The sequence below is a fragment of the Enterobacter sp. EC_50 genome, assembly GCF_019584525.1.
GTDB classification, from domain to species: domain Bacteria; phylum Pseudomonadota; class Gammaproteobacteria; order Enterobacterales; family Enterobacteriaceae; genus Enterobacter; species Enterobacter roggenkampii.
Genome location: NZ_VDAF01000003.1, coordinates 1 through 56,741, shown reverse-complemented (window position 1 = coordinate 56,741; position 56,741 = coordinate 1). Strand labels below are relative to the sequence as shown.

Sequence of the window (56,741 nt, the reverse complement as noted above, 5' to 3'; positions counted from 1 at the left end):
GACGGCTCGCGGATATCAAACAGCCAGATCAGCTTCTCGCCGTCTTCCTGGTTATCGAGCACCGCTTCGTCCAGCACCACCAGCAGATCGCGGTCCGGCAGCGGCAGCGCGGTGTGCGTGCCGCCGCCAAACGGCGGACTCCAGTTACGGTGGCTAATGAGCTTAGGCTGGGTGCGATCCTTAACGTCCAGCAGCGTCAGGCCGCCGTCGCGCCAGCTGCCGTACGCGGTATCGCCGGCAATAATCGCATGGTGGAGCGCGTAGCGTTTACCTTCCGGCCAGTTAGGCTTCTCCCCTTCTGCCTGATTCATCCCCGGCAGCCACCAGCGCCCTGCCACCTCAGGCTTACGCGGGTCGGCCAGGTCAATCGTCAGAAAGATGTAGTCGGTAAAGCCGTCAATAAGCGCCGACACGTACGCCCAGCGGCCACCGACGTACCAGATGCGGTGAATACCGATGCCGCTCAGCGACAGAAAGCCGATTTCGCGCGGCCTGTCCGGCGTGGAGATATCAAACACGCGCAGCCCGGCGCTCCAGCCTTTGTCCTGCACGTCGCTGACGGTCTCGCCCACCTGCCGGGTGTAGTAGACCTTCTCGTCTGCAAAACGCGCATCGGCAAACAGATCCCGGGCGTTGATGACCAGCAGCAGGTCATCATGCGCCTGGAGGTGCACGTTCCAGGTGCCGGGCGGCGCGGGAACATAGCCTGCGGGTTTCGGGTTTTTCGGGTCGCGCACGTCCACTATCGAAAAGCCCTGCGACACCATATGGCCGATCCAGGCGAAACCGCGGTGCACCATCAGCTGCACGCCGTCCGGGCGACCGCCCTGATCGCTATGGCCAATCAGCCGCATATTGCGGCTGTATTCGGGAGGGGGTAAATGAGTCACCTTGAGCTCCTTTCGCCGGGTGGCGGCTGCGCCTTACCCGGCCTACCAAACCGTAGGCCCGGTAAGCGCAGCGCCACCGGGCATTATTTTGACCTGGCTTCCAGCGTCGCAAACCACGGCGCAATGAAATCTTCCGTCTGGCCCCAGCCTGGAATGATTTTCCCCAGCGACGCTACGTTCACCGCGCCCGGCTGAGCGGTCAGCAGGGCCTGCGGGATGGCCGCGGCTTTAAAATCGTAGGTGGCCGGGGTCGGTTCACCGGCAATTTTATTGGCCACCAGACGCACGTTGGTGGCCCCAATCAGCTTAGGATCCACCGCCACGCTCACCTTCCACGGGCTGCCCGGCTCGCGCATCAGCTGTAGATCCTGGTTGGAGATGTCGATGCTGTAGAGCTTGATCTCGGTGCGGCCGTTCTCTTTCAGCGCCTTATAGGCGCCCTGGCTGAAGGCGTCCCAGGTGCCCCAGATGGCGTCGATTTTACCTTTCGGGTATTTCGCCAGGATCGCGCCCACCTTGTTGGCGGTGTCACCCTGCACGTCAGACGAGACCGCGCCGATAGACTCCAGCTCTTTGATCTCCGGATACTGCTTTTGCAGCGCTTTATAGGCCGCCTGACGACGCTCCATCGGCGGGAAACCCGCCACCCACAGCTTGACGATATTGGCTTTGCCGTTGAAATCTTTCGCCAACTGGCCGAAGGAGAGATTGGTCAGGGAGGCATCATCCTGCTGGGTAACGGTCACGCCCGGGATCTCGCCGTTCACCGCGGTGTCAAATACCGCGACTTTGATCCCGGCATCCACCGCTTTCTTCACCAGCGCGGTCGCATACGGATCGCGCCCCTGGGAGAGAATAATCCCGTCATATTTCTGGCTGATGGCCTGGTTCACAAAGTCCTGGAATTTGGCATCGTCCCCGTTGCTTAAAAAGGTGCTGACCTTAAAGCCGAGCTTCTTGCCTTCCTGAATCGCTCCGGCAATAAACTGCGTGGTGTTGTCGTCTGAGCCGAGGTTACGGATCACCGCGATGCGGATCGGGCCGTCGTGGTTAGCAATGGCTGGTGGAAGCGGTGCCGGCGTGGCCGCAAAGCCAGGCAGAGCAGTGAATAACCCTAATGCCACCAAAGAGCGTGCAATCTTTTTCATTTTTTATCCCGTTGTGTTGTCAGCGTTTTTGTATGTAGGTAATCGCCAGCGCTACCGCGAGCACCAGACCTTTTATAATGTCCATGGCGTAATACGGCACCGAGAGCATCACCAGCCCGTTCGACAGCACGCCAAGAATGATTGCTCCGACCAGGGTTCCCAGCGCGTTCGGCTTGCCGGAGCCGGCCAGCGAGAAGCCGATCCACGCCGCCGCCACCGCATCCATCAGGTAGCCGCCGCCCGCATTGACCTGCGACGAACCGATGCGCGAGGCCAGCAAAATCCCACCCAGGCCCGCCAGCAGAGAGGCAATCACGTAGGCCGCGACCTTGTAACGGGTAGTGCGGATGCCGGAAAGGCGAGCCGCTTCCGGGTTACCGCCGATGGCGTACATCCGACGGCCGTGGGTGGTCAATGACAGGCCCAGCTGCGCCAGAATGGTCACCGCCAGCATGATGATCACGATGGTTGGCACCTGCCCCAGCAGGCTGAACGCCGCCGGAATGGTCCCTTCCGCCATGTCACCGCTCGGCAGCACCATGTTCTCGGTGATCGACCCGCCGTAGCTGTAAGTCATCGCCACGCCCTGAATCACAAACAGGCTGGCCAGCGTCGCGAGCATGTCCGGAATGCGCAGGATAACGATCAGAAAGGCGTTAAACAGCCCCACCAGCGTGCAGAGCGCAAGGGTGATAAGAATCGACTCGGTAGTACCGAAGCCGTGCCAGACGAAAAGGGAAATCACCAGCGCGTTCGCCAGCGACGCGGTAGACCCCACGGAGAGATCGAACCCGCCGATGGTCAGCGAGATCGACACGCCGATGGCAATCACCGTCACGATGGCAATCGAACGCAGAATATTGATGATGTTGTTCGGATCGAGGAAGCTGTCCGACGCCAGGCCAAAGACGGCCACCAGCGCGACGACGGTTAACAGCATGCCCCACTTGTAGAGAAATTCGAAAATCTGCTGACGGCCAGACGCCGTCGCGTTTACTGAAAGGGCCTTGCTCACGACGCCGTTCCTCCGGTTGAATAATAAAGTAGTGTCTCTTCACGGGCCTCGGCCCCGGCGATTTCCGCCACGATGCGCCCGTCCCACAGCACGCAGATGCGGTCGCATAGCCCGACCAGTTCGGCAAATTCGCCCGAGGCGTAAATCACCCCTTTGCCCTCGCGCGCCAGGCCGTCAATCAGCTGGAACAGATCGGTTTTGGCCTTCACGTCCACGCCTTTGGTCGGCTCGTCGAAGATCAGCACGCTCGCGTCATTGCGCAGCCATTTGCCGATGGCGATCTTCTGCTGATTGCCGCCGGAGAGACGTCGCAAAACCTGCCCGGGTCCGCGGGCGCGCACGCCAACGCGGGCGATCACCTCCTCCGCCCAGCGCCACGCCTGACGATGGCCGAACAGGCTCCAGCGCGAAAAGCTGTTATCGGCGCACACGGCAAGATTCATGCTCACAGTCTCGTCGATAAAAATGCCCTCTTTGCGCCGCTCTTCCGGCACCAGCGCCAGGCCGCGCAGCACCGAGTCCGCCGGGTCGCGCGGTTTCCAGTCCTGATGGTTCAGCTCGCCGTTCGCGACGCGGCTTTTACTGGCGCCAAACAGCGCCTTACAGAGTTCGGTTTTGCCCGCGCCCGCCAGCCCGGCAATGCCGAGAATTTCGCCCTTGCGCAGGTGCAGCGAGATATCTTTCAGCAGCGCGTCGTCGTGCAGCCCTTCAACCCGCAGCAGCGTTTCGTCGCCGTGCGGCGGCCGCGCGGGCGGGTAGATATCGCTCAGCACGTGGCCGAGCATCTTCTCGACGATCGCTTCGCCGCTCAGATCGGCCATCGGGCCGGACTCAATCAGCTTGCCGTCGCGGAGCACCGTCAGGGTGTCGCAGATGGCCTTCAGCTCGTGAATGCGGTGTGAGATAAACACCACGCCGATGCCCTGCTGCTTTAACCGTCTCACCACCGCAAACAGGCGCTCGCTCTCGTGCGCGTCCAGCGGCGCGGTGGGCTCATCAAGAATGAGAAAACGGCAGTGGTGTGACAGCGCACGCGCCAGCAAAATCTGCTGCTTTTCGGCAAGCGTGCAGCTGTCGATGGAGCGGCGAACGTCCAGAGAAACATCCAGCTGCGCCAGCGCCTGTCTCGCCTGCTGGCGGATGGCGCGCCAGCTGAAGCGATGCCCCGGCTGCGCCAGCTGGTCGAGCATGATGTTCTCGGCGATGCTCAACCCCGGGATCAGCGCCACGTCCACCTCCTGCTGCACGAGGTGGATCCCCAGCCGTTTGGCGTCCAGCGGCTCGCGGATGCTTACCGGCTGGTTATTGATGGAGATTTCACCCTCATAGTGGTCGTGCGTCCCGCACAGCACCGCCATCAGCGTCGATTTCCCCGCGCCGTTGGCGCCGGTCAGCGCATGTACCGATCCGCCGGTTAAGGTGAAGTTCACGCGCGACAGCGCCTGAAAGCCGGAAAAGGCCAGGCTGATACCGCGCATCTCAAGGCGACTGGAAACCATCCGCGTAAATCCTTCATAACTCTTCTGATTTATCGAATTTTTCACAGCTCCGGTTGACTGACAACGACGGAAAAGGCATAAGTTAAAGCGAAATATTATTAGCCATCCGGATGTCCAGACATAACATCGGGTTAGCGCTTGCTAAAAAAGGACAACACCATGAGCAACACCGATATCCGCGTCGTGCCTGGCCCGGCGAACTACTTCTCCCATCCCGGAAGCCTTGCGCGTCTGAATGACTTCTTTACCCCGGAGCAGCTTTCCCGCGCGGTGTGGATTTACGGCGAGCGCGCTATCGACGGCGCGCGCCCGTTCCTGCCGGAGAGCTTTCACGCGCCGGGGGCGAAACGCCTGCTGTTTAAAGGCCACTGCAGCGAGCGCGACGTCACTCATCTGGTGAACGAATCCGGCAGTGACGCCAGCGTGGTGATTGGCGTCGGCGGCGGTGCGGTGCTGGATACCGTCAAGGCCGTGGCGCGTCGTCTGGGCGTGCCGTTCGTGGGTATCCCCACCATTGCCGCCACCTGCGCGGCGTGGACGCCACTCTCCGTCTGGTACAACGATGCCGGTCAGGCGCTGCAGTTTGAGATCTTCGATGACGCCAACTTCCTGGTGCTGGTGGAGCCGCAGATCGTTCTCAACGCCCCGGCCGAATACCTGCTGGCGGGTATCGGCGATACGCTGGCGAAGTGGTACGAAGCGGTAGTGCTTGCTCCGCAGCCTGAAAACCTGCCGCTGACCGTGCGGCTGGGCATCAACGGCGCGCTGGCGATCCGCGACGTTCTGCTGGAGCACAGTGAGGAAGCGCTGGCCGACCAGCAGCGCGGCGAACAGACGCAGGTCTTTCGGGACGTGGTGGATGCAATAATCGCCGGCGGCGGGATGGTCGGCGGTCTGGGTGAACGCTATACCCGCGTGGCGGCGGCGCATGCGGTGCACAACGGTTTAACCGTGCTGCCGCAGACGGAAAAATACCTGCACGGCACCAAGGTGGCCTACGGCATTCTGGTCCAGAGCGCCCTGCTCGGCCAGGACGACGTGCTGGCGCAGCTGGTGGCGGCGTACCGGCGCTTTAACCTGCCGACCACGCTTCGCGCGCTGGACGTCGATATTCACAACCGAGACGAGCTGGATAAGGTTATAGCCCACACCCTGCGTCCGGTGGAGTCAATTCACTCTCTGCCGGTGACGTTAACGCCCGACGTTCTGCGCGCCGCGTTTGAGAAGGTGGAATCCTTCAGCCGTTAATCGCGCCGACAGGCTATACCTAATGATGATTCTCACCACTCTCGTCACGAGGTCATCATGCAGATCGATTTAACAGGTAAAAAGGCGCTGGTTACCGGCGCCAGCCGTGGATTGGGTCGGGCTATCGCGCTGTCGCTGGCACGCGCCGGTGCCGATGTGGTTATTACGTATGAAAAATCCGCCGATAAAGCCCAGGCGGTCGCCGATGAAATTAAGGCGCTTGGGCGGCACGGCGAAGCGATTCAGGCCGACAGCGCCAGCGCGCAGGCGATTCAGGATGCCGTCACCCATGCAGCGCGTTCCCTTGGCGGGCTGGACATTCTGGTCAACAACGCGGGTATCGCGCGCGGCGGCCCGCTGGAGTCCATGACCCTGGCGGACATCGACGCGCTGATCAACGTCAACATTCGCGGCGTGGTGATCGCCATTCAGGAAGCGCTGGTGCACATGTCCGACGGCGGGCGCATCATCAACATCGGCAGCTGTCTGGCGAACCGCGTGGCGATGCCGGGTATTGCCGTTTACTCGATGACCAAGTCAGCCCTCAACTCCCTCACCCGCGGCCTGGCGCGCGATCTGGGGCCGCGCGGCATTACCGTTAACCTGGTGCATCCCGGACCGACCAACAGCGATATGAACCCGGAAGACGGCGAACAGGCGGAAGCCCAGCGCCAGATGATCGCGGTCGGCCACTACGGCCAGCCGGAAGATATCGCGGCGGCGGTCACCTTCCTCGCCAGCCCGGCTGCCGGGCAGATCTCCGGCACAGGGCTGGATGTCGACGGCGGGTTGAACGCCTGATCGCACCTTTTCTGCAAGCCTCTGTCGCCCGGCAGAGGCCTTGTCGAGCCGCCTCGATGTTTCGCTTTTTACCGCTTACTTCCGTTTTATGTCCGCTCTACAGTACCTCATAAGAAATTCGGAATTTATCTAATAGTCTTATTATTTCCTTATAATTTGTGCGGGCGTACAGTGGAGGTACGGATGAAGATTGTCTGGTCTAATGGTGCAAAAAAGGCTTTTTCCAGAATTGACGAGCGGTATCAACGCCGCATTGAGGTAAAGCTTGCCGAACTAGATGACCGCTCGGCACCCCGGCCCGATATCAAAAAAATATCGGCGACAGAAAATCATTTCCGGCTACGCGTTGGCGATTACCGCATCATCTATACGCTTCGGGACGATCCCGATAACCATTGTTATGTTTTAGCCGTCAAGCGCAGAACTTCAACGACTTACCTGCATGAGGAGAAAGCCACCTATGGCTGTTCAGCTAATTAAGGACGATAACGGTAAAACGCAGTATGTGGTTATTCCTTATCACGAATACTTCCGCATGTGCTCACAGATGGCAGAGATCGACGACGAAACCGATGACGATCTGGAGGATATTGAGGTCGAACACGATAGTCTGGATGACGTGGAATTGCCCGGAGACGTGTGCAGCATCATGACCTGGCAGAACGTCAGCCTGCAGGCCGCGTGGCGTATCCTGCGCGGGCTATCCCAGCAGGAGGTGGCGGAGAAACTCGGCATCAGCCAGTCCGCCGTGTCACAGCTGGAAGCGCTGGACTCCCGTCCGCAAAAGCGCACCCGCGAAAAGCTGGCGGCGATCTACGGCTGTAAGCAGGAGCAGATCAGCCTCTATCTCCCGAAAGAGGGTTAACAGCACTTCGCCCCGCCCTTGCCACCGTAGCGGGCGTCCTGGCGGTCGCGGAAAAATTCTTCGTAGGTCATGGGCGTCTGGTCTGGATGATTGACGCGCATATGCTCGACGTAGTTGTCGTAGTCCGGCACGCCAATCATCATTTTGGCGGCCTGTCCCAGGTACTTACCGGCTTTGGAAAGGGTGTCGAACATAGTTCTGATCTCACAAGAAATGTAGGCCGGGTAAGGCGAAGCCGCCACCCGGCACACGGGTTAATGCGCCCCTTTGGCCTGGGTCACAATCTCTTCCAGGTTTTCAGGCATTGGCTCATACGGCGTCTCTTTCGCCGTTGGCGCGTCGACTTTCAACGCCGCCAGCGCGGTCCTGAGAGAATACAACGCCAGCACCACGACCACCACCATAAAGAAGATGGTCAGCCCGGCGTCCAGACGGTTGTTAAACACCAGCTGCGACAGCTGCGATTCGGTGTACTGTGCCGGGATCTTGCCGCTGTCGATCATCGCCTGGAACTTGTTGGCAATCGCCAGGAAGCCCACCTTGTTATCCGGGCTGAAGGCCTTCTGCCAGCCCGCCGTCAGGGTACAGACCAGCAGCCACGCGGTCGGCACCAGCGCCACCCACGCGTAACGCTGGCGCTTCATCTTGAACAGCACCACCGCGCAGAGCATCAGCGCCATGCCCGCCAGCATCTGGTTGGCGATACCGAACAGCGGCCACAGGGTGTTAATCCCGCCCAGCGGATCGACCACGCCCTGATGCAGGAAATAGCCCCACGCCAGCACGCACAGCGCCGTCGCCAGCAGGTTAGCCGGGAGCGAATCGGTCCGCTTCAGGTTCGGGGAGATGACGCCCAACAGATCCTGCAGCATAAAGCGCGCCGCACGGGTTCCCGCATCCACCGCCGTCAGGATAAACAGCGCTTCAAACAGAATGGCGAAGTGATACCAGAACGAGACATCCATCAGCCCGCCCAGCGCGCCGTGGAGAATATACGCCATGCCGACCGCCAGCGTCGGCGCCCCGCCCGCGCGGGAGATAATCGACTGCTCGCCCACTTCGCTGGCGATGCTCGTCAACGTTTCAGGCGTAATCGCAAAGCCCCAGCCGCTCACCACCTGCGCGGCGGATGCCACCACGTCAACGGTTCCGGCAGGCGCCAGCACCGCCATCGGGCTGTTCATCGCGAAGTACACGCCCGGGTCGATGATACAGGCCGAAACCAGCGCCATGATGGCGACGAAAGACTCCATCAGCATGCCGCCGTAGCCAATCAGGCAGGCCTGATTTTCATTCGCCAGCATCTTCGGCGTCGTCCCGGAGGCGATCAGCGCGTGGAAGCCCGACACCGCACCGCAGGCGATGGTAATAAACAGGAACGGGAACAGATTGCCGGTCCAGACCGGGCCGGTACCGTCGATAAATTTGGTTAACGCCGGCATGGTCAGCGTTGGGCGCATAATCAGAATACCGATTGCCAGCCCGACAATGGTGCCGATTTTCAGGAAGGTAGAGAGGTAGTCACGCGGGGCCAGCAGCAGCCATACCGGCAGCACCGCCGCCACAAAGCCGTAGCCCACCAGCATCCAGGTCAGCTGCACGCCGGTAAAGTCGAAGAACGGCGCCCAGGTCGGGCTTTCCGCCACCCAGCCGCCGGAGATAATGGCGAACACCAGGAATACCAGGCCAATCACCGACACTTCACCAATGCGGCCCGGACGCAGGTAGCGGATGTAGATCCCCATGAACAGCGCCAGCGGAATGGTAAAGGCAACGGTATAGGTTCCCCACGGGCTGTGGGTCAGCGCTTTCACCACAATCATCGCCAGCACCGCGAGGATGATCACCATGATCATAAAGGTCGCCACCAGCGCAATCACCCCGGCAGTGGCCCCCATCTCCTCTTTCACCAGCTCACCCAGCGAACGTCCGTCGCGGCGGGTAGAGACGAACAGCACCATAAAGTCCTGCACCGCCCCCGCCAGCACCACGCCCGCGAGGATCCAGATCATCCCCGGCAGGTAGCCCATTTGCGCCGCCAGCACCGGCCCCACCAGCGGGCCTGCCCCGGCAATCGCCGCAAAATGGTGACCGAACAGCACTTTCTTGTCGGTCGGCACATAGTCCAGACCGTCGTTATGGCGGACGGCAGGCGTCATGCGCGTTGCATCAACGCCCAGGACGTTCTTGGCGATATAGCGGCCATAAAAACGATAGGCGATCAGGTAAACGCAGACCGAGGCAACGACGATCCAGAGCGCGTTGATTTGCTCTCCCCGGTTGAGGGCGATATAGCCCAGGGCAAAAGCTCCCACAACGGAGAGCCCTGCCCATGTAAGGTATTTCCCTGAGTTGTTCATAGTTGTTGTCCGTTGTCGTGAAACAGTGAGATGTTACATTTTGTTTCTAGAACAACCGGAAAAATTTAACAACTTTGAAACGCAATAATGCGTGGTCAAACCAGAGATTTACACCACAGTGTTAAGCCGATCACTTTGATCTGCCTGAGTTAGCCCAGCACCATCGTGCTTAACCGGCAGGTACAGCACCGCCGCCCCTGCTCGTCGAAGACCCCAATCTCCCAGCTCTGGCTCGAACGCCCAAGATGCAGCGGCTGACACACGCCGCGAACCTTGCCGTGGGATACCGCCCGATGATGCGTGGCGTTCAGCTCCGTTCCCACCACGCTCTGCCCGTCGCGGGTCATCAGAAATCCGGCCATTGAGCCGAGCGTTTCCGCCAGCGCCGCCGAGGCCCCGCCGTGCAGCAGGCCAAACGGCTGATGGGTACGCGCATCCACCGGCATCTCCGCTTCCAGCGCGTCATCCCCGAGGCGGGTATAGACGATGCCCAGGTTCGCCACCAGGGTATTCACGCTGGTGGCGTTCAGCTCCTCAAGCGATAAATGACGTTTCCAGATCATTTACGCCCCCAGCGTGGAGCCGCCGTCCACCACGATATCCTGCAGGGTGATATGGCTGGCGGCATCGGAGGCAAGGAACAGCACGGTCGCAGCTATCTCCTGCGGGCGGGCAATTTTGCCCAGCGGGATACCGAGCTTAAACTGCTCGCCGAAGCCGCGAATGCGCTGCTGCTCCGCATCGTCGCTTTTCCACAGGGTGCGTTGCATATCGGTGTCAGTTGAGCCTGGCGACACCAGGTTACAGCGCACGCCGCTGCCCGCCAGCTCCAGCCCGACGGTCAGGGCCAGGCTTTTCAGCGCCGCTTTCGATGCGCCGTAGGCGCTCATGCCGATGCGCGGCGCGTGCGCCGCGTCGGACGCCACGGTAACAATCGCCCCGCCCTGCTGACGGCGGAACTGGCCCATGGTCTGCTGGAACAGGTTGAATGCGCCGCCGACGTTGACCGCGAAGGTCTGCTGCCAGTCCTCCTGCGAAAGCTGGTCCGTCGCCCCCATGCGCAGAATGCCCGCCGCGTTGACCAGCACGTCAAGGCGGTCGAGCGATGCCAGCACGCGCCCGCACACCTCCTGCACCTGCCCGGCATCCGCCACGTCCAGCGTTTCGGTGGCAAACGGATAGTCATTCTGCGGGAAGGCCAAATCGAACCCGGTCACCTGCGCGCCGGCTTCGGCAAACGCCAGTGCGGTCGCGTAGCCAATCCCCTTCCCCGCGCCCGTGACCCAGACGGTTTTGCCGGTGAAATCAAACACCATCACTTCACCTCGCGGGACAGCAGCGCCCACCAGGCGTCGAGTGTGGGATTTTTGGCCAGCATCACGAAATCGATATCGCCGTGTACTTTGCGCCAGCGGGCGGCCAGCGCCATCATGCGCACTGAATCCAGGCCGTAGTCGATCAGGTTTTCGTCATCCATCGGCTCGTCGGACTCGTCCAGCAGCGGCAGGATCAGCGCGCGCAGCGCGGCCTTCGAGGCCGGAACGGACGGCAGCAGCTCGTCGGTCATCACCACGCGGCCCGAGCGTCCTGCAACGTAGTTCAGCGACATCAGGTGCTCGTCGCGGGTGAAGTCCGCCAGCGCGTCGGCAATGAAGAACGGCTTAATGTCGCGCATAAAGGCGTCGGTGGCGGTGGTCATGCAGCCGATGTGGGCATACACGCCGGTAATCAACAGCTGGTTGCGCCCCGTTTCTTTCAGCATCTGCTCCAGCGGCGAGCGGTGGAACGCGCTGTAGCGCCACTTCACCAGCACCGTGTCCGCTTCGTCCGGCGCCAGCTCGGCGACGATACGCTGCTGCTCCGGGGAGCGGGTCAGGCCCGGCCCCCACATGTCGTTCAGCAGGGCGCGGTCTTCATCGCTCTGCTCTTTCGGCTGCGCGGTGTAGTACACCGGGATATTGTGTTCTTTGCAGTACGCGCGCAGTCTGGCGATGTTCGCGACTACCTGCTGCATCATGTCGCTATTTTCACCCCAGAAATTCAGGAAGTACTCCTGCATATCGTGGATCAGCAGCGCCGCACGCTCGGGCTCAAACGCCCAGTTCACCTTGCTGGTCGGCAGCTCTGCGGCGGTCGGCAGCGCGTAAGCGGTTAATTTTGGAATGGCCATACTCTGTTCCTCAGCCCCGGGCGCGTTCAGCAAGCCACAGGCGCAACTGTTTCTTATCGACTTTGCCGACCGGCGTCAGCGGAAGCGCATCCACGCTCTCTACGCGATCCGGCAGCTTGAATTCGGCGACGCCCTGCTCGCGCAGGAAGCGACGCACCTCGACCGCGCGCAGGGGCTGTTTCACCACCAGATACGCGCAGCTCTTCTCGCCCAGCAGGCTGTCCTCCATGCTCACCAGCGCGGCGTGGATCACCGACCCATGGCGCAGCAGCAGGTTCTCGATCTCCTCGGCGGCGATCTTCTCGCCGCCGCGGTTGATCTGATCCTTCTCGCGCCCCTGCACGGTGATGTAGCCCTGATCGTCAATGGCGATCAGATCCCCGGAGCAGTAAAAGCCGTCGGCGTCGAAGGCGCTGGCGTTGTGTTCCGGGCTGTTGAAATAGCCGCGGAAGGTGTACGGGCCGCGCGTCATCAGGCGTCCGACCTCCCCGCGCGGCAGCGGGTTGCCGTGCTCGTCCGCCACCCACACTTCGTCGTCCGGGCACATCGGGCGGCCCTGGGTGTTGATGATGCGTTCCGGCGCGTCGTCGAGGGCGGTGTAGTTCACCAGCCCTTCCGCCATGCCGAACACCTGCTGCAGCTGGCAGCCAATTTCCGCCGGAATACGCGCCGCGAGCGTGGCGGAAAGGCGCGCGCCGCCCACCTGCAGCAGCTTCAGTGATTTAAGCTGCGCGCTGTCCGCCCCGTCGGCAATCGCCTGCAGCCAGAGGCTGACGGCAGGCGGCACCAGCGAGGTGACGTTAATCTGATGCTGTTCAATCAGCGGGAAGCAGAGCGTCGCGCTCGGATCGTTCGCCAGCACCACGCAGCCGCCCGCGGTAAAGACGCCTAACGACCCCGGCGAGCTCATGGCGTAGTTGTGCGCCGCGGGCAGCGCGTTCAGGTAACGCGTTTCGGCGGTAATGCCGCAGATCTCGTTGCTGCGACGAATGCTGTAGTCATAGTCGTTGTGCGTTCGCGGGATCAGCTTCGGCGTGCCGGTGCTGCCGCCGGAGAGCTGGAAAAACGCCACCTCGTCGGCGGGCGTCGGGTTGGCAATAAAATTGTCCGCCGGGCGGGTAATCGCCGCCTCCAGCGCATGCTCGCCCCCGTCACCGCGAAGCAGGACGACGCGTACCGAACGGTGTTCACCCACGAAAGCGTTGAGGAAGTCATCGCCCGCAAACAGCGCGTGGTCGCGATCGGCGATCAGCACGGCGGGTTTGATCTGCGCCGCGTAGGCGTTGAGTTCGCTGCGCTGATGGCTAAAGAGCGCGTTCACCGGCGCGACGCCGATTTGCAGCAGCGCGAAAAAGGTCATGTAGAACTCGGCCACGTTGCCAAGCTGCACCAGCGCCGTCTCGCCGCGCTGCAATCCTCGCGCCTGAAGGGCTGAGGCCAGGTTGTTTACGGCCTGATTCAGCGCGCGGTAGGTAATGTGGCGATCGCTATCGATAATCGCCACCGCATCGCTGTCCGCCCGATCCGTCAGGATGTGGGTCAACGGCAGATCCTGCCAGTAGCCTTTTTCACGGTAGCGGCGGGCAAAATCCTCAGGCCAGCGGGTAAAGGGAATGGTCATGAGTCTTCCTTAGTGCAAACCAAAAACGTTAAGCATGGTGGAGAGCTTCACGCCCGTCTCGCGCCACTCGCCCACCGGGGAGGAGGCAGGCACAATGCCCGCACCGGCAAACAGGCGAACGGTATTTTCGCGAAGACGCGCGCAGCGGATGGTCACCACCCACTCGCCGTTGCCTTCGCTGTCGCACCAGCCAACGATGCCGCCGAACAGCTCGCGGTCGAACGGCTCCAGCTCGGCAATCAGCTCTTTCGCCGCCTGATGCGGGAAGCCGCTCAGCGCCGGGGTCGGGTGCAGCAGGCAGGCCAGCGTCAGGGCGTTCTCGTTTTCACGCGCCTCGCCTTCTACCGGCGTTGCCAGATGCCACAGCGTCGGCGTGGTAATCAGCTGAGGAGAATCAGGCATGCTGAGATGGTGGCTGCGCGGTGCCAGAATGGTCTTCATCGCCTGGGTGACCAGATCGTGCTCGTGACGGTCCTTTTCGGAGGCCAGCAGCTTGTTGCCCGCCTCGCGATCCAGCACGTCGTCAGGCTGACGGCGCGCGGAGCCCGCCAGCGGCAGCGAACTAAAGTACGCCCCCTCTTTGCGCAGCAGCAGCTCCGGGCTGGCGCCCAGCAGCACGCCGCCGTCTTCCAGCGGCACGTGGAAGTTGAAGCTCGCCGGGTTCTGGGCGATCAGGCGCTCCATCAGGGCGCCGCTGTCCAGGCGTTTGTCGGTCGCAATATCAATCAGGCGCGACAGGACCACCTTGTTCACCTGCGGCGTCGCGGTCAGCGACGCGGCGCGAGCGACCATCTCTTCGAAGACGGGCTGCGGCGGGATCTCGGTGCGTTGTGCCACCTTCAGGGCCTGCGCGCCGGAAAAATAGCGTGCGGACTGCTGACGTGCGGGACGGGAAAAGGTCTCCCAGCGTTGCGGAATAAACAGCGACGAGGGCTTGCGGGTGTCGAACGGGATCGCCCCCACCATCACCGGGTGAGCAATACCGCTGGCTTTTGCCGTGCGGAAGGCCTGGGCTAATTTTTGCTGGAAGCGACCCGCCGGATCGTCACCGCCGACGGCGGGTTCACTGAAGCGGGCAAAGCAGCCGGACGTGGTAAAGCTGCGGTAAGGCGACATAAAGAAAAAACGGTCTGATTCCAGCGTGGTTGCGGCGTGCTGAACTTCCTCAGCCAGGGACGTATCCATATCATCCTCCTCAAAATGATAAAAGAAGCAATAATGATTATCATTTATATTTTCGTCGGCTAACCTAATCCCACATCGCTTCGCTGTCAACCGTCGGGCAAATAACTTGTGCGACAAAAGCTTGCATCCCGGTGCGGCAAATATGAAAATGAGAAGCATTATCTCCAACAAAAACAGGATCCCGCGCTGTGAAATTCCCTGCCGTTTTCCGTAATCCCCTGCTTTTATTATCACTTTTTGTTTTAGGACTTACCTCAGCTGCCGCCGCCGACTGGCCCCGTCAGGTGACCGACAGCCGCGGCGTTCACACGCTTGAGAGCAAACCGACGCGCATTGTCTCCACCAGCGTGACCTTAACCGGCTCCCTGCTGGCCATTGACGCACCGGTCGTCGCCAGCGGCGCGACCACGCCGAACAACCGCGTGGCGGATGGACAGGGTTTCCTGCGCCAGTGGGGCGATATCGCGAAGCAGCGCAAGGTTGCCCGGCTGTATATCGGCGAGCCCAGCGCTGAAGCGGTGGCCGCGCAAATGCCTGACCTGATTTTGATCAGCGCCACCGGCGGGGATTCCGCGCTGGCGCTGTACGATCAGCTTTCCGGCATTGCGCCGACGCTTATCATCAACTACGACGACAAGAGCTGGCAGGCGCTGCTGACTCAGCTGGGCGCGATCACCGGACACGAAAAGCAGGCCGCAGAGCGCATTGCCGCGTTTGATAAACAGCTCGCGCAGGTGAAACAGCAGATGACGCTGCCGCCGCAGCCGGTGAACGCCATCGTCTACACCGCCGCCGCGCATTCCGCCAACCTGTGGACCGCCGAATCGGCGCAGGGCAAGCTGCTGCACCAGCTGGGCTTTACGCTGGCGGACCTGCCTGCCGGGTTGCAGACCTCAACAAGCCAGGGCAAGCGCCACGACATTATCCAGCTGGGCGGTGAAAACCTGGCGACGGGGCTGAACGGCGAAGGGCTGTTTGTGTTTGCCGGTGACGAGAAAGACGTGGCGGCGATTTACGCTAACCCACTGCTGGCGCACCTGCCGTCGGTGAAAAACAAGCGCGTGTGGGCGTTGGGAACCGAGACGTTCCGCCTGGATTATTACAGCGCGATGCTGGTGTTGCAGCGTTTGAATGCGATGTTTAAATAAGAGGCACGTTCCCCGTAGGCCCGGTAAGCGCAGCGCCACCGGGCGTTTTGTCGGGTGGCGGCTCCGCCTTACCCGACCTACAAGGTCACCACACTCTCCTGCCTGAACCGGCGCAATTCCACCAGCGCCACCAATAAGATCACACCAACCATTGCTAACACAAACCCGCTGCTGCTCGCCGACGCCGCCGGGGTCATTATTGCCCCCAGCCCGCCGAGGATCGCCGCGCCAATGGCATCACCCGTGACGTTCTGCGCGGTCCACAGGCCGTTAATGCGCCCGAGCATTCCTTCCGGCGTCTGGGTCTGGATCAGGGTGTACTGCAGCAGCGAGCTGATGGCGCTCAGCCAGCCGAAGATCACCAGACACATCACTCCCAGCGCCCAGACCGGCATCAGGCTGAAGAAGCCAATGGCGATAAACGAGGCCAGCGTGGCAAGCAGCATAATCAACCCCGGCCGCGCGCTCTGTGCCAGGTTGCCGCTGGTCAGCGCCCCGCACGCCGCGCCGAGCGGAATGGCGGCGTAGAGAATGCCTATTTCCGAGGCGCTCATCTGCCACTCGCCCGCCAGCGCCGGGTAGAGCACGCGCACGGCGCTCGCCATCGTCAGCAGGCCGCCGAGCAGCGCAATCCCGCCAATCAGCGGGTTGCTGAACAGGAAACGAATCGCGGCCATCAGCGATTTCAGCGGATGCTCGCGCGGCTGCGGCGGAGGAGGCAGCAGCGGCAGGCGCAGCAGCGTCAGCGTGGTGATAAAGGTCCCCGCCGCGGCCAGGCCGTAGTTCCACGCCACGTTGCCGGTTGCCAGCAGCAGGCCGCCCACCATCGGCGAAATCACCGAGCCGAGGCGCACGGTGAGCATGGTGATCGCCCCCGCCTGCATCAGGTTCTCGCGCCCGACCAGCGCGGGCGTCGCCGCCAGCAGCGCCGTCACGCCTAACGAGGCGAAGAAACCGTCCCACAGTCCCAGGGCATAAATGGCGATCAGCGACGGCTCCGGCAGCATGGCGTTCAGACACAGCCCGATAAAGCCCACGCCGCAGGTGCCGCGCGCCAGCAGGATCAGCTTCTTGCGCTCGTAGCGGTCCGCCAGCACGCCGCCGACCATCAGACCGATAAACATCGCCCCGCCGGTTAACGTCACCGATAACCCCACCAGCCAGCTGGAGTGGGTCATCGTCTGGATCTGGACCGGTACGGCCACGCCGAGCAGGCCGAGGGATAAAATGGAGATAAAGCGGGCGATAAACACGGCGCGATACGCCGGGTGCGTTTTCAACAGGCTGAGGTTAAGCAGCCAGGATTTTTGATTCATGACAAAGCCTTGAGTCTATTTCTACCCATTCCATGGGCGCACATGCTAACATAGCCAAATAAGATAGATAACGATAATCACTATCATTATCAAATCATGGATGTTGCTATGTCGTTTTCCTCATCTTCGGTGCGCGCCGTTGCCGTGCCCGTTTTATTGCTGCTATTGAGCCTCGCGATTGCACTCAGCCTGCTGGTTGGCGCCAGGCCGCTGCCTGCGTCCGTTATTGTCGATGCGTTCTCCGGCACCTGTCAGAGCGCTGACTGCACTATCGTGCTCGACGCCCGCCTGCCCCGCACCCTTGCCGGACTGCTGGCCGGCGGCGCGCTCGGCCTTGCCGGTGCCCTGATGCAAACCCTCACCCGCAACCCGCTGGCGGACCCCGGCATTCTCGGCGTTAACTCTGGCGCCAGCTTTGCCATCGTGCTCGGCGCGGCGCTGTTTGGGTTTACTTCTCCCTCTGAACAGCTGGCGATGGCTTTCTGCGGCGCGCTGGCCGCCTCGCTGGTGGTGGCGTTTACCGGCAGCCAGGGCGGCGGACAGCTGAGCCCGGTACGCCTGACGCTGGCGGGCGTGGCGCTTGCCGCGGTGCTGGAAGGCTTGTCCAACGGCATCGCCCTGCTCAACCCGGACGTTTACGACCAGCTGCGCTTCTGGCAGGCCGGTTCGCTGGATATCCGCACCCTTGAAACCCTGAAAGTGGTGGCGTTCCCGGTCATTATCGCTGCTGCCGTGGCGCTGTGTTTAAGCCGGGCGCTGAACAGCCTGAGCCTCGGCAGCGACACCGCGACCGCCCTCGGCAACCGCGTGGCGCGTACGCAGCTGACGGGCCTGCTGGCCATCACCGTGCTGTGCGGCAGCGCGACCGCCGTGGTCGGGCCGATCGCCTTTATCGGCCTGATGATGCCGCACATGGCGCGCTGGCTGGTGGGGGCGGATCACCGCTGGTCTCTGCCGGTGACTCTGCTGGCGACGCCTGCCCTGCTGCTGTTTGCCGACGTGCTGGGCCGCCTGCTGGTGCCGGGTGAACTGCGCGTCTCGGTGGTCAGCGCCTTTATCGGCGCGCCGGTGCTGATTTTCCTGGTGCGCCGTAAACGCGGAGGTGGCGCATGAGGGCCCCGTCCCGGCGTTTAGTCACCAGCGTCTCCCTGCTGGTCGTCGCCAGTCTGCTGCTGGCGGTCTGGAGCCTGCAAAGCGGTGCCGTAACGCTTGATTTCGCGCAGGTCTTTCACGCTCTCACCGGCAGCGCGCCGCGTAACATCACCATGGTGGTCACCGAGTGGCGACTGCCGCGCGTGGCGATGGCAATCCTGGTCGGCGCGGCGCTCGGCGTCAGCGGTGCGATATTCCAGTCGCTGATGCGCAACCCGCTCGGCAGCCCTGACGTGATGGGCCTCAATACCGGGGCCTGGAGCGGCGTGCTGGTGGCGATGGTGCTGTTCGGCCAGCACCTGACGGCCATTACCTTCACGGCGATGGCGGGCGGCATTCTGACGTCGCTGGTTATCTGGCTGTTGGCCTGGCGCAACGGTATCGACACCTTCCGGCTGATCATTATTGGTATCGGCATCCGCGCGATGCTGATGGCCTTTAACACCTGGCTGCTGCTGCAGGCCTCGCTGGAAACGGCGCTTTCCGCCGGGATGTGGTACGCAGGTTCTCTCAACGGCCTGACGTGGGGCAAAACCTGGCCCGCCGCGCCGCTGATTGTGCTGATGTTTATCGGCGCGCTGCTGCTGGTGCGGCGCATGCGGCTGCTGGAGATGGGCGACGACAGCGCCTGCGCGCTGGGCGTGAGCGTCGAGCGCTCGCGCCTGATGCTGATGCTGGTGGCGGTACTGCTGACCGCAGCCTCCACCGCCATCGCCGGGCCGATCTCGTTTATCGCCCTTGTCGCGCCGCATATCGCACGACGTCTAAGCGGGACGGCGCGCTGGGGATTAACTCAGGCGGCGCTGTGCGGCGCGCTGTTACTGCTGGCCGCCGATCTCTGCGCCCAGCGGCTGTTTATGCCTTACCAGCTTCCGGTGGGCGTGGTGACCGTCAGCCTCGGCGGGATTTACCTTATCGTCTTGCTCGTTCAGGAGTCACGCAAGAAATGACAGACACAACCACCCGCTTGCGCGGCGAACATCTCACCCTCGGCTACGGCAACAAAATCGTTGCCCGAGACTTAACCGTTGCCATTCCGGACGGCCACTTCACCGCGATTATCGGCCCGAACGGCTGCGGAAAATCGACCCTGCTGCGCACGCTGAGCCGCCTGATGACGCCGGTGGAGGGGAGTGTCTTCCTGGACGGGGAGCAGATCCAGCGCTTCGCCAGCAAAGAGGTGGCCAGGCGCATCGGGCTGCTGGCGCAAAACGCCACCACGCCTGGGGACATCACGGTGCAGGAGCTGGTCTCGCGCGGGCGCTACCCGCACCAGCCGATGTTTACCCGCTGGCGCAAGGAAGATGACGAGGCGGTGAACCGCGCGATGCGGGCGACGGGCATCACCGATCTCGCCCAGCAGAGCGTGGACACCCTTTCCGGCGGCCAGCGTCAGCGGGCGTGGATTGCGATGGTGCTGGCGCAGGAAACGTCGATCATGCTGCTGGACGAGCCGACAACCTGGCTGGACATCAGCCACCAGATTGATCTGCTGGAGCTGCTGAGCGAGCTGAACCGCACGCAGGGGTACACCCTGGCGGCGGTGCTGCACGATTTAAACCAGGCGTGCCGCTACGCCACGCACCTGATTGCCTTGCGCGACGGGGAGATTGTGGCGCAGGGTGCGCCGAAAGAGATTGTCACGCCGGAGCTGATCGCGCGGATCTACGGTATGCGCTGCATGATTATTGACGATCCGGTGGCGGGAACGCCGCTGGTGGTGCCGTTAGGTCGGCGGTAATTGCCGGGTGGCGGCTACGCCTTACCCGGCCTACACTCGGCTCCCGTAGGCCGGGTAAGGCGTAGCCGCCACCCGGCGCTTTTGACGTTACCCCAAAATATTCCTCAACACTGGCCCAATTTTCTCAAACGCCTGCGGTGAAATGATATCCACGTGGGCGCAATCCTGGCTGTAGACCTCCAGCTCGCCCACCCACGGCGCCCAGGCCGTATGCGGATCCATCGTTCGCGTGCGTTCGGCAACAAACAGCGTTGCCTTACCATCAAAGCGTGAACTGTGCGCCGTGGTGAGCAACCGCACCGCATCGGCGTAGTTGCCTTCGATAGCGTTAAACAGCTCGCTGGAGCCCTGTCCCTGCTGGGCGGCGATAAACGCCTGCCGCTCGCGCTCGATCTCCGCCAGCACCGCCGGGTCGAGGCCGTTGGCCTCTTTTTCCGCCCAGTTCTGGGTTTCCGGCGGCCAGGTATCCAGCAGGCCGAGGAACGAAACCGCTTCACCCTGCTGGCGCAGGCAGGCCGCAATCCCTTGCGCCAGCGTGCCGCCGAGGGAATAGCCGAACAGGTAATACGGCCCCTGCGGCTGCTGCTTACGTAACGTAGACAGGTGGCGCTCAATCACCCCATCCAGATCCGCACACTGCTGCATCGGCCCGTCCGGGCGCGGCGACTGAATGCCGACGATTGACCAGCGCGGGCTGAGATAGCGCGCCAGGACGCTAAACTGCCAGGCAAAGCCGGACGCCGGATGGAAGCAGAACAGCGTCGGGCCGTTGCTTTCACGCAGCGGCAGAAGGGTTTCATACCCCAGACGCTGCGCCTGCTCGTCGCTCAGTTGAGAGTCCAGCAGCGCGCTAAGCTTACTCACCGTCGAGGCGACCATAATCTGCCCCGGCGTGACCTTGCGGTTGAACGCGAGGCTGAGCTGAGCCGCGAGGCGCATCGCCAGCAGCGAGTGGCCGCCGAGGGCAAAGAAATCCGCCTCAATGTCGCTGATCTCACAGCCCAGCAGCGCGGAAAACGCCTGCGCGACGGCGACTTCGGTTTCAGTCTCCGGCGCACGGCCGGAGGATTTACTCGTCAGCTCCGGCAGCGGCAGCGCCTTGCGGTCAAGCTTGCCGTTCGCGCTGAGCGGCAGCGCGCTGATTTGCAGCAGCACCACCGGCACCATATGCGGCGGCAGCTGGGTTTTGAGCGATTCCAGCAGCGCGTCGCGGTCCAGCGGTAAGCCGGATTCAGAAACCACGTACCCCACCAGCTGGCGGGCATCGCCGCCCGTTGCCGCCGCCTGGTTGAAGACGCAGGCGTGCGCCACGGCCTGGGCCACGTCCGGCAGCGACAGCATCGCCCGGTCGATTTCACCCAGCTCGATACGCTGGCCGCGAATTTTCAGCTGGTCATCGCTGCGGCCCAGATACTCCACCGCGCCGTTGTCCAGCCAGCGGGCAACGTCACCGGTGCGGTACATCCGTTCGCCGGGCGCGAACGGATCGGCGATAAAGCGGCTGGCGGTCAGGTCCGGACGACCCAGATACCCCTGCGCCAGCTGGATGCCGGTGAGGTAGAGATCCCCCGCCACGCCGAACGGTACCGGGCGCATCATCGCATCCAGAATGCGCAGCCCCGTGTTCCACACCGGGAAGCCGATCGGCACGCTGTTGCCTTCCACCGCCGCCAGCTCGGGCCCAAACGCCGGATACCAGCTGACGTCCACCGCCGCTTCCGTCGGGCCGTAAAGATTATGCAGCGGCACGTGCGTCAGCTGTTCCCACTCGCGGCACAGCGCCGTCGACAGCGCTTCGCCGCTGCAGAACACCTGCTTAAGCGTTCTGCAGCAGTCGACGTTTTCCGACGTCAGCGAGGCGACAAACGCCGCCAGCATCGACGGCACGAAGTGGGTAGTGGTCACGCCGTAGTGCGTGAAGAAGCTCTGCATCGCCTGCGGATCGCGGTGCGCGTCCGGCTCCGCCATCACCAGTTTCGCCCCGGCGATAAACGGCCACCAGAACTCCCACACCGACACGTCAAAGCTGCACGGCGTTTTCTGCGCCACCACATCGTTCGCGCCCAGCGGATAATGGTTCTGCATCCACTTCAGGCGGTTAACGATGGCGGTATGGCCGACCATGACCCCTTTTGGACGCCCGGTCGAGCCGGAGGTAAAGATGATGTACGCCGTCTGCTCCGGCTTTGCCAGACGCAGCGGTTCAGCATCGGTGGCCGGTAAAAGCGTGTTGTAACTAAACGTCTCGACGGACAGATCGCTAAAGCGCGGAAGCTGTTCGTCGGTGGTAATGAGCAGGGACGGTTTCGCGTCCTCGAGCATCATCCGCAGGCGATCGTCCGGGTAGCCGGTGTCGAGCGGCAGCCACGCGGCGCCCGCCTCCACAATGCCGTGCAAGGCTAACGTCAGGAATACCGAGCGCGGCAGGGCCACCGCCACGCTGTCGCCCGGCTTCACGCCGCGCGCGCGCAGCAGGTTTGCCAGCGCGACGACCTGCTCGCGCATCTGACGATAGCTGAGTTCAACGTGCGCATCCGCCAGCGCCGGGGCATCCGGCGTTTTGCTCGCCTGTTCCGCCACCAGATCCGCGAGCGTGGTGGACGGCAGCGCCAGCCCGGTATCGTTGATGCGCGCGAGCTTTGCGTATTCCTGTTCTGAAACGGTTTCCACCTCGCCGCAGCGCAGGTCCGGGTTGGCCGCAAACTGCACCAGCATCGCGTTCAGGCGCGCCACGTGTCGCGTCAGCGTCGCCTCGTCGTAGCGCTGCTTATTGGCGAGGATCTCCATGCTCAGCCCGCCCTGCTCGTCCGGGAACAGCGCCAGCTCCAGATCGTTCACCGGGCCGGTCGCCAGCGTGTGGGTGATGGCCTCCACGCCGTCGATATCCAGCTGGTAGTCGAACACTTTAACGTTCAGCACCGGGCCAAACAGCGCTTCATCCCCCGATGCTTTCCCGCTGTCGCGCACGATCTGCTCGGCGTCGTAGCGCTGGTGGCGGCGCATTTTTTTCAGCTGGTTCGCCAGGCGCAGCGCCAGCGAAGGAAGGCTCTCCTGGGGATCGATATTGACCGCCAGCGGCAGGACGTTAAGCACCGGCCCGGTCGCGGTGAGCGCCGCGGACCCCATCCTTCGCATAAAGATAAACCCGGCGGCGTAGTCCAGCCGTCCGGTGAGGCGCCCCAGCCACAGCGCCACCAGCGCAAGCGCCAGGTCGGTGCGCTGTACCTGCCCTGCCGCCTGTGCAAGCTGGCTGAAGGCGCGGCCGTCGGCGGTAATTTTCAGACGCAGAATGTCGGTCGTGGCGGCGCGGCCCGGCAGCGGCGCGGAGGAGAGCGAGACCGGAGAAGGCAGCTCTTTGCGCTGCCCGGCCCAGAAGGCGCCGTCGCGCCGGTACGCCTCGCTGTCGCGATAGCGCTGATACTCGTCCACCACCTCTGCAAATGGCGTAAACGGGGATTCCGGCGTGGGTTCGCCCTTTTTCCACGCGGCATAAATCGCAGCGATCTGGCGAGTTATGGCCGGGAAGCTGAAGCCATCCACCACCAGATGGTGATAGCGCTGATACCAGTACCAGTGGTTTTCACCGACCTGAATCAGCTGATGGAAAGCGAGCGGCTGACCGCTGTCGACGCGCAGGTTCTGGTTAAGATCGGCGTTCATCAGCGCCACGGCGGCGGCGTGGGAATCAACGCGAACGATGGACGGTTCCGGCAGAATGAAGGTGTCATCCACCCACTGCCACACCTCACCGTTGTCTTCCGCAAAGCGCATGCGCAGGGTATCGGCCTGCATCATGCCCGCGGCAACGGCTTTTGCCAGCAGCGGCGCATCGATATTGCCTTTCAGCTCGGTGTAGTGCGCCACGCTCCAGGCGTTTGGCAGCGTGGACAGCTGTTCCGCCATCCAGATCCCCGGCTGGGCGGCGACGAGAGGAAGACGGTTCATGCGTTCTCCCCCGCGAAATAAGACGGCTCAAGCGTCTGCCAGCGTTCCGCCAGCCACTGCTGGCACGCCTCCTGAGACTGTGCTTCGCACACCACGCCCCACCCTGCCGGCAGTTCGCACTGCTGTGGCCACAGGCTGTACTGCCCCTGGTCGTTTTGCAAAATGGCGAACTGTCCCTGCGGATTATCGAAAGGATTGCTGAATTCCATACAGACTCCGTTAGTGAATAAGCGGCTGCCAGAGGGTGATAAGCCCCTGCGTCAGCCCACCGCGCCAGCAAAGCGCATCGTGTCCGCCGTCAACCTGACGCCAGATAACCGGTTGGTGTGTGTGCAGTTCGGCATAAATCGCCTGATTCGCGCGGAAGATGAGCGGCTCGTTGCGCCCGGCCTCAAGAAGGATGCGTAGCCCGCGAGGGGATATTTCGCCGGTTTTAAGTTGCTCGATTAACAGCCCGTCCTGCTGGCCGCCGCGGTGTGGCCACCAGTAGGAGCCGGACTGGCTAAGCACGCAGCCAAAACGCTGCGGCCAGTGGAGGCCAGCATAAAGCGACGCGAGACCGCCAAAGCTCTGGCCAGCCACCACCGTACGGTCAGCACGGTCACTAAACGGCACGCGTTTTTTAACAAGGGGGAGAAGTTCTTCCTGCACCGCCAGCCAGAAGTCGGGATTGCACGGCAGCTCGCGGTTGCGATGCGCCATATCGATAACATCGATTAAGACGTAGACCGCTGGCGGCAGGTTGCGCCCGGCGGTGAGCGACGCCAGCGCAGGCCAGACCGGCATGCTTTCGGCCCAGAACTGCCCGTCGAGCAGCACCGCCAGCGGGCGTTCCGGGCTATGATCCCCGGTGGTGAAAATCCAGATGCGGCGGCGATTTTTCAGGCGCGCGCTTTCCCACTCAATGCAGGCTGGCGGCTGATACGGCGTATCGGGATGATTCCACCCCGGCTGAACCGGTGCTTGCGGCATTTCCAGCGCCGAGACGGCATGGCCACGCCCGCCGCGCCAGCTTTGCGGGTTCAGCGGGTCTGAAACCGCGTGCGGCAGCAGCTTGCGCCACCCTTCGCGCAGCGCCATGCGTTCCGGCTGCTCGCCTTCAAACACAACGCTGGCAAAATCGTTTTCATTCACGGAAGGGATAAAACAATAGCTTCCGCGCCACTCGGGGCTGAACTCGCCCTGCCACTGCCAGACGTCGGTATCGGGAATGCGTTCGAGGGACTGCGGGCGGGCATTTTGGTGGTGATCGGTCACGCCGGTGACGTAGAGCCAGACGCGTTTGATCGGTGACGTTCTTTGCGTTCCTGCCGGGTCACGCCACCAGAACGTGACGCGATAGTTTCCCTTTTCCGGCGTCCATTCAGGCCCGTTTTTCGACTGCCACCACGCTTCACTTCCCGTTGTTAACGCCGTCACCCTTATAACCTCATGTTTAACAGTCTTTTTTGTTTCAGAGCAAATTTTATTGATAATATTATTGATAACTATTTGCATTTGCAATAGCGTAGTGCCCGCGCTGTGGGAAGCGCTCATAAAACAACCACAAAAGCAGGACGTACAATGAATAAGAAGATTCACTCTCTGGCCTTGCTGGTCAATTTAGGGATTTATGGCGTCGCGCTGCCTGCTCTGGCAGACGACAACACCGCCTCTGCGCAGCACGAAGACACGATGGTGATCACCGCCGCCGAGCAGAATCTGCAGGCGCCGGGGGTATCGACCATCACCGCCGATGAGATCCGGAAAAACCCGCCCGCGCGCGACGTGGCGGAAATCATCCGCACCATGCCGGGCGTTAACCTGACCGGTAACTCCACCAGCGGCCAGCGCGGGAATAACCGTCAGATTGATATCCGCGGCATGGGGCCAGAAAACACCCTGATCCTGATCGACGGCAAGCCGGTGACCAGCCGTAACTCCATCCGTCTGGGCTGGCGCGGCGAGCGTGACACCCGCGGCGATACCGGCTGGGTGCCGCCGGAGATGATCGAGCGCATCGAAGTGATCCGCGGTCCGGCCGCCGCGCGCTACGGCAACGGCGCGGCAGGCGGCGTGGTGAACATCATCACCAAAAAATTCGACGACCAGTGGCACGGCTCCTGGAACACCTACCTGAATGCGCCTGAGCACAAGGATGAAGGTTCCACCAAACGCACCAACTTCAGCCTGAGCGGCCCGCTGGGCGGTGACTTCAGCTTCCGCATGTTCGGTAACCTGGACAAAACCCAGGCCGACGCGTGGGACATCAACCAGGGCCATCAGTCTGACCGAACCGGCGCCTACGCCGACACGCTGCCTGCTGGTCGCGAGGGTGTAGAAAATAAAGACATCAACGGCGTGGTGCGCTGGGACTTTGCGCCGATGCAGTCTCTGGAATTTGAGGCGGGCTACAGCCGTCAGAATAACCTCTACGCCGGTGATACCCAGAACACTAACAACGACAACAGCTCCAGCGGCCTGGTGAAAAAGAACTACGGCAAAGAGACCAACCGTATCTATCGCCAGAACTTCGCGGTGACCTGGAACGGCGGCTGGGATAACGGCATTACCACCAGCAACTGGGCGCAGTACGAGCACACCCGCAACTCCCGTCTGGGTGAAGGTCTGGCGGGCGGTACGGAAGGCTTGTTCAACAGCAATAAATTCACCGATACCGATCTGGCCGACGTGATGCTGCACAGCGAAATCAACCTGCCGATTGATTTCCTCGTTAACCAGAACCTGACGCTGGGTACCGAGTGGAACCAGCAGCGCATGAAAGATTCCACCTCCTTCACGCAAACCCTGCAGGGCGGCACCATTCCGGGCATGAGTAACGATCGGAGCCCGTACACGTCGGCAGAGATTTTCTCCCTGTTCGCCGAAAACAACATGGAGCTGACCGACAGCACCATGCTGACCCCTGCCCTGCGCTTCGACCACCACACCATCGTCGGCAACAACTGGAGCCCGTCCCTGAACCTGTCGCAGGGTCTGGGGGATGACTTCACGCTGAAGATGGGCATCGCCCGCGCCTATAAGGCACCAAGCCTGTATCAGACCAACCCGAACTACCTGCTCTACAGCAAAGGTCAGGGCTGCTACGCCAGCTCCGACGGCGTAGGCTGCTACATGATGGGTAACGACGATCTTAAGGCCGAAACCAGCATCAACAAAGAGATTGGTCTGGAGTGGAAGCGCGACGGCTGGCTGGCGGGCGTGACCTGGTTCCGCAACGACTACCGCAACAAGATCGAAGCGGGCTACGCGCCGATCGGCCACACCTCGTCCGGTAAAGTGCAGACGGATATCTACCAGTGGGAAAACGTGCCGAAAGCGGTGGTTGAAGGGCTGGAAGGCTCCCTGAACGTGCCGGTCAGCGACACCATTAACTGGACCAACAACATCACCTACATGCTGCAGAGCAAGAACAAGGAGACCGGCGACCGTCTGTCGATCATTCCGGAGTACACGCTGAACTCGACACTGAGCTGGCAGGTTCATCAGGACGTGTCGCTCCAGTCGACCTTTACCTGGTACGGCAAGCAGCAGCCGAAGAAGTACAACTACAAAGGTCAGCCTGTGACCGGGTCTGAAAAAGACGAGGTCAGCCCGTACAGCATCGTTGGTCTGAGCGCGACCTGGGACATGACCAAAAACGTCAGCCTGACCGGCGGCGTGGATAACGTCTTCGACAAGCGCCAGTGGCGTGCGGGTAATGCCCAGACGACCGGGAACGCCACCACCGGCGCGTATATGTACGGCGCGGGGGCTTATACCTATAATGAGCCAGGCCGCACGTGGTATATGAGCGTGAATACGCGATTCTGATAAAGGCAACAACGCCGCCCTCTCCCCGTGGGAGAGGGCTGGGTGAGGGCATCAGGCCGCACTATTTATTGATAGAGGGGAAACCATGCACACCACCCACCGCACGTTCATTCTCGCCGGCCATACCGTACACCACGTCACCTTCGACCCAACCACCTTCACCGACGCCGATCTCCTCTGGCTCCCCCACCACGCTGAGCTTGCAAACGCCGGGCGCAAACGCAAAGCCGAGCATCTGGCAGGCCGCATCGCCGCCGCGCATGCCTTACCTGACCACACCGTGCCCGGCATCGGCCCCAGCGGTGGACCGCTCTGGCCGGAAGGCGTTTCAGGGAGCATCACCCACAGCGGCACGCAGGCGATGGCGGTTGCCGTCCGTTATCCAGACGCGCTTGTGGGTATTGATTGCGAAGCCATTCTTCCTGACCGTGAAGCCCGAGAAATCCAGGACGGCATCATTAATGCACAGGAAGCGATGTGCCTGACGCGCTCGGGCTACCCCTTTGCGCTGGCGTTGACGCTTGCATTCAGCGCCAAAGAGAGTCTGTTTAAGGCGCTCTACCCACGGGTGAAGATTTACATGGGTTTTGACTGTGCCCGCATAACAAGACTCAATGAGAAAACACTCACGCTGGCGCTGACCTACCCACAGGCTGAGTTTAAAGTAGGAACTCTATTTACACTTCACTGGCTGCTTCATGGCGACCACGCGATCACTTTGCTGTAACGCTCATCAGGTTTCGAAAATCTTCTTTCAGTCCATATTTGATTTATTTCTCACAACGCAAAAATCGTTTTTTAGGAATATATCAATCTTCTTTTCCATTTCGACAGGAGTAGGATAAAAACTCAATAACCATATTATTACAATGGATTTATAATGCCGGTAAATGAACGCATTATTCCCACCTCAGGAACCCCGATTAACCCAGGCGGTATCCGACAACTCACCATCGGTGAGATAGCCCTCGCGAAGACGCTTTACGGTTACAGTATCCATTATCATCTAGTGTGGGTGCACAGGGAAAGTTATCTTCCTTTTAATCTCCAGCCTGTCGATATAGCGATGAGTCCCAATGGTGAAATGTGGTTTAGAGAAGAAACTTATTCACCTGATTTCTCATTAGAGGACGACTTAGTTAAGAAGCATAGATTTATGCATGAGATGATGCACGTCTGGCAAACACAAAAAGGGATGTTTGTCAGGACCAGAGGATTATTTTCAGGTATTGCTGACTATACTTATAGTTTAGATAAAGTAGATTTATTGCATTATGGGTTAGAACAACAAGCATCAATTGTAAGCGATTACTGGTTATTGAAATACTTTGGTCTGGATAAAAATCAAAGTTTATTACAATATCGCGATCTGCATCTTAAAGAAACACTCTATCATCTCCTGAGTAAATACCAAACAGTCTTAAAAGGATTTCCCGGATGAAAAAACTGCTATTCATTATAGCTATGTGTATTTCAATTACCGGTTGCCCCGGTGGTAAACGAGCCCCAAAAACACGACTAACTTTTATTAATGGCAATCATATTTGTTTCAGCATAAATAAGAATGACATATTGAAGTATTATACAATATATTCAAGCAAATCCCATCAGATAAGCATAATGGCGGGTTCCGGATACGGTGATTTAAACCTTTCCTATCCTGATACCTGTATGAATATTAAATGGGAGAATGAACATACTTACGTAATTCACTACGGCTTAAATGGCAAAGAATATGTACATCAGTTCGATATCGATAAAAATGGCAAGCTAATAAATTTAGGAGAACGATAATGTCACTACCCGCTTACCTATTTCTCTACGACGAGAACGGAATGCTCGTACAGGGCGAATGTATGATGCCAGGTAGAGAAGGTGCTATCGAAATCATGAACAGCAGCTATGGTGTAAAACAAGCCGTCGATAGTCATACCGGAAATATGACCGGAACACGACAGCATGGCCCGGTTACGCTGCATAAGCAATTAGATAAGGTAAGTCCTTACCTTGCCGTTGTCGCTTGCGAAGGAAGACGCCTGCAAAAAGCCATTATTAAATATTATGAAATTATTGAAGCGGGAGCAGAAAGAGAGATCTACACCATCACGCTTGATAGCGTGGTAATCTCATCTTTAGATTTTACGCATGTATACTATCCAGGCAGTTCTGCCCCTAACATGCATGAAGTAGTAGGCCTGCGATTTCGTGGCATTCAATGGAACTATGTTAAAGGCAATATTATTTATGATGATGCATGGATGAAACCTGCGCAGAAAGAAAAACAGAATGGTGAATATAAATAAAGGAAATATTGCCTTTCAGTCCCAAAGTACATTTAACGCCTGATGGCGCTTCGCTTATCAGGCCTATGGTAAACCGGTTTTGTAGGCCGGGTAAGGCATCGCCGCCACCCGGCATGAAGGCAGCGGCGATGCCTTTTTACGTTCTTCACTTCAAGGTTCAAACATCCGGGAACATCACGCTATTCCCCGGCGCTTCCCTGTGCAGATGGATAAAGTTCAGGTGCCGTTCATACTGGTCCAGAATGTCCGTAATCACCTGCTCCTTGCTGTAGTCCATCAAATCATTCCCCTGGCTTCCTTCAAGCAGGAAGGTCTCCAGCCGGTAGTAGGTCGATTTCCCGCTGCGCGCCCGGTAGGTAAAGCCGGGGACCGAGTACTGCTGCGGCCAGATCTGGTAGACAAAGTTCTGCTCGTCGCCCATGTGCACCAGCAGATCCAGGTGCCCCAGGGTTTCACCCTCCTCCGGCGGCAGATTTTTCAGCTCCACGTAGGCGCCACGCAGCTTCAGCTCCTGCGCCACCTCTTCCATTGCCGGGAAGCAGACCGTCTCCATCATCTGTTTGGTGTAGCGCGTGCCCGGGTAGTTCATCAGGCGCGACAGGCGTTTCTTCCAGCTCAGCCTGTCCTGCGCCCCCATCGGACGCGGTGCGGTATCGCGGCTGGCGCTGACGCGGCGGTAATCTTCCACCTTGAGCGATTTATACAGCCCGGCCATCACAAAGAAGATGACGAAGCTGAACGGCAGCCCCATGATCACCGTGGTGTTCTGTAGCGCCGAGATGCCGTTGGTCATCAGCATGCCGAGCGTCAGCAGGCCGATGGCGACCGACCAGAAGATGCGCAGCCAGTTCGGCGCATCGCTGTTGATGTCCTTCAGCTTCGAGGTGAAGTTACCCAGCACCAGCGCGCCGGAATCCGCCGAGGTGACGTAGAACAGCAGGCCGGTAATGGTCGCCACGGAGGCGCTAAAGGTGAACGCCGGGTACTGCGCCAGCAGGCTGTAGAAGCCGCGCTCCGGGTGCGCCATCGCTTCCTGTGCAAAGGTCGCGTTGCCGTGGATAATCTCATGCAGCGCGCTGTTGCCGAACACCGACAGCCACAGCAGGGTAAAGGTGAACGGGATAATCAGCGTGCCCATCACAAACTGGCGGATGGTGCGCCCGCGCGAAATACGCGCCAGGAACAGGCCGACAAACGGCGACCATGCGACCCACCACGCCCAGAAGAACAGGGTCCAGTTGTTCATCCACTCCACCGGACGGTCAAAGGCGAAGCTGTTCAGCGTCATGCCCATAAAGCGGTTCACGTAGTCGCCCACGTTCAGCACTAAGGCATTGAGCAGGAACGAGGTGTCGCCCATAAACAGCACGAACAGGATGAGGCCCAGCGCCAGCGCCACGTTCAGTTCGGAGAGCACGCGGATGCCTTTATCGACGCCCGACGTCACCGAAATGGTGGCAATAATGACGGAGAGCGCAATCAGCGCCGCTTTCGCCGCCATCGAATCCGGAATATCAAACAGCACGCTCAGCCCGTAGTTGAGCTGCACCACGCCAATCCCGAGCGTGGTCGCAATACCGAAGATGGTGCCGATCACAGCCGCGATATCGACGCTGTGGCCAATCGGGCCGTTAATCTTTTTACCGAAAATCGGGTACAGCGCGGAGCGAATGGTGAGGGGCAAATTATAACGATAGCTAAAGTATCCCAGCGCCATGCCCATCAGGGCGTACATTGACCAGCCGGTCAGGCCGTAGTGGAACAGCGTCCAGACCATCGCCTGGCGCGCGGCCTCCATCGTCTGCCCTGCCCCTTCCGGCGGCTGCATATACTGCGTGACCGGTTCCGCCACGGAGAAGAACATCAGGTCAATGCCGATGCCCGCGGCAAACAGCATCGCGGCCCAGCTCAGCAGGCTGAACTCGGGCTTGGACTGCTCGGGACCGAGCTTCACGGAGCCGAAGCGCGAGCAGGCAATGCAGACCACAAAGACGATGTAGAGCGTGGCCGCCAGCAGGTAGTACCAGCCGAAGGTCTTCGATACCCAGTTCAGGGTGCGCCCAATCCACTCGGCAGAAAAATCGCGAAAGAAGATCGTTGTCAGGGAAAACAACAAAATCAGCCCGGCGGACGTATAAAAAACGACCGGGTTGATTTTGTCTTTTTCTCTGTCCTGTGAAAGGTCTGTCATCCAGTATCCTCACTGTTTTTGTAACTATTAAAATCCAAATCCGCAACAATTAAGACACATTTTATATTGAACGTCCAATCAAAAACCGCTTTAATGGTTAACCAACGCTGATGAATGGAGTGGCAAAAATGCCCAAAGTGGGGATGCAGCCGATCCGGCGCAGGCAGCTTATCGACGCCACGCTGGAAGCAATAAATGAAGTGGGAATGCACGACGCGACGATCGCGCAGATCGCCCGTCGGGCGGGCGTTTCCACGGGGATCATCAGTCACTATTTCAAAGACAAAAATGGTCTGCTGGAAGCGACCATGCGCGACATCACCGGCCAGCTGCGCGATGCGGTATTAAGCCGCCTGCACGCCCTGCCGAACGGCAGCGCGGAGCAGCGTCTGCAGGCGATTGTCGGCGGTAACTTTGATGAAACCCAGGTGAGCAGCGCGGCGATGAAGGCCTGGCTGGCCTTCTGGGCAAGCAGCATGCATCAGCCCATGCTCTACCGCCTGCAGCAGGTCAGCAGCCGCCGCCTGCTGTCGAACCTGGTGTACGAGTTTCGCCGCGAGCTTCCGCGCGAGCAGGCCCAGGAGGCGGGCTACGGGCTGGCGGCGCTGATCGACGGGCTGTGGCTGCGCGCCGCGCTGAGCGGCAAGCCGCTGGATAAGACCCTGGCGCAGTCGCTCACCAGCCACTTTATCAGCCAGCATTTACCGACCGACTAACCGAGGAGAATTTATGTCCCGAATGGCAGAACAGCAGCTTTATATCAATGGTGGTTATACATCGACCACCAGCGGTCGCACCTTCGAGACCATCAACCCGGCCAACGGTGAAGTCCTGGCGACCGTTCAGGCCGCCGGGCGCGAAGACGTCGATCGCGCCGTTGAAAGCGCAACGCGCGGGCAAAAAGTCTGGGCGGCGATGACCGCCATGGAGCGCTCTCGCATCCTGCGTCGCGCCGTCGACATCCTGCGCGAGCGCAACGACGATCTGGCAAAGCTGGAAACCCTCGACACCGGTAAAGCGTATTCCGAAACCTCAACCGTGGATATCGTCACCGGTGCGGACGTGCTGGAGTACTACGCGGGGCTGATCCCGGCGCTGGAAGGCAGCCAGATCCCGCTGCGCGAGACCTCATTCGTCTATACCCGCCGCGAGCCGCTGGGCGTGGTGGCGGGCATCGGCGCGTGGAACTACCCGATCCAGATCGCCCTGTGGAAATCGGCCCCGGCGCTGGCGGCGGGCAACGCAATGATCTTCAAGCCGAGCGAAGTGACGCCGCTTACCGCCCTGAAGCTTGCCGAAATCTATACCGAAGCGGGTCTGCCGGATGGCGTGTTTAACGTCCTGCCGGGCGTGGGTGCGGAGACCGGCCAGTACCTGACCGAGCATCCGGGCATCGCCAAAGTCTCCTTTACCGGCGGCGTCGCCAGCGGCAAAAAGGTGATGGCGAACGCCGCGGCCTCCTCCCTGAAAGAGGTGACGATGGAGCTGGGCGGCAAATCGCCGCTGATTATTTTTGACGATGCGGATCTGGATCTCGCGGCAGACATCGCCATGATGGCCAACTTCTTCAGCTCCGGCCAGGTGTGCACCAACGGCACCCGCGTGTTTGTTCCGGCTAAGTTCAAAGCCGCGTTTGAGCAGAAAATCACTGAACGCGTGGGCCGCATCCGCGCGGGCGATCTGTTCGATGGAGCTACCAACTTTGGCCCGATGGTCAGCTTCCCGCACCGCGACAGCGTGATGCGCTACATCGCCAAAGGCAAAGAGGAAGGCGCGCGCGTGCTGTGCGGCGGCGACGTGCTGAAGGGCGAAGGCTTCGATAACGGCGCGTGGGTGGCCCCAACCGTGTTCACCGACTGCACAGACGAGATGACCATCGTGCGCGAAGAGATCTTCGGCCCGGTGATGTCCATCCTCACCTATGAGTCCATTGAGGAAGCGATTCGCCGCGCCAACGACACCGACTACGGGCTGGCGGCAGGCATCGTCACGACCGACCTGAACCGCGCCCACGGCGCCATTCATCAGCTCGAAGCGGGCATCTGCTGGATCAACACCTGGGGTGAATCCGCCGCAGAGATGCCGGTCGGCGGCTACAAGCACTCCGGCATTGGCCGCGAGAACGGCGTGATGACGCTGCAGAGCTACACCCAGGTGAAGTCCATCCAGGTTGAGATGGGTAAATTCCAGTCCATATTTTAACCGGGAGGTTTATTTGCAATTTGACTACATCATTATCGGGGCCGGCTCTGCCGGCAACGTGCTGGCTACACGACTGACTGAAGATCCGAACACCACCGTCCTGCTGCTTGAAGCAGGCGGACCGGATTACCGATTTGACTTCCGCACCCAGATGCCCGCCGCGCTGGCGTTCCCGCTGCAGGGCAAGCGCTACAACTGGGCGTACGAAACCGAGCCAGAACCCTTCATGAACAAGCGCCGCATGGAGTGCGGACGCGGCAAAGGGCTGGGCGGCTCGTCATTGATCAACGGCATGTGCTACATCCGCGGTAACGCGATGGACCTCGACCACTGGGCGAAAGAGCCGGGCCTGGAGCACTGGAGCTACCTCAACTGCCTGCCCTATTACCGCAAGGCAGAGACGCGCGACGTGGGGCCGAACGACTACCACGGCGGCGACGGTCCGGTGAGCGTTACCACCTCGAAACCGGGCGTGAACCCGCTGTTTGAGGCGATGGTGGAGGCGGGCGTGCAGGCGGGCTATCCGCGCACCGACGATCTCAACGGCTATCAGCAGGAGGGCTTCGGCCCGATGGACCGCACGGTCACGCCGCAGGGCCGACGCGCCAGCACCGCGCGCGGCTATCTGGATCAGGCGAAACCGCGTCCGAACCTGACCATCCGCACCCACGCCATGACCGATCGCATCCTCTTTGAGGGCAAGCGCGCGGTGGGCGTCGAGTGGCTGGAGGGTGAAAGCACCATCCCCTCCAAAGCGACGGCAAAAAAAGAAGTGCTGCTGAGCGCCGGGGCGATTGCCTCCCCGCAGATCCTCCAGCGCTCCGGCGTGGGCAACGCTGACCTGCTGAAGCAGTTTGATATCCCGCTGGTGCACGATCTGCCCGGCGTGGGGGAAAACCTGCAGGATCACCTGGAGATGTACCTCCAGTACGAATGTAAAGAGCCGGTCTCCCTCTACCCTGCCCTGCAGTGGTGGAACCAGCCGAAGATTGGCGCGGAGTGGCTGTTTGGCGGCACCGGCATAGGTGCGAGCAACCACTTCGAAGCGGGCGGGTTTATCCGCAGCCGCGAGGAGTTTGAGTGGCCAAACATTCAGTACCACTTCCTGCCGGTGGCGATTAACTACAACGGCTCGAACGCGGTGAAAGAACATGGCTTCCAGTGCCACGTCGGCTCCATGCGCTCGCCGAGCCGTGGACACGTGCGCATCCAGTCGCGCGATCCGCACCAGCATCCGGCGATCCTGTTCAACTATATGTCCCACGAGCAGGACTGGCAGGAGTTTCGCGACGCGATCCGCATCACCCGCGAGATCATGCACCAGCCCGCGCTGGACAAGTACCGCGGCCGTGAAATCAGTCCGGGTATTGACTGCCAGACCGACGAGCAGCTGGACGAATTCGTGCGCAACCACGCGGAAACGGCGTTCCACCCGTGCGGCACCTGCAAGATGGGTTACGACGAGATGGCGGTGGTCGACGGCGAAGGCCGCGTTCACGGGCTGGAAGGGCTGCGCGTGGTGGATGCGTCGATTATGCCGCAGATCATCACCGGCAACCTGAACGCCACCACCATTATGATTGGCGAGAAGATTGCCGATGCCATTCGCGGTCGCGAGCCGCTGGCGAAGAGCACGGCGGCGTATTATGTGGCGAACGGGGCACCGGTGAGACGCTAAGTCATTTGCCCTCTCCCCACCGGGGAGAGGGAATTCACTTCCCCGCCACAAATTTATTTTCATTTCCCTGCATCCAGTTTCCCCCCGCCCCTCGTATATGAGTATGTGAGCAACGCCTTTGCTCCTTAATCCGAGGATAAATGATGAAAAAGCTACTCAGTGTTGCATTCGTATCCAGCGCGATACTCTTCTGTGCAGGCGCATCAGCAGCCATGACGTCAGACACCGTGATGGTGGGCGGAGCGGCGATGTTCCCGAGCAAAAATATTGTTGAAAACGCCGTGAACTCGAAAGATCACACTACGCTGGTGGCCGCCGTCAAAGCGGCCGGGCTGGTGGATACGCTTCAGAGCAAAGGGCCCTTAACCGTCTTTGCGCCGACCGATGCGGCGTTTGCGAAATTGCCTGCCGGCACGGTCGAGAACCTGGTCAAACCCGAAAACAAAGCCACGCTCACCAGCATTCTGACCTATCACGTGGTCGCCGGTAATTACGATATGAAAGCGCTGGAGCAGAAAATTAAACAGGGCGGCGGCCACGCGGAGCTGAAGACCGTTAACGGTCAACCGCTGTGGATCATGAGTAACGGCCCGCACAATATTCAGCTCAAGGACGGTAAAGGTAACGTGGCGAACATCAGCACCTACGACGTCCATCAGAAAAATGGCGTGATCGATGTGATTGATACCGTCCTGATGCCTAAGTAGTTGTCTATACTTCGGAAGTGTGACGTTGCCTTCCGGGAAAAACATGGATAACGCGCTGGCTGAACAGCAGCTGAAATTAATGCAGGCGATCGCTAACGGCGATCGCCGCGCATTTGAACAACTTTACCGACTTACGTCGCCTCACCTGTTTGCCGTTGCGCTGCGCATGCTGCGCGACCGCGCCTGGGCAGAAGAGATCCTTCACGACTGTTTTGTCACCGTCTGGAGTAAAGCCGAAACCTATAACGCTACCCTGAGCTCCCCGATGACCTGGCTTACGCATATTGTTCGCAACCGCTGTATTGACTGGCTGCGCAGCGGGCAAACCCGGGCTGCAGCCCGTGAAGAGTCGTATTCGGAAGATATTCTGCTGAGCGAAAGCGATGAGCAGAATAACTGGCACGACGATGCACAGGCAGAACGGCTCAGGCATTGTCTCGAACATTTGAGCAGCGAGCAGCGCCAGAGCATTACGCTCGCCTACTATCAGGGAATGTCTCACAGCGACATTGCCGACTGGCTCCAGCAGCCTGTAGGCTCGGTGAAAAGCTGGATACGTCGGGCAATGGATCATCTTCGGGAGTGCGTGGGGCTATGAATGACGCAGAAAAACGCGACGACATGCTGGCAGCAGAGTATGCCCTCGGCACGCTGCGGGGAGGAGCACGGCTTCAGTTCCAGAAAAGGGTCCTCCGTGAACCGGCTCTGGCCGCCCGCGTCGCGTACTGGCAGAAAATGTTCAGCACGCTGGATAGTCATCTTGTGCCCGTCCCTCCACCCGAGACGGTGTGGAAAAGAATCACCCTCGACCTGCCGCCCAAAAAGCCTTTACGCCAAAGTCGGCCTTATGTCGGCTGGATGGTTGCGGCCTCCCTCGCCGCCCTGTCGGTCGTTGCCTGGTATGCCACCCGTACACCGGAACTCGTTCCGCTGATCGTCCTCAACGATGCCCAACAGCACGGGGAATGGGTCGTCAGCGCGGATGCCAGCCGCCAGCACTTGAGCATTGCCCCTCTTCGGCCGACGGCCGTCGCGGCGCAACACAGCCTCCAGCTTTGGCTGATCCCAGGCGGGCAGGCGCCGGTCTCCATGGGGCTGCTGCATAACGACATACCGACACGCGTCACCCTCAGGAACACAACGCTCCCTCCTGACGCCACGATAGCCATAAGCCTTGAACCAGCGGGCGGATCGCCCACTGGACTCCCCACAGGCCCGGTGCTTTACAGTGGCAAATTGTAATTCTCAGGCCCTGTTCGCAGGGCCGCTATCGTGACCCCATTTCATTTATATACTGTTCTCGGTTATCTATAAGAATTAAATATTAAGCCTGTAATTAATTTAATTATTAAAAAACGACATTGACAGACTCTTGCGTACTCCATTAAGTTTTAAACGAACATCATTTTATTTCCGATACACAATATATCAAAAAACCGCATTAATGAATTTCTCATTATTCATTATATGCTTCTCTGCCTTTTATTTTTTGCATCACTCAATAGCGAGATAAGATCATGAATAATAGTGCAAACAAGGTTGTTGTCATTACCGGTGCCAGCAGCGGTATTGGTCAGGCGATTGCCCTCCATTTAGCGAATAACGCGTTTTCGCTGGTGCTGGTGGCGCGCCGTCTGGACAGAATTAATGCCCTGGTGGATCAGATTATTCAGCAAGGCGGCAAGGCGATAGCCGTGAAGGCCGACGTGACCCGTCAGGAGGAGGTTCAGCGCGCCATTGACGCTGCCGTTGCCGCCTACCAGCGCGTGGATGTGCTAATCAACAACGCGGGCTTTATGGCTATCGCCCCCTTGAGCGAGCTGAAAACCGACGAATGGGACAAGATGATTGACACCAATCTGAAAGGGGTGCTGTACGGCATCGCGGCCGCGTGGCCGGTGTTCCAGCGTCAGGGCAGCGGGCATTTTATTAACGTTGCCTCCGTCGCGGGCATCAAGGTGCTGGCACCTGGCGGCGTGGTGTACAGCGCCACAAAATTCGCCGTCCGCGCGCTGAGTGAAGGCTTACGTCAGGAGGCGGGTAAAACTATCCGCACGACGCTTATTTCGCCCGGCGCCGTCGAAAGCGAACTGCAATTCGGCAGCTCTGACGAAGAGAGTAAAAAATTTCTCCATGAGTTTTATAAGCAGGCTATTCCGGCTGACGCAATTGCCCGCGCGGTTTTATTTGCCATAGAACAGCCTGGCGACGTTGATATTAATGAAATTGTTGTGCGTCCAACGCAGGAAGAATTTTAGCCTGCGTTAAATAATGCTGAATGAGGTGTCAGTATGATTAAATCATTAACGTCCTTATCAGATCTCAATATGCGAACGGGTGCCGATATTCTTCTTGAAGTGCTGGAGAGTGAAGGCGTGGAATATATTTTTGGCAACCCCGGTACCACCGAGCTTCCTCTGATTGATGCCCTGCTTCGCCATGAAAATATTCACTATATTCTGGCGCTTCAGGAGAGCACCGTGGTGGCGATTGCCGACGGCTACGCGAAAGCCTCCGGCAAAACGGGCTTTATCAATTTGCATACCGCGAGCGGCTTGGGGCACGGCATGGGGAATCTCATTAATTCGCGGATCATGAAAACCCCGCTGGTGGTGACCGTTGGACAGCAGGATACGCGGCACTACGTCCGCGACCCGCTGCTGTATGACGATATTGTTTCCATTGGCTCCCCGGTCATGAAGTGGGCGCAGGAGGTCACCAGCGCCGACCAGCTCCCGGTGCTGGTGCGCCGCGCGTTTCACGCTGCCAGCTATCCTCCTGGCGGCCCGGTGCTGCTCTCCCTGCCGATGAACGTGATGGAAGAGCTGAGCGATGCCGGGATACAGACGGCGTCGAGAGTGAACTACCACACCGTGGCGGGCTCGCTGGACGAGCTGGCGGAGGCGCTCAGCGAGATCGCGCCGGGCAGGATCATGATTGTGGCGGGCGATGAGGTGCACTCCAGCGGCTCGACGCAGGAGATTGTCGAGCTGGCGGAAGCGCTAAGCGCCCACGTCTACGGCTCCTCCTGGCCGCTGAATTTGCCTTTTCCCACTCAGCACGCGCTCTGGCGGGGCAATATGCCCACCACCGCCAGCGAAATCGCCAGCATCATCAATGCCTACGATGCCGTGTTTATCATCGGCGGCAGAAGCCTGATCACCATTTTGTACAGCGAGGGCGAGGCTATTCCGGCGACCTGCGCGGTGTACCAGCTCTCGGCGGATATGCACGAGCTTGGCCGCACCTATGCCACTCGCCTTTCGGTGATGGGGGATATCAAACTGTCCCTGCACGAACTACTGCCAAAGCTTAAGCAGCGCCTGATCGCCAGCACGCTGGCCCACCAGCGGCTGCTGGTTACGGCCCGCGACGAACGAGAGAAGGAGTGGCAGCAGCAGGAAGAACGTCTGGCCGCCGAGCGGCTACGCCCGGCCCTTTCGCCGATGGTCGCAGCCTGGGAAGTCATCCGATCCATTCCGGCGGGTACCACCATCGTGGATGAGGCGATAGCAACCGCCAGGCATGTCCGCCGGTTCATCTCTGACCAGCAGCACCAGCGCTACTACTTTATGCGCGGCGGCGGACTGGGCTGGGGGATGCCCGCAGCAGTAGGTCACTCGCTGGGGCTGGGCCGCGAGCCGGTAGTGTGTTTAGTTGGAGACGGAGCCTCCCTCTACTCGCCGCAGGCGCTCTGGACGGCGGCACACGAAAATCTGCCGGTCACCTTTATCGTCATGAATAACAGGGGGTACAACATCCTGAAAAACTTTATGAAGAGCCAGGCTGACTACAGCTCAACGCGGCTGGGGCGTTTTATCGGGATGGACCTGGTGAACCCGCATATCGATTTTCAGTCGCTGGCCACCGCCATGGGCGTCCACTGCTGCCGGGTGACCGAGGCTGCGGATATCGCCGAAGCGGTAACGCGCGGCCTGCAGTCAGGAAAAACCAACCTGATTGAAATCGCGATTTCCGCGGATTAACCGCGCGTTTACGCTGTACCCTACATAAAAAACTTATAACCGAAACGCCTCAAGCCGCTTTATCTGCCGCCCTTCCTCGTCAAAATTCTCTGCCGCCAGCCAGGCGCGCAGCTCCGCGTCTCTTTGCGGCCATTCGCCGTCAATAATAGAAAGCATATCGCTGTCGCGGTTGCGCCCCTTACGCACCAGCTTCTGGCGCAGGCGTCCCTCCCAGACAAACCCCAGCCGCTCCGCCGCCCTGCGCGACGCCACGTTCATGGAATCGCACTTCCACTCGAGGCGCCGGTAGCCGTGCTCAAACGCATTTTTCAGCAGCAGCCACACCGTTTCGGTGCCGATGCGGGAACCTTTCATTTTGCGCGACCAGGTGACGTGACCAATTTCCACCGACCCCAGCAGCCGCTCGTTGGCCATATAGCTCACCAGCCCCACCGCCCGTTCGTTGCGTAAGTCAATGACGGCAAACGGCACCAGCTCATCGTCCATGACCTTCGCCATGATCCAGTGCGCGGTGGCTTCCACGCTCGTGGGCTGCGTGCTGGCAAGCCACGTCCAGTCGCTGTCGTCGCCCAGCGCGTAGGCCTCATAGAGATCGGCCGCGTGGCGATCGGCGTCCAGCGGCTCCAGGCGACAATACTGGCCGAACAGCGGCGTGCGGGTCAACGCGCGCGCGCCTTTCCAGTCGGGAACGATATCGTTAACGGTTTGACCATGTTGATTGATTTCGGGCACGGCGATGACTCCCTGAAAGGTAAGGCATTTGTTATAGCAGGTTAAAAAGCAGGCGAAAAGCAGCGTGTTTTAATAGCCCGAGCGCATGCGATATTCCCGGAAGGCATAACTAAAGCTGAATTTCGACTTTGTGGAATGTCACAGTCGCCCTAACGTAGCGGAGCATAAAACAATCACAATATATTCTTCTCAGGGATCGCTATGACAAAAAAACTGTTGCCGTTACTGGTGCTGGCTGCGCTCTCAGGCGCCGCCCACGCCGCTACGCCGCCCAACACGCTGGTGGTTGCCCAGGGGCTTGATGATATCGTGAGCCTCGACCCGGCCGAAGCCAACGAGCTCTCCAGCATCCAGACCGTGCCGAGCCTGTACCAGCGTCTGGTACAGCCGGACCGCGATAATCCGGAAAAAATCACGCCGATTCTGGCAGAAAGCTGGGAAGCGGACGCGGCAGCAAAAACCCTGACCATCAAGCTTAAACCCGATGCGACATTCGCCTCCGGCAACCCGCTGCGCCCGGAAGACGTGATCTTCTCTTATACCCGCGCCGTGACGCTGAACAAATCCCCGGCCTTTATCCTCAACGTGCTGGGCTGGGACGCGAGCAACATCGCCAGCCAGCTGAAAAAGGTGGACGATCATACCCTCCAGCTTCACTGGACGGCGGACGTCAGCCCGTCGGTGGCGCTGAATATTCTCTCCACGCCGATAGCCTCTATCGTCGATGAAAAGCAGGTCGCCGCAAACGTCAAGGATAACGACTTCGGTAACGCGTGGCTGAAAATGCACTCGGCGGGCAGCGGCGCGTTCAAAATGCGCGTCTACCAGCCGCATCAGGCCATCGTGCTGGAAGCTAACGACGCCGCGCCCGGCGGCGCGCCGAAGCTCAAAAGCATCATCATTAAGAACGTCCCCGACCCCGCTTCACGCCGCCTGCTGATCCAGCAGGGGGATGCGGACGTGGCGCGCGATCTGGGTGCAGACCAGATTAGCGCCCTGGACGGCAAGCCGGGCGTGAAGGTGCTGAGCATTCCGTCCGCCGAGCAGAATTACCTGGTGTTTAACACCGGCAACAGCGCCAATCCGCTGCTGAACAACCCGGCGTTCTGGGAAGCGTCGCGCTGGCTGGTCGACTATGACGGCATCACGAAGAACCTGCTGAAAGGCCAGTATTTTGTTCACCAGAGCTTCCTGCCGGTCGGCCTGCCGGGCGCGCTGGAAGACAATCCGTTTAAATTTGATCCGGCAAAAGCGAAGGCAATCCTCGCCAAAGCGGGCATTAAGGACGCGCACTTCACGCTGGACGTGGAGAACAAGCCGCCGTTTATCACCATCGCCCAGTCGATGCAGGCGAGCTTTGCGCAGGGTGGCGTGAAGGTGGATCTGCTGCCTGCCGCCGGGAGCCAGGTCTATGCCCGTGTGCGCGCGAAGCAGCATCAGGCGGCGATCCGTCTGTGGATCCCGGACTACTTCGACGCGCACTCCAACGCCAGCGCCTTCGCGTGGAACGACGGGAAGTCCAGCACCGTGGCCGGACTGAACGGCTGGAAAATCCCGGAGCTGAACAAGGCCACGCTGGCGGCGGTTGCCGAGCCGGATCCGGCGAAGCGTCTGGATCTGTACAAGAAAATGCAGGAACAGCTGCAGCAGAGCTCGCCGTACGTGTTCGTCGATCAGGGCAAAACCCAGATCGTGGTGCGCGATAACGTGAAGGGGTATCAGCAGGGGCTGAACGCGGATATGGTCTGGTACGATCGCGTCACGAAATAGCCCTTGTTGCCGGGTGGCGCTGCGCTGACCCGGCCTGTGTTCTCGGTTTTTGTAGGCCGGGTAAGGCCAAGCCGCACCCGGCATGAAGAGATTTCCCATGCCACATCTTTCCACCCGCGTGCTTCAGAGCCTGCTGACCCTGCTGCTCACGCTCTTCGGGCTGCTGCTCGTCACGTTTGCGCTCTCGGCGTTTTCACCGGTCGATCGCGTGCTGCAGATCGTCGGGGATCACGCCAGCCAGTCGACGTACGATCAGGTTCGCCACCAGCTCGGGCTGGATCGTCCCCTGCCCGTGCAGTTCTGGCACTACCTGCAAAACCTTGCCCACGGGGATTTAGGCACCGCCAGCGCCACCGGGCAGCCGGTGCTGCAGGATCTGCTGCACGCCTTCCCCGCCACGCTGGAGCTGGCAACGCTGGCGCTAATTATCGGCACGATACTCGGCGTGATTGCGGGTGTGCTGTGCGCCCGCTACGCCGGTTCGCCAGTGGACTTAGCGATCAGAACGCTCACCCTGCTCGGCAACTCGGTGCCGATTTTCTGGCTCGGCCTGCTGATGCTGGCTCTGTTCTACGCGAAGCTGCAGTGGAGCGCGGGCCCCGGCAGGCTGGACGACATCTGGCAGTTTACCGTCGAGCCGCGCACCGGCTTTGCGCTGATAGATACCTGGCTTTCCGGCGATCGCGAGGCGTTTCGCAACGCCATCAGCCACCTGGTGCTGCCGGTGGTGCTGCTGGCCTATTACTCGCTGGCGAGCATAACCCGCCTGACCCGCTCCGCCTGCCTCGGCGAAATGAACAAGGAGTACATCCTGCTTGCCCGCGCCAAGGGTGCCGGGGAGATGGCCATTCTGCTGCGCCACGTGCTGCCGAACATTCGCAGCACCCTGCTGACGGTGATCGCCCTGGCCTATACCAGCATGCTGGAAGGTGCGGTATTAACCGAAACCGTCTTCTCGTGGCCGGGCATCGGACGCTATCTCACCACCGCCCTGTTCGCCGGAGACACCACCGCGGTCATGGGCGGCACGCTGCTGATCGGCGTCTGCTTTGTGCTGATCAATAACCTTACCGACCTGCTTGTGCGGGCGACCGATCCCAGGATGCGCTGATGCCGTTTTATCTCTTCTTACGCCGCCTGCGCCGCTCCCCTGCCGCCGTTTGCGGGCTGATTGCCCTGGCGCTGCTGGTGTTTATTGCCCTGTTCGCGCCCTGGCTGGCACCGGTGGATCCGAACTGGCAGGACGCCGCCGCGCGCCTGCAGGCACCGAACGACCAGCACTGGCTGGGCACCGACAGCTACGGGCGCGATCTGCTCTCGCGCCTGATTTACGGCACCCGTCCGGCGCTCGGGCTGGTGGCATTAGTCACCGTTATCACCCTGCCCGCCGGGCTGCTGGTGGGGATCCTGTCCGGCTACTACGGCGGCTGGCTGGAGCGAGTCCTGATGCGCTTTACCGACGTGGTGATGTCGATGCCGCGCCTGATCCTCGCCTTCGCGTTTGTGGCGATGCTCGGCCCGGGGCTGGTCAACGGCGCGCTGGCGCTGGCCTTAACCACCTGGCCCGCCTATGCGCGTCAGGCCCGGAGCGAGATTCAGCGTCTGCGCCACAGCGATTACCTGGCCGCCGCAGAGATGATGGGGATCCGCGGCCCGCGCCTGCTGGTCGGCCATATTCTGCCCCTGTGCCTGCCGTCCGCGATTGTGCGGCTGGCGCTGGATCTGGCGGGGATTATTCTGGCCGCCGCTGGTCTCGGCTTCCTCGGCCTTGGCGCACGGCCGCCCATGGCCGAATGGGGCGCGATGATTGCCGACGGCATGCAGGTCATTTTCGACCAGTGGTGGATTGCCGCTATTCCGGGCGGAGCGATTCTGTTTGCCAGCCTGGCGTTTAACCTGCTGGGCGATGGCCTGCGCGACGTACTGGAGCCACAGCATGACTGAACACCGCGTCATCGTCGATGCGCTGAATATCGACTACCCCGCCGCACGCGTGGTCAACAACCTGAGCTTTACGCTTGGCAACGAGCGGCTGGCGCTGGTGGGGGAATCCGGCTCCGGCAAGTCCATGACCGCCCGCGCCCTGATGGGTCTGGTGCGTAAACCCGGTATCGTAAGCGCCAACCGGCTTAACGTGCTGGGCAACGATCTGCTGACCCTGAACGCCCGCCGCTGGCAGGCGCTGCGCGGCAACGGCATTGCGATGGTCCTGCAGGACCCGCGCTACGCCCTTAACCCCGTCAAAAGCGTCGCCGCCCAGCTTGATGAGGCGCTCACGCTGCATCAGCGTCTGCCGCGTCCGGAGCGTACGGCGCGTATTCACGACATCCTCCGCGCCGTCGGGCTGAGCGAGAACGTGCTGTCACGCTATCCCGGCGAACTTTCCGGAGGCATGGGCCAGCGGGTGATGATTGCGATGGCGCTGCTCAACAACCCGCAGGTGCTGATTGCCGACGAACCGACCTCCGCGCTGGACGCCCGCCTGCGCAACCAGATCCTCGAGCTGCTCGTGCAGCAGTGCGAAGAACGCCAGATGGCGATGCTGCTCATCAGCCACGATCTGCCGCTGGTGGCGGAGCACTGCGACCGTGTGCTGGTAATGTATCAGGGTGAAAAGGTCGATGAGATGGCGGCAAGCCGGCTCCCGCAGGCGACGCATCCGTACACGCGCACCCTGTGGACCTGTCGTCCAGACGCCTATACCTATGGGCAGATGCTGCCGACGCTCGACCGTTCGCAGCCGTGGAAGGAGGCCAGCGATGGCGATCGTTGAGGTTAACCAGGTGCAGGTCACCTTCGGGGAAAAAACGGCGGTTTCGGCCGCCAGCTTTAGCATTGAGAAAGGCGAGACGTTCAGCCTGATCGGTGAATCCGGCTGCGGGAAATCGACTATTCTGCGCGTGCTGGCGGGGCTGCAGCGCGAGTGGCGCGGCAGTATTGCGCTACTGGGAGAAGCGTTAACGCCAGGGCGACGCTTTGAAGGCGAGCTTCGCCGCAACGTGCAGATGGTGTTTCAGGATCCGTGGGCGTCGCTGCACCCGAATCACACCATAGCGCGCACGCTGTCGGAGCCGTTAAGCATCCACGGCGAGACGCAGATCGCGGAAAAGGTGGCCAATGCGCTGCATGAGGTGGGGCTTTCCGCCGACGCGGGCAGGCGCTACCCGCACCAGCTTTCCGGCGGCCAGCGTCAGCGCGTTGCCATTGCCCGCGCGCTGCTGCTGCGCCCGCAGCTACTGCTGCTGGACGAGCCGACCTCGGCGCTGGATATGTCGGTGCAGGCGGAAATCCTGAACCTGCTTAATCGCCTGAAGGCCGAGCATGAGATGACCTATCTGCTGGTGAGCCACGACGCGGACGTGATTGCCCATATGTCCGACCGGGCGGCATTGATGGCGCACGGGAAGATCCAGAAGGTGTTTGACCGTGAGGCGATGTTACGGGGCGAGCACAGGATGGGTTAAGTGCGTGCGGCGGTGCCCGGTGGCGCTGCGCTTACCGGGCCTACGTTTCGTGCCGCGTTGATGGTTTTTCGTAGGCCGGGTAAGGCGTGCCGCCACCCGGCAAACAATTACTTCAGCAGCTTCACCGTGGCATCGATGTCGATCTCATCTTCGGTGAAGATCAGCGTCGTATTCTGGAAGGTGGTGATCGCCAGCTTCTTCACCGTGCGCATTTCGCCCGGCTTTTTATCGGATTTCGGCTTGATGCTGTTCATCAGGAGGCCCACCGACAGCACCGCGTTCTCTTTGTCGATTTTGGTATCAACGGGCTCTTCTTCGTTGAACACCACGAAGGATTTGATCGAGGTGAGCTTTACGCGCTCGCCTGCGATATAGAGATGTTTGCTTTCGGGGATCACCTTCACCGCGTAGGCGGAAAGGCCTTTGTTGTTGGTGGTAGGCTCGAAGGTCACCGCGGCATCTTTCTTAATCAGATCGGGGTTCGCGACCTTAATCACATGAAAATAGCGGTTGTCGCCGTTTTCATCTTTGATAAATCCAAAGCCTTTATCTTTAAACCACGTTGTGATTGTACCGTTCATCGCTGTTACCGCCTGTCAGATCGTAATGACTAAAGTTTTGCAGCGCGCAGTGTAATGCACAATGACGGAGGAGACAAAAAAAAGCCCCTGCACGGGGGCAGGGGAAAACTCATGTCAGAGCTTATTAGAATTTAGTTGAACACCATCCCACCATCGATGAGCAGAGACTGGCCTGTCATGTAGTCAGAGTCCGGTCCTGCCAGGTATGAGACGCAGGCGGCGACATCTTCCGGCTCGGACAGGCGGCCAAGCGTAATGCGTTTGGCAAAAGTCTCGGTTCCGTAGCCGAGCGGTTTACCCGCCGCCTCAGAGAACTGACGGTCGATCTCCGCCCACATCGGCGTTTTCACGATGCCCGGGCAGTAGGCGTTAACGGTGATCCCCAGCGGAGCAAGATCCCGCGCGGCGGTCTGAGTTAGGCCGCGCACCGCGAATTTACTGGAACTGTAGACGGCCAGCTCCGGGTTACCGGTGTGGCCCGCCTGGGAGCAGGCGTTGATGATTTTCCCGCCGTGCCCTTCTTTACGAAACGCGTCAATCGCGGCCTGGATCCCCCAGATCACCCCTTTCACGTTGATGTTGTAGACCTTATCGACAATCTCCGGCGTGATGGATTCGATTGGCGTGGATGGCGCGACCCCGGCGTTATTGACGATCACGTGGAAACCGCCCAGCGCGGTGCGGGCTTTCTCCACCGCCGCAAATACCTGCTCGCGGTCAGAAACGTCTACCTTCACGGCGACGGCGTTACCGCCGTTACGGATAATTTCATCGGCCACGGCTCTGGCCGTTTCCGCGTTATAGTCGGCGATGGCGACGGCAAAGCCATCCTTCACCAGGCGAAGCGCAATCGCTTTACCAATCCCCTGGCCTGAGCCTGTTACGAGAGCAACTTTTTGCATTTCTCTGTCCTTATGTTGAGTCACAAAATCTGGCTGAGATGGAGCTGGCCCATCAGCAGCGGGTTATCGCTGTAGTCGACGGGAATGGCCACCACGGCCGGGCCATCCACATCCATCGCCGCGCGCAGCGTGGGTTCGAGCGCGTCGGCGCTCTCCACGGCAAAGCCTTTCGCGCCAAAGGCGTCGGCATAGACTTTGAAATCGACCGGGCCGAACTCGACGCCGGAAAGACGCTGGTATTTTTTCTCTTCCTGAATGGCAACCATGTTGTAGCCGTTATCTACCCAGATGATGTGCAGCACGTTAGCGTTGAGGCGCACCGCGGTTTCCAGTTCCATGCTCGACTGCAGGAAGCCGCCGTCACCGGAGACCGACACCACCTTGCGGCCCGGGTTGACCAGCCACGCGCCAATGGCCCACGGCAGCGCGACGCCCATGGTCTGCTGGCCGTTGGAGATCATCACCTGACGCGCCCGGAAGCTGTAGAGGTAGCGGGCGATCCAGATGTGGAAACTGCCCATATCCACGGTGAGCGTCACGTCGTTATTGACGATGTCCTGCATGGCCCGCACGATGCGCAGCGGATGCAGGGCGAACTGATTAAGCGAGGCGCCGCGACGATCGAGCAGATCGCGCTGATGCTGGCGATCGACCAGAATTTCGGAGGCCCGCTGGCTCAGCTCCAGCTTGTGGTCGATCCGGTTAGCGAGCAGGTTCAGCGTTTCGGCGATGTCCCCCACCAGCTCCAGATCCGGCACGTAGTTACGTTCTTCATAGGCAGGCAGCACGTCGATGTGCACCAGCGTGGCGTCGCCGCTGTTCCACATGGACGGCTCGTACTCCACCGGGCTGTAGCCGATGCAGATAATCAGGTCCGCCAGATGGAGCAGCCTGTCGCCCGCCTGGTTATTAAACAGACCGACGCGTCCGGCGAAGCGGGTGAAGTGTTCCTGGTTCACCGCCCCGGCGGCCTGATAGGTGCTGGTGACCGGAATACGGCTTTTCTCCAGCAGCTTGCGCAGCGCCGCGCTGTTGGCGGGCTGGCTCGCCATCAGCCCCAGCAGGATGACCGGGTTTTTGGCCTTTTCGATAAGCTTCGCCACATCGTTGATAGCGGATTCTGGTGCGGGGCCCATCAGCGCGGGACCGCTGGCGGGTAAAATCGCCCCCGTGGCGGGCTGGTCAACAATGTCCTGCGGCAGGCTGACGAACGCGCCCCCCGGCCTGCCGTGCTCGGCGGCGCGAAACGCATTCGATACCACCTCAGCAATCGCGTCCGGCGCACTCACCTCCACGGCGTATTTGGTGACCGGGCTGAACATGGCGACGGTGTCCATGCTCTGGTGCACCAGCTTCGCTTTATCCGCCCGCTTCACCGCCCCGCCCAGCGCCACCACCGGGTCGCCTTCGCTGTTGGCGGTGGCAATGCCGGTGATCAGATTCGAGCAGCCCGGCCCGGAAGTGACCAGCGCCACCCCGGCCTTGCCGGTCAACCGCCCTACCGCCGCCGCCATAAACGCCGCGTTCGCCTCGTGACGCACCGGGATGATCTCAATGGAGGAGTCCAGCAGAGAGTCAAAGACCTTGTCGATTTTCGCCCCCGGGATCCCGAACACCTGCTTCACGCCCTGCGCTTCCAGCTGGCCGACAACCAAATCGGCGCCGTGCGCCCACTGACGTGACTGTTTCTCACTGTTCACGGTAGTTCTCCTGTTAGTTTTCGACGGCACGGATAGCCGCATCCAGATTGCTGGGGTGAAGGTTGGCCTGTAAAAAGGCGCTGTCGGCGGGCAGGTCAATCATCAGCTTGTGAATTTCACCGAAGGTGAGCACGCCGCTCTCCAGCTGGTAGTCAAGCAGATGGCCCCCGCCCTGACGGTCGTCGGTGATGAAGTGTTCGTGGTAACCCGCCACGTTGATCCCCTGCATGTGCTGCGGCGTGCGGAACCCGACCAGCACCCCTTCGCGCTGGTTAAAGCGGAACACAGGCTGGTCGTCCAGCACGTCGGTCATCGCGCGGTACGGCGGCGTCTGGCGCGGTACGGTGCGGGTGTGGGCATGGCGGAAGTTGCCGTCAATGCGCAGCGCGCAGAACAGGTTATCGGAGGGGATCTGCTGGTCGATGACGTCGTGGATCTGCTGACGGCTGACCGGCGCGTCGAAGGTTTTACGGTACTGCGGCTGGAACCAGGTCATCACCGCGAACGGCGTTTTCTGCTCCGGCTTCGCGGCCCGGGCGCTGCCGTCGGCGCGCAGCTGGTACACCTGGCTGCTGAAGGCAATCATTTCGCCGTCCAGCTCGTTGAAGGTGCCCAGACCAAAATCACCGTGTGCCAGCAGATCGGCGATGGTGGTCTCTCCTTCATACACGCCGCTTAGCAGGGCGCTCATTAGCGATGTCTGATAGATCACGCTGTCAGGATGCTGGGCGGAGAACCCGCGCAGGGTCTCGCACAAGCTGGCTTCACAGTCGCAGGCAGATGAATGCACCATCATGCTCGTCCTCTTCAACTTTATTTAGAAAGGTTAAATAAATGTTGACCCGATTCAGCAGAGAGTTCCAATATAGAAACCATGCTGGTTTGAGACGTTTTAGATATGGAACTTCGTTATCTGCGGTATTTTGTCGCGGTTGCACGCGAGCGACACTTCACCAGGGCGGCCGAAGCGCTGGGTATTTCGCAGCCTCCTCTGAGTCAGCAGATCAAACGGCTCGAAGAGGAAGTGGGCACGCCGCTGTTCAGACGCCTGACGCGGGGCGTGGAGCTGACCGAAGCGGGAGAAGCCTTCTACGAGGACGCCTGCAAGATCCTGGCGCTGAGCGACGCCGCGCTGGAGAAAGCCCGCGGCATCGCGCGCGGGCTGAACGGTAACCTGTCGATTGGCATCACCAGCTCCGATGCTTTTCATCCCAAAATTTTCGCGCTGATTCGCCAGTTTCAGGTGCAGAACATGGCGGTGCAGGTTCACCAGGTGGAAGCCAATATGTCGTCGCTGACGACGATGCTGGCGGAGGGTGAACTGGATATCGCCTTCGTGCGCCTGCCGTGCGAGAGCAGCAAGGCGTTCGAGTTAACCATCCTCGATCGGGAGCCGATGGTGGTGGCGCTGCATCGCGACCATCCGCTGGCGGCGTGCGATTCGCTGGCGTTAGAGCAGCTTCGGGATACGCCGGTGGTGTTGTTCCCGCAGGAGGTCGCGCCCGGCCTGTACGACCGGGTTCACGGCTGCTGCGAGCGGGCCGGGATCGACGTGCAGCACGCGCTGCAGTCGTCACAGCTTTCATCCTCCCTGAGCATGGTTTCCGCCGGCGGTGGGTTTGCGCTGGTGCCGAAATACATGGCGGCCATTTCTCCGCCGAATGTCACCTACCACGCGCTGAGCTCGCCGGAGCTTTACACCGATATCGCGCTCTGCTGGCGGCGCTTTGAACGCTCGCGGACGGTGAAGCGGTTTCTGGCGATGATTAGCGAGGGGTAGCGGCCGGTTTGGTTGGTGGTTTTTGTAGGCCGGGTAAGGCGTAGCCGCCACCCGGCAATGCCCTTCTGGAAGCCGCCTCGCAAACCTGCAAGCAACCTTATGTAATTCAGGGTTATCCCCTTTCCATCCTTTTTTCACCGCCGTAAAGTGCCTGCGTTGCGGCCCATCCGTAACCGGGCGTAGGAACCCGTTAGCATAACGTGACATTTTTACTTAAAGAGGATGCTAAATGGCTACTGTCCCTGAGTTTTCTTATGCGCTCTCTGAAGAAAGCGCTGTTCACCACCTCATCGATCTTCAACTTTGCGATTCTGCAGATCTCTTCGAACTGGCTGACACCTGCGCCGCCAGTGTGAGCGTGCTGGTTGAAACTGACGATCCCGTGACGTTTTCCATACTTTGCGAGCGCTTGCTGGCACTGCTTAAACGCCTGCGTGAATGTTGCGATACAGAACTTCCCCCGCATCTGGTTGAACGGCTCATCGCAGGAGAAAAGATCGTTTCCTGCGTGCCAGACTGCTGGCAGGAGACGGCGTGCCAGACTGCTGGCAGGAGACGGCGTTGCAGGTGGATTATGCCGTGGCGTTGACGCTGGCAATCATGGGTGGAACGTTGCCTGCGCGCGTGGCGAAAGAACTCACCGGGTTGCTGCACGATATGGTCTGGCTGCTGGCGGAGTTTGTGAAGGAGCCGTATATCGCGGCGCACTGAGACGGGTGATGGAAGGCCGGAATTCTGCTGCTGCGGATGGGGGAGCATTTCGGCCAGATACCCCTCTCTTTTCCTGGTAATTGCTTGCGGAACGCCATCTGATACTCTGGCTGCACTCAAGGGATGACAAGGAAGAGAAATGCTGAATCCTGGATTCGTAACCCGCAAAGCGCTTGCTCAGTGGCAGGATGTCCCCGCTTTTTTACCTCAGTTCCAGTTTCATGAAAAACACCAAACGGTCATTCATACTGCGCACCCTGAACAGATTCTGCCGTTGATTGCCAACTTTGACGTCCGGCAAGATGCTGTGATTCGTCGGCTGATGGCTTTGCGGCAATTACCGCAAAAACTTCTGCGCGATCAGCAGGCTGACTCAATCAGCAACTTTGGCCTGCACAGTTTTACCCTTTTGAAAAACTCAGCATCTGAGCTCTGCTATGGCTTGCGAGGACAGTTCTGGCGTTCAGATTTTGGTCTGGAAAAAGTACCGGATGTCAGTGCTTTTCAGACGTCAGTGATGCCGGGCAGCGCGACATTGTTGCTACGCTATCAGGTAACGGAATTGGCGCCAGGCCAGCATGAACTCAGTACAGAAACGTTCGTCTATTGCCCGGACAGAAGCACCCGGCTCAGAATGGCGGCTTACTGGCTGATAATCCGGGCGGGCAGCGGCTGGATCCGCAGGAGAACGCTGAAAGCGGTTAGGTTGAATATCGAGAAGCTGGACTGAAGTGCAACAGATAACCTTATGGCGTTCAGCGTTAGCACTTCGCTTTAAATATCCGTTTCCGGACGAGAACTGCCGGGAAGAAATGTTTGAGGAGCGGTTATTAGCAAAAAGCGGTACCGATCAACCGCCTTTAAAATGAATACCTGCGCGGCGGATATTCACCCTTAACACAAATTTACGCGAAAAATTACCTGTACAGTACACTTATTTATCGGTCAGTTGTGTTTGTAATAGACTTCGTTTAATCTATTGTTAATTATAAAATTTACCAAAGGTCCATATATGGAATGGGGATGCATAAAGTGTGGGGTCGAAATACCTCAGGACAGAGAGTTTTGCGACAGTTGCGAAGATAAAAACTTCAGGAAAATTGGAGGCTTTCTTTTTCTCCCTCTCATAGGATTAGTGGTCACTGCTGCTTCCTATCTTTTTGCAATGACAGATGCATTTAAATTTACGATAGAAAACTATTCGCATTTGAATGCAAATGCAAAAATCTTCTTCATGCTTTCCCTGGTTATTTATATTGGCGAATTTCTTTTTACAGTCACTGTTTTTTCATTTTTCCTAAGAAAGAAGAAATCGCTACCAAAGCTTTATATTTTGTTTTTAATATCAATCGTGACGACAATGTCATTTAATACCTACTTGCTTTACATATTAATTCCTGGCGCTGAAATTGGATATAATGAACTTGTACCTGTTTTTAGAAACGTGATAACAGCTTTGATTTGGATTCCTTATTTCATAACATCTGTTCGCGTAAAAAGAACGTTTATCAGATAAAAGCACGTGTGGCTTCATCATTTGATGCCTGTGCATGCAGAGCTCTATTGTTCAACGTCCCGACATCAAAACTGAGCGGAGGCTATCACCCTCCGCTCATGATAGGGAAAGGGCAGAAAAGCGGGCAAGGTCCGCTTTTAGCAAAGAAAGGACATACCTCAATAACTGAAACTATTTCCCTCCAGGCAAACTGCATGGGGAAGCTTATCACTCTGGTAAATAAATATCAGTGTTTTTAATGCTTTCATACCACTCCATAGCTTTTGCATAATCTTGCGGCACTCCTTTCCCGTAGTAATAAAGATTTCCAATATTTTTTTTAGCATTGGCATTACCGTTACTGGCCGCTTTAAGATACCACTTCATAGCCTGAGCATAATCTTGCGGTATACCCTCTGCTTTTTCATACATGACGCCAATGTTATTTTGAGCTTCAGCATGGTTTTGTTGTGCGGCTTTTAAATACCACTGCATCGCTTTTGAATAATCTTTTTTAACCCCTTGCCCAGAAACATAACAAAATGCCACATTATTTTGGGCTTGAGCATAATTTCGAAGAGCTGATTTCATATAAAATTCAAAAGCTTTATGGTAATCCACCTCAACACCTAGCCCTTTCGCGTACATAACTCCCATTTTATTTTGCAGTTCAGGGCTTATATCACTTTGGTTACTTTTCTCGACAGCGCAAGAAGTTAACACCAGAGTAATAAAAAGCATGCGAATTATTTTTCCCATTTCTGGTTCCGTTTAGGTTTAAATCAACTTACTCATTCAATAAAAATCATTTATATAAAAATTAGCTTATTCTCTAAACATTTATCACGTTGATTAATCAAGGAGGAAGCAAATCGTCGCTCTGCATGTTGGTTAATTGATGTTGTAAATCCAGGCAAAGTGCCCAGTGCTTTTCAACAGGTATCGTAACTCGCGAACGCTTTTCTACAGACAACTGCTGTTCAGTCCAGAGAAAAGGATAGAAAGAATAAACGAGATTACAATTCATTAAAGCCATCTCTTCGCGCCAACCCGTCCAGCGTACATTTTTATAGAATAAATCCAAATCTCCGCAAAGTGCCCAATGCAGAAAACCTGAATAGTGGGTATCGAGGCTCTCCCATTCAAGAGTATCCGGAGCAAGGTAATATATCCCACCGAGATCTTTACCTAATTCTCCCCCGTTAAGTGCAAAAAAACCTCCAGATGCATCATCAGCAATTAATAATGCCTGAAATGTCTGACCAGCAGTTACCAATTGCGTCCATGAAGCCAGACTTCTTGACAGTCTGGTGTGACCAGAGCCTAAAATTCGCAACCAACCATTATCAATGAGTATTCCTCCCGTTTCATATGAAATTGCCCCAAGCGGAGAGAAAGTAGTTATCTGAAGCTGATGTAAATCAGCGCGAGCTTGCGCAAGGTTACAAGGTAAGACTTCATAGCTATTGCTTGCTTCTTGCAGCCATTGTTTCACTGAATGCCAGCCAGATCTCTTTTTATCAATTAATTCAGCTAGTTCCCTCATCCTTTTCCCTCATTCAAACTACGCTAGTTTACATTATTTATCGGACGCTAAACCGATAACATGAGCATGAAATCAGAGAATTTGGTCGGCAACGGCCGTTATGTTTGAAGAGCGGACACGATCACCAACTTCAGCTATTATTGTTTACGAAGTTTTATTTGAGGCGCTCTTTCCCCTTCAGGTAGAAGCTCGCAAGAAACATCAGTTTTTTTCTTATCGCATCATGCCTGATTGGACAGCAATTTCGATTAAAGGAGGAATCAATGTCACATTCATCATCAAAAAGAAAAGTCTTAGACATAGAAGCTCCTCTTGCGCATAGAGCATCACACGCACGGAGTTGCGCAAACCACGTAGCGAATAGATTGGGAATCACCCGCAGCGAGCTACTGATGAAGGTTGAGAGTGATACAGGCGCAAGTCTGATATCGCCACTCACAGAAGATGAGTTAATGAATGCGTTTTATTATATGGAAAACCTTTAAGAGCGACAGCTATGAGCGAAAAACGGTCCTTTAATCCATTCTGTATCAGATGCAGGACTAACACTAGCATGTGATAATCAACCGGGGATAGGTCATCGCATCCGGTCAGGTAGTGGCGATGTGATTCTACGTTGTGAGAAATGAAAAAAGATATTTGGTGTAAAAAAATGACGAAAATGGACGATGACTTTTTACAATATGATCTGGACTGGTTTTTATCCAGCCAGGAAGGGTACTTAGCGCATTTTGCAACAGCAGGTCAGGGGCCGATTCCTGAAAGGATCAAGTCATCTGTCGAGGACTATAATTTTATTTTTGATTATATTTACTCGCTGGAACCCTTGTCAGAGGTGTATGTGATAGAAGGCAATTTGCCTGCATTTTCAAATGACAATCAACGTTCTTCCTATCTGCGCTCATTTGTTGAGATGTCAAGTAAAGGATTGTTCAGCTACGACTATGAACAAGGTGGATATGGTGATGCTGCCAACTTACTGATTTAGTGTATGATGGTGTTTTTGAGGTGCTCCAGTGGCTTCTGTTTCTATCAGCTGTCCCTCCTGTTCAGCTACTGACGGGGTGGTGCGTAAC

At 59.1% G+C, this 56,741-nt stretch carries 54 protein-coding genes and 1 pseudogene (1 of these 55 running past the window's edge); 32 read left to right on the top strand and 23 right to left on the bottom strand.

The genetic code is table 11. From position 1 onward, the window contains the following. The 4 genes from FHC48_RS03545 to FHC48_RS03530 all read right to left on the bottom strand — a co-directional run. Nucleotides 1-890 carry the 5' portion of an LVIVD repeat-containing protein gene (locus FHC48_RS03545; RefSeq protein WP_072253847.1) on the bottom strand. It extends 352 nt beyond the left edge of the window, so the window shows 890 of its 1,242 coding nt (coding positions 1-890); it begins with the start codon at nt 888-890; the stop codon falls past the left edge of the window. Between the two features lie 83 nt (nt 891-973). After that, on the bottom strand, nt 974-2,038 hold the full coding sequence (locus FHC48_RS03540; RefSeq protein WP_025756309.1) for a sugar ABC transporter substrate-binding protein: 1,065 nt from the start codon (nt 2,036-2,038) through the stop codon (nt 974-976). A 19-nt stretch (nt 2,039-2,057) separates the two neighbouring features. Continuing rightward, complete coding sequence (locus FHC48_RS03535; protein WP_059363413.1) at nt 2,058-3,053, bottom strand: ABC transporter permease; 996 nt, start codon at nt 3,051-3,053, stop codon at nt 2,058-2,060. Further along, nucleotides 3,050-4,552, bottom strand: coding sequence for a sugar ABC transporter ATP-binding protein (locus FHC48_RS03530; RefSeq protein ID WP_059363410.1), 1,503 nt, complete (start codon nt 4,550-4,552; stop codon nt 3,050-3,052). The genes FHC48_RS03535 and FHC48_RS03530 overlap by 4 nt, the downstream gene beginning before the upstream one ends. Nucleotides 4,553-4,711: 159 nt before the next feature. On the opposite strand from FHC48_RS03530, the gene FHC48_RS03525 reads away from it, so the two are divergent. The 4 genes from FHC48_RS03525 to FHC48_RS03510 all read left to right on the top strand — a co-directional run bounded on the left by FHC48_RS03525 (nt 4,712) and on the right by FHC48_RS03510 (nt 7,466). After that, on the top strand, nt 4,712-5,800 hold the full coding sequence (locus tag FHC48_RS03525) for an oxidoreductase (RefSeq protein ID WP_059363408.1): 1,089 nt from the start codon (nt 4,712-4,714) through the stop codon (nt 5,798-5,800). A 57-nt stretch (nt 5,801-5,857) separates the two neighbouring features. Further along, a complete protein-coding gene (locus tag FHC48_RS03520) occupies nt 5,858-6,601 on the top strand; it encodes an SDR family NAD(P)-dependent oxidoreductase (protein WP_008500999.1) in 744 nt (247 codons plus the stop codon). A 183-nt stretch (nt 6,602-6,784) separates the two neighbouring features. Further along, nucleotides 6,785-7,081 (top strand): type II toxin-antitoxin system RelE/ParE family toxin, encoded by a 297-nt coding sequence (locus tag FHC48_RS03515; protein WP_023326881.1) that lies wholly within the window; start codon nt 6,785-6,787, stop codon nt 7,079-7,081. Further along, nucleotides 7,062-7,466: a helix-turn-helix domain-containing protein gene (locus FHC48_RS03510; RefSeq protein ID WP_008500997.1), complete on the top strand. Its 405-nt coding sequence runs from the start codon at nt 7,062-7,064 to the stop codon at nt 7,464-7,466. Before FHC48_RS03515 ends, FHC48_RS03510 begins: the two co-directional genes overlap by 20 nt. Here FHC48_RS03510 and FHC48_RS03505 read toward each other — a convergent pair. From FHC48_RS03505 to entC, 7 genes are all read right to left on the bottom strand, one after another. Next, complete coding sequence (locus tag FHC48_RS03505) at nt 7,463-7,660, bottom strand: YbdD/YjiX family protein (protein WP_006809671.1); 198 nt, start codon at nt 7,658-7,660, stop codon at nt 7,463-7,465. The two genes, FHC48_RS03510 and FHC48_RS03505, sit on opposite strands and share 4 nt — an antisense overlap. Before the next feature lie 60 nt (nt 7,661-7,720). Further along, a complete protein-coding gene (gene cstA / locus FHC48_RS03500; protein ID WP_045335465.1) occupies nt 7,721-9,826 on the bottom strand; it encodes a pyruvate/proton symporter CstA in 2,106 nt (701 codons plus the stop codon). A gap of 149 nt (nt 9,827-9,975) precedes the next feature. Beyond that, nucleotides 9,976-10,389: a proofreading thioesterase EntH gene (gene entH / locus FHC48_RS03495; protein WP_008500995.1), complete on the bottom strand. Its 414-nt coding sequence runs from the start codon at nt 10,387-10,389 to the stop codon at nt 9,976-9,978. Continuing rightward, complete coding sequence (gene entA, locus FHC48_RS03490; protein WP_021242609.1) at nt 10,390-11,142, bottom strand: 2,3-dihydro-2,3-dihydroxybenzoate dehydrogenase EntA; 753 nt, start codon at nt 11,140-11,142, stop codon at nt 10,390-10,392. Continuing rightward, nucleotides 11,142-11,996: an isochorismatase gene (locus FHC48_RS03485; protein ID WP_059363406.1), complete on the bottom strand. Its 855-nt coding sequence runs from the start codon at nt 11,994-11,996 to the stop codon at nt 11,142-11,144. Before FHC48_RS03485 ends, entA begins: the two co-directional genes overlap by 1 nt. A gap of 10 nt (nt 11,997-12,006) precedes the next feature. Next, complete coding sequence (entE, locus tag FHC48_RS03480; protein WP_059363404.1) at nt 12,007-13,617, bottom strand: (2,3-dihydroxybenzoyl)adenylate synthase EntE; 1,611 nt, start codon at nt 13,615-13,617, stop codon at nt 12,007-12,009. 9 nt (nt 13,618-13,626) lie between these two features. Continuing rightward, on the bottom strand, nt 13,627-14,802 hold the full coding sequence (gene entC, locus FHC48_RS03475; protein WP_059363403.1) for an isochorismate synthase EntC: 1,176 nt from the start codon (nt 14,800-14,802) through the stop codon (nt 13,627-13,629). A 188-nt stretch (nt 14,803-14,990) separates the two neighbouring features. On the opposite strand from entC, the gene fepB reads away from it, so the two are divergent. Continuing rightward, the gene (gene fepB, locus FHC48_RS03470) at nt 14,991-15,950 is read left to right on the top strand and encodes a Fe2+-enterobactin ABC transporter substrate-binding protein (RefSeq protein WP_059363401.1); all 960 of its coding nucleotides are present in this window, start codon (nt 14,991-14,993) and stop codon (nt 15,948-15,950) included. A gap of 77 nt (nt 15,951-16,027) precedes the next feature. Here the strand turns inward: fepB and entS are convergent, their stop codons facing one another. After that, a complete protein-coding gene (gene entS / locus FHC48_RS03465) occupies nt 16,028-17,266 on the bottom strand; it encodes an enterobactin transporter EntS (protein WP_059363398.1) in 1,239 nt (412 codons plus the stop codon). Between the two features lie 108 nt (nt 17,267-17,374). On the opposite strand from entS, the gene fepD reads away from it, so the two are divergent. Genes fepD through fepC form a run of 3 tightly spaced genes read left to right on the top strand, consistent with a single transcriptional unit; the run spans nt 17,375 to nt 20,159 of the window. Next, on the top strand, nt 17,375-18,379 hold the full coding sequence (gene fepD / locus FHC48_RS03460) for a Fe(3+)-siderophore ABC transporter permease (RefSeq protein ID WP_059363395.1): 1,005 nt from the start codon (nt 17,375-17,377) through the stop codon (nt 18,377-18,379). Next, nucleotides 18,376-19,368, top strand: a complete 993-nt coding sequence (fepG, locus tag FHC48_RS03455) for an iron-enterobactin ABC transporter permease (RefSeq protein WP_059363393.1) — start codon at nt 18,376-18,378, stop codon at nt 19,366-19,368. Before fepD ends, fepG begins: the two co-directional genes overlap by 4 nt. Next, nucleotides 19,365-20,159, top strand: a complete 795-nt coding sequence (gene fepC, locus FHC48_RS03450) for an iron-enterobactin ABC transporter ATP-binding protein (RefSeq protein WP_059363391.1) — start codon at nt 19,365-19,367, stop codon at nt 20,157-20,159. Before fepG ends, fepC begins: the two co-directional genes overlap by 4 nt. A gap of 87 nt (nt 20,160-20,246) precedes the next feature. On the opposite strand, the gene entF is transcribed toward fepC, so the two are convergent. Genes entF through fes form a run of 3 tightly spaced genes read right to left on the bottom strand, consistent with a single transcriptional unit; the run spans nt 20,247 to nt 25,523 of the window. Next, nucleotides 20,247-24,104, bottom strand: coding sequence for an enterobactin non-ribosomal peptide synthetase EntF (gene entF, locus FHC48_RS03445; RefSeq protein WP_119312014.1), 3,858 nt, complete (start codon nt 24,102-24,104; stop codon nt 20,247-20,249). After that, nucleotides 24,101-24,313, bottom strand: a complete 213-nt coding sequence (locus FHC48_RS03440; RefSeq protein ID WP_021242619.1) for an MbtH family NRPS accessory protein — start codon at nt 24,311-24,313, stop codon at nt 24,101-24,103. The genes entF and FHC48_RS03440 overlap by 4 nt, the downstream gene beginning before the upstream one ends. A 10-nt stretch (nt 24,314-24,323) precedes the next feature. After that, nucleotides 24,324-25,523 carry an enterochelin esterase gene (gene fes, locus FHC48_RS03435; protein WP_059363387.1) on the bottom strand — a complete coding sequence of 400 codons (1,200 nt, stop codon included), beginning with the start codon at nt 25,521-25,523 and terminating at the stop codon, nt 24,324-24,326. Nucleotides 25,524-25,667: 144 nt separating this feature from the next. On the opposite strand from fes, the gene FHC48_RS03430 reads away from it, so the two are divergent. From FHC48_RS03430 to FHC48_RS03410, 5 genes are all read left to right on the top strand, one after another. Continuing rightward, nucleotides 25,668-27,917 (top strand): TonB-dependent siderophore receptor, encoded by a 2,250-nt coding sequence (locus FHC48_RS03430; RefSeq protein WP_008500981.1) that lies wholly within the window; start codon nt 25,668-25,670, stop codon nt 27,915-27,917. Between the two features lie 85 nt (nt 27,918-28,002). Further along, nucleotides 28,003-28,644, top strand: coding sequence for an enterobactin synthase subunit EntD (entD, locus tag FHC48_RS03425; protein WP_059363385.1), 642 nt, complete (start codon nt 28,003-28,005; stop codon nt 28,642-28,644). A gap of 153 nt (nt 28,645-28,797) precedes the next feature. Next, nucleotides 28,798-29,358: a hypothetical protein gene (locus tag FHC48_RS03420; protein WP_059363383.1), complete on the top strand. Its 561-nt coding sequence runs from the start codon at nt 28,798-28,800 to the stop codon at nt 29,356-29,358. Then, nucleotides 29,355-29,711: a putative T6SS immunity periplasmic lipoprotein gene (locus tag FHC48_RS03415; RefSeq protein ID WP_023293071.1), complete on the top strand. Its 357-nt coding sequence runs from the start codon at nt 29,355-29,357 to the stop codon at nt 29,709-29,711. Before FHC48_RS03420 ends, FHC48_RS03415 begins: the two co-directional genes overlap by 4 nt. Beyond that, the gene (locus FHC48_RS03410; RefSeq protein WP_059363381.1) at nt 29,711-30,220 is read left to right on the top strand and encodes a type VI secretion system tube protein Hcp; all 510 of its coding nucleotides are present in this window, start codon (nt 29,711-29,713) and stop codon (nt 30,218-30,220) included. The genes FHC48_RS03415 and FHC48_RS03410 overlap by 1 nt, the downstream gene beginning before the upstream one ends. A 157-nt stretch (nt 30,221-30,377) precedes the next feature. Here FHC48_RS03410 and betT read toward each other — a convergent pair whose 3' ends face one another. Further along, a complete protein-coding gene (gene betT / locus FHC48_RS03405; RefSeq protein WP_024906970.1) occupies nt 30,378-32,411 on the bottom strand; it encodes a choline BCCT transporter BetT in 2,034 nt (677 codons plus the stop codon). Between the two features lie 128 nt (nt 32,412-32,539). Here betT and betI point away from each other — a divergent pair, with 128 nt between their 5' ends. The 8 genes from betI (at nt 32,540) to FHC48_RS03365 (ending at nt 40,984) form a co-directional block, all read left to right on the top strand. Continuing rightward, complete coding sequence (gene betI, locus FHC48_RS03400; protein ID WP_008500977.1) at nt 32,540-33,127, top strand: transcriptional regulator BetI; 588 nt, start codon at nt 32,540-32,542, stop codon at nt 33,125-33,127. Nucleotides 33,128-33,140: 13 nt separating this feature from the next. Beyond that, complete coding sequence (betB, locus tag FHC48_RS03395) at nt 33,141-34,613, top strand: betaine-aldehyde dehydrogenase (RefSeq protein ID WP_119312011.1); 1,473 nt, start codon at nt 33,141-33,143, stop codon at nt 34,611-34,613. A gap of 13 nt (nt 34,614-34,626) precedes the next feature. Then, nucleotides 34,627-36,291: a choline dehydrogenase gene (betA, locus tag FHC48_RS03390; RefSeq protein WP_021242628.1), complete on the top strand. Its 1,665-nt coding sequence runs from the start codon at nt 34,627-34,629 to the stop codon at nt 36,289-36,291. Between the two features lie 143 nt (nt 36,292-36,434). After that, complete coding sequence (locus FHC48_RS03385; protein ID WP_059363377.1) at nt 36,435-36,998, top strand: fasciclin domain-containing protein; 564 nt, start codon at nt 36,435-36,437, stop codon at nt 36,996-36,998. Nucleotides 36,999-37,041: 43 nt separating this feature from the next. Beyond that, the gene (locus tag FHC48_RS03380) at nt 37,042-37,596 is read left to right on the top strand and encodes an RNA polymerase sigma factor (protein ID WP_032674326.1); all 555 of its coding nucleotides are present in this window, start codon (nt 37,042-37,044) and stop codon (nt 37,594-37,596) included. After that, nucleotides 37,593-38,240, top strand: coding sequence for an anti-sigma factor domain-containing protein (locus tag FHC48_RS03375; protein WP_059363376.1), 648 nt, complete (start codon nt 37,593-37,595; stop codon nt 38,238-38,240). Before FHC48_RS03380 ends, FHC48_RS03375 begins: the two co-directional genes overlap by 4 nt. A 275-nt stretch (nt 38,241-38,515) precedes the next feature. After that, a complete protein-coding gene (locus FHC48_RS03370; protein ID WP_021242632.1) occupies nt 38,516-39,256 on the top strand; it encodes an SDR family oxidoreductase in 741 nt (246 codons plus the stop codon). A gap of 33 nt (nt 39,257-39,289) precedes the next feature. Next, on the top strand, nt 39,290-40,984 hold the full coding sequence (locus FHC48_RS03365; protein WP_059363375.1) for a thiamine pyrophosphate-binding protein: 1,695 nt from the start codon (nt 39,290-39,292) through the stop codon (nt 40,982-40,984). A 33-nt stretch (nt 40,985-41,017) separates the two neighbouring features. Here the strand turns inward: FHC48_RS03365 and FHC48_RS03360 are convergent, their stop codons facing one another. After that, a complete protein-coding gene (locus FHC48_RS03360) occupies nt 41,018-41,716 on the bottom strand; it encodes a GNAT family N-acetyltransferase (protein ID WP_025912677.1) in 699 nt (232 codons plus the stop codon). A gap of 201 nt (nt 41,717-41,917) precedes the next feature. Between FHC48_RS03360 and FHC48_RS03355 the strand changes: the two genes are divergently transcribed. From FHC48_RS03355 to FHC48_RS03335, 5 genes are all read left to right on the top strand, one after another. After that, entirely contained in the window at nt 41,918-43,486 is a 1,569-nt protein-coding gene (locus FHC48_RS03355; RefSeq protein WP_059363374.1) for an ABC transporter substrate-binding protein, read from the top strand. Between the two features lie 97 nt (nt 43,487-43,583). Further along, a complete protein-coding gene (locus FHC48_RS03350; RefSeq protein ID WP_059363373.1) occupies nt 43,584-44,597 on the top strand; it encodes an ABC transporter permease in 1,014 nt (337 codons plus the stop codon). Further along, a complete protein-coding gene (locus tag FHC48_RS03345) occupies nt 44,597-45,430 on the top strand; it encodes an ABC transporter permease (protein ID WP_059363371.1) in 834 nt (277 codons plus the stop codon). Before FHC48_RS03350 ends, FHC48_RS03345 begins: the two co-directional genes overlap by 1 nt. Then, nucleotides 45,423-46,259 carry an ABC transporter ATP-binding protein gene (locus FHC48_RS03340; protein WP_059363369.1) on the top strand — a complete coding sequence of 279 codons (837 nt, stop codon included), beginning with the start codon at nt 45,423-45,425 and terminating at the stop codon, nt 46,257-46,259. Before FHC48_RS03345 ends, FHC48_RS03340 begins: the two co-directional genes overlap by 8 nt. Next, complete coding sequence (locus FHC48_RS03335) at nt 46,246-46,950, top strand: ABC transporter ATP-binding protein (protein WP_059363368.1); 705 nt, start codon at nt 46,246-46,248, stop codon at nt 46,948-46,950. Before FHC48_RS03340 ends, FHC48_RS03335 begins: the two co-directional genes overlap by 14 nt. A 107-nt stretch (nt 46,951-47,057) precedes the next feature. Here FHC48_RS03335 and FHC48_RS03330 read toward each other — a convergent pair whose 3' ends face one another. The 4 genes from FHC48_RS03330 to budA form a co-directional block, all read right to left on the bottom strand. Beyond that, nucleotides 47,058-47,531 carry a cold-shock protein gene (locus FHC48_RS03330; protein WP_032674316.1) on the bottom strand — a complete coding sequence of 158 codons (474 nt, stop codon included), beginning with the start codon at nt 47,529-47,531 and terminating at the stop codon, nt 47,058-47,060. A gap of 131 nt (nt 47,532-47,662) precedes the next feature. Beyond that, the gene (locus FHC48_RS03325) at nt 47,663-48,433 is read right to left on the bottom strand and encodes a (S)-acetoin forming diacetyl reductase (RefSeq protein ID WP_059363366.1); all 771 of its coding nucleotides are present in this window, start codon (nt 48,431-48,433) and stop codon (nt 47,663-47,665) included. 20 nt (nt 48,434-48,453) lie between these two features. After that, the gene (gene alsS / locus FHC48_RS03320) at nt 48,454-50,175 is read right to left on the bottom strand and encodes an acetolactate synthase AlsS (protein ID WP_259281127.1); all 1,722 of its coding nucleotides are present in this window, start codon (nt 50,173-50,175) and stop codon (nt 48,454-48,456) included. Next, complete coding sequence (gene budA, locus FHC48_RS03315) at nt 50,147-50,926, bottom strand: acetolactate decarboxylase (protein WP_031275271.1); 780 nt, start codon at nt 50,924-50,926, stop codon at nt 50,147-50,149. The genes alsS and budA overlap by 29 nt, the downstream gene beginning before the upstream one ends. 105 nt (nt 50,927-51,031) lie before the next feature. Between budA and FHC48_RS03310 the strand changes: the two genes are divergently transcribed. The 4 genes and pseudogenes from FHC48_RS03310 to FHC48_RS03295 all read left to right on the top strand — a co-directional run bounded on the left by FHC48_RS03310 (nt 51,032) and on the right by FHC48_RS03295 (nt 54,140). Next, nucleotides 51,032-51,913, top strand: coding sequence for a LysR family transcriptional regulator (locus tag FHC48_RS03310; RefSeq protein ID WP_059363364.1), 882 nt, complete (start codon nt 51,032-51,034; stop codon nt 51,911-51,913). Between the two features lie 229 nt (nt 51,914-52,142). After that, a pseudogene (locus FHC48_RS03305) lies at nt 52,143-52,624 on the top strand (hypothetical protein). Between the two features lie 139 nt (nt 52,625-52,763). After that, nucleotides 52,764-53,354 carry a hypothetical protein gene (locus tag FHC48_RS03300; RefSeq protein ID WP_059363361.1) on the top strand — a complete coding sequence of 197 codons (591 nt, stop codon included), beginning with the start codon at nt 52,764-52,766 and terminating at the stop codon, nt 53,352-53,354. Nucleotides 53,355-53,636: 282 nt separating this feature from the next. Beyond that, on the top strand, nt 53,637-54,140 hold the full coding sequence (locus FHC48_RS03295; RefSeq protein ID WP_032656092.1) for a DUF2569 domain-containing protein: 504 nt from the start codon (nt 53,637-53,639) through the stop codon (nt 54,138-54,140). A gap of 207 nt (nt 54,141-54,347) precedes the next feature. On the opposite strand, the gene FHC48_RS03290 is transcribed toward FHC48_RS03295, so the two are convergent. Further along, entirely contained in the window at nt 54,348-54,878 is a 531-nt protein-coding gene (locus FHC48_RS03290) for a tetratricopeptide repeat protein (RefSeq protein WP_023326850.1), read from the bottom strand. A 97-nt stretch (nt 54,879-54,975) separates the two neighbouring features. Continuing rightward, a complete protein-coding gene (locus tag FHC48_RS03285) occupies nt 54,976-55,665 on the bottom strand; it encodes a DUF2625 domain-containing protein (protein WP_072253846.1) in 690 nt (229 codons plus the stop codon). 625 nt (nt 55,666-56,290) lie between these two features. Between FHC48_RS03285 and FHC48_RS03280 the strand changes: the two genes are divergently transcribed. Together FHC48_RS03280 and FHC48_RS23665 are read left to right on the top strand one after the other, a co-directional pair. Continuing rightward, nucleotides 56,291-56,653, top strand: a complete 363-nt coding sequence (locus tag FHC48_RS03280; RefSeq protein ID WP_220420507.1) for a hypothetical protein — start codon at nt 56,291-56,293, stop codon at nt 56,651-56,653. 28 nt (nt 56,654-56,681) lie between these two features. Then, the coding region (locus tag FHC48_RS23665) for an IS1 family transposase (protein WP_001623223.1) at nt 56,682-56,741 on the top strand (60 nt) is incomplete at its 3' end.

What these genes read in the sequence shown, in the direction of transcription:
- FHC48_RS03540 (WP_025756309.1), bottom strand. Translation starts at nt 2,038, where the DNA reads ATGAAAAAGATTGCACGCTCTTTGGTGGCATTAGGGTTATTCACTGCT.
- FHC48_RS03530 (WP_059363410.1), bottom strand. Translation starts at nt 4,552, where the DNA reads ATGGTTTCCAGTCGCCTTGAGATGCGCGGTATCAGCCTGGCCTTTTCC.
- FHC48_RS03525 (WP_059363408.1), top strand. Translation starts at nt 4,712, where the DNA reads ATGAGCAACACCGATATCCGCGTCGTGCCTGGCCCGGCGAACTACTTC.
- FHC48_RS03520 (WP_008500999.1), top strand. Translation starts at nt 5,858, where the DNA reads ATGCAGATCGATTTAACAGGTAAAAAGGCGCTGGTTACCGGCGCCAGC.
- FHC48_RS03515 (WP_023326881.1), top strand. Translation starts at nt 6,785, where the DNA reads ATGAAGATTGTCTGGTCTAATGGTGCAAAAAAGGCTTTTTCCAGAATT.
- FHC48_RS03510 (WP_008500997.1), top strand. Translation starts at nt 7,062, where the DNA reads ATGGCTGTTCAGCTAATTAAGGACGATAACGGTAAAACGCAGTATGTG.
- FHC48_RS03505 (WP_006809671.1), bottom strand. Translation starts at nt 7,660, where the DNA reads ATGTTCGACACCCTTTCCAAAGCCGGTAAGTACCTGGGACAGGCCGCC.
- cstA (WP_045335465.1), bottom strand. Translation starts at nt 9,826, where the DNA reads ATGAACAACTCAGGGAAATACCTTACATGGGCAGGGCTCTCCGTTGTG.
- entH (WP_008500995.1), bottom strand. Translation starts at nt 10,389, where the DNA reads ATGATCTGGAAACGTCATTTATCGCTTGAGGAGCTGAACGCCACCAGC.
- entA (WP_021242609.1), bottom strand. Translation starts at nt 11,142, where the DNA reads ATGGTGTTTGATTTCACCGGCAAAACCGTCTGGGTCACGGGCGCGGGG.
- FHC48_RS03485 (WP_059363406.1), bottom strand. Translation starts at nt 11,996, where the DNA reads ATGGCCATTCCAAAATTAACCGCTTACGCGCTGCCGACCGCCGCAGAG.
- entE (WP_059363404.1), bottom strand. Translation starts at nt 13,617, where the DNA reads ATGACCATTCCCTTTACCCGCTGGCCTGAGGATTTTGCCCGCCGCTAC.
- entC (WP_059363403.1), bottom strand. Translation starts at nt 14,802, where the DNA reads ATGGATACGTCCCTGGCTGAGGAAGTTCAGCACGCCGCAACCACGCTG.
- entS (WP_059363398.1), bottom strand. Translation starts at nt 17,266, where the DNA reads ATGAATCAAAAATCCTGGCTGCTTAACCTCAGCCTGTTGAAAACGCAC.
- fepD (WP_059363395.1), top strand. Translation starts at nt 17,375, where the DNA reads ATGTCGTTTTCCTCATCTTCGGTGCGCGCCGTTGCCGTGCCCGTTTTA.
- fepG (WP_059363393.1), top strand. Translation starts at nt 18,376, where the DNA reads ATGAGGGCCCCGTCCCGGCGTTTAGTCACCAGCGTCTCCCTGCTGGTC.
- fepC (WP_059363391.1), top strand. Translation starts at nt 19,365, where the DNA reads ATGACAGACACAACCACCCGCTTGCGCGGCGAACATCTCACCCTCGGC.
- entF (WP_119312014.1), bottom strand. Translation starts at nt 24,104, where the DNA reads ATGAACCGTCTTCCTCTCGTCGCCGCCCAGCCGGGGATCTGGATGGCG.
- FHC48_RS03440 (WP_021242619.1), bottom strand. Translation starts at nt 24,313, where the DNA reads ATGGAATTCAGCAATCCTTTCGATAATCCGCAGGGACAGTTCGCCATT.
- FHC48_RS03430 (WP_008500981.1), top strand. Translation starts at nt 25,668, where the DNA reads ATGAATAAGAAGATTCACTCTCTGGCCTTGCTGGTCAATTTAGGGATT.
- entD (WP_059363385.1), top strand. Translation starts at nt 28,003, where the DNA reads ATGCACACCACCCACCGCACGTTCATTCTCGCCGGCCATACCGTACAC.
- FHC48_RS03420 (WP_059363383.1), top strand. Translation starts at nt 28,798, where the DNA reads ATGCCGGTAAATGAACGCATTATTCCCACCTCAGGAACCCCGATTAAC.
- FHC48_RS03415 (WP_023293071.1), top strand. Translation starts at nt 29,355, where the DNA reads ATGAAAAAACTGCTATTCATTATAGCTATGTGTATTTCAATTACCGGT.
- FHC48_RS03410 (WP_059363381.1), top strand. Translation starts at nt 29,711, where the DNA reads ATGTCACTACCCGCTTACCTATTTCTCTACGACGAGAACGGAATGCTC.
- betT (WP_024906970.1), bottom strand. Translation starts at nt 32,411, where the DNA reads ATGACAGACCTTTCACAGGACAGAGAAAAAGACAAAATCAACCCGGTC.
- betI (WP_008500977.1), top strand. Translation starts at nt 32,540, where the DNA reads ATGCCCAAAGTGGGGATGCAGCCGATCCGGCGCAGGCAGCTTATCGAC.
- betB (WP_119312011.1), top strand. Translation starts at nt 33,141, where the DNA reads ATGTCCCGAATGGCAGAACAGCAGCTTTATATCAATGGTGGTTATACA.
- FHC48_RS03385 (WP_059363377.1), top strand. Translation starts at nt 36,435, where the DNA reads ATGAAAAAGCTACTCAGTGTTGCATTCGTATCCAGCGCGATACTCTTC.
- FHC48_RS03380 (WP_032674326.1), top strand. Translation starts at nt 37,042, where the DNA reads ATGGATAACGCGCTGGCTGAACAGCAGCTGAAATTAATGCAGGCGATC.
- FHC48_RS03375 (WP_059363376.1), top strand. Translation starts at nt 37,593, where the DNA reads ATGAATGACGCAGAAAAACGCGACGACATGCTGGCAGCAGAGTATGCC.
- FHC48_RS03370 (WP_021242632.1), top strand. Translation starts at nt 38,516, where the DNA reads ATGAATAATAGTGCAAACAAGGTTGTTGTCATTACCGGTGCCAGCAGC.
- FHC48_RS03365 (WP_059363375.1), top strand. Translation starts at nt 39,290, where the DNA reads ATGATTAAATCATTAACGTCCTTATCAGATCTCAATATGCGAACGGGT.
- FHC48_RS03355 (WP_059363374.1), top strand. Translation starts at nt 41,918, where the DNA reads ATGACAAAAAAACTGTTGCCGTTACTGGTGCTGGCTGCGCTCTCAGGC.
- FHC48_RS03350 (WP_059363373.1), top strand. Translation starts at nt 43,584, where the DNA reads ATGCCACATCTTTCCACCCGCGTGCTTCAGAGCCTGCTGACCCTGCTG.
- FHC48_RS03345 (WP_059363371.1), top strand. Translation starts at nt 44,597, where the DNA reads ATGCCGTTTTATCTCTTCTTACGCCGCCTGCGCCGCTCCCCTGCCGCC.
- FHC48_RS03340 (WP_059363369.1), top strand. Translation starts at nt 45,423, where the DNA reads ATGACTGAACACCGCGTCATCGTCGATGCGCTGAATATCGACTACCCC.
- FHC48_RS03335 (WP_059363368.1), top strand. Translation starts at nt 46,246, where the DNA reads ATGGCGATCGTTGAGGTTAACCAGGTGCAGGTCACCTTCGGGGAAAAA.
- FHC48_RS03330 (WP_032674316.1), bottom strand. Translation starts at nt 47,531, where the DNA reads ATGAACGGTACAATCACAACGTGGTTTAAAGATAAAGGCTTTGGATTT.
- FHC48_RS03325 (WP_059363366.1), bottom strand. Translation starts at nt 48,433, where the DNA reads ATGCAAAAAGTTGCTCTCGTAACAGGCTCAGGCCAGGGGATTGGTAAA.
- alsS (WP_259281127.1), bottom strand. Translation starts at nt 50,175, where the DNA reads ATGCGGCTATCCGTGCCGTCGAAAACTAACAGGAGAACTACCGTGAAC.
- budA (WP_031275271.1), bottom strand. Translation starts at nt 50,926, where the DNA reads ATGGTGCATTCATCTGCCTGCGACTGTGAAGCCAGCTTGTGCGAGACC.
- FHC48_RS03310 (WP_059363364.1), top strand. Translation starts at nt 51,032, where the DNA reads ATGGAACTTCGTTATCTGCGGTATTTTGTCGCGGTTGCACGCGAGCGA.
- FHC48_RS03300 (WP_059363361.1), top strand. Translation starts at nt 52,764, where the DNA reads ATGCTGAATCCTGGATTCGTAACCCGCAAAGCGCTTGCTCAGTGGCAG.
- FHC48_RS03295 (WP_032656092.1), top strand. Translation starts at nt 53,637, where the DNA reads ATGGAATGGGGATGCATAAAGTGTGGGGTCGAAATACCTCAGGACAGA.
- FHC48_RS03290 (WP_023326850.1), bottom strand. Translation starts at nt 54,878, where the DNA reads ATGGGAAAAATAATTCGCATGCTTTTTATTACTCTGGTGTTAACTTCT.
- FHC48_RS03285 (WP_072253846.1), bottom strand. Translation starts at nt 55,665, where the DNA reads ATGAGGGAACTAGCTGAATTAATTGATAAAAAGAGATCTGGCTGGCAT.
- FHC48_RS03280 (WP_220420507.1), top strand. Translation starts at nt 56,291, where the DNA reads ATGAAAAAAGATATTTGGTGTAAAAAAATGACGAAAATGGACGATGAC.